The organism is Acidobacteriota bacterium, from assembly GCA_003225175.1.
In the GTDB taxonomy this organism is placed as follows: Bacteria; Acidobacteriota; Terriglobia; order Terriglobales; family Acidobacteriaceae; genus Gp1-AA112.
The window spans coordinates 1-57,671 of record QIBA01000064.1 but is presented as its reverse complement, the minus strand read 5'-3'; the positions used below and the strand labels follow the sequence as shown (position 1 = coordinate 57,671).

56 protein-coding genes (1 of these 56 running past the window's edge) are annotated in these 57,671 nt (G+C 56.1%); 20 read left to right on the top strand and 36 right to left on the bottom strand.

Going from position 1 to position 57,671, the window contains the following annotated elements; genetic code table 11:
- The 9 genes from DMG62_18945 to DMG62_18905 all read right to left on the bottom strand — a co-directional run.
- Positions 1-1,350, bottom strand: the 5' portion of a protein-coding gene (locus tag DMG62_18945; GenBank protein ID PYY21416.1) for a hypothetical protein. The gene continues 969 nt to the left of window position 1, outside the view; 1,350 of the gene's 2,319 nt are visible here — the first part of the coding sequence; it begins with the start codon at positions 1,348-1,350; its stop codon lies off the left edge, out of view.
- Positions 1,351-1,445: 95 nt separating this feature from the next.
- A complete protein-coding gene (locus DMG62_18940) occupies positions 1,446-1,913 on the bottom strand; it encodes a hypothetical protein (protein ID PYY21415.1) in 468 nt (155 codons plus the stop codon).
- 1 nt (position 1,914) lies between these two features.
- On the bottom strand, positions 1,915-2,883 hold the full coding sequence (locus tag DMG62_18935) for an ATPase (GenBank protein ID PYY21414.1): 969 nt from the start codon (positions 2,881-2,883) through the stop codon (positions 1,915-1,917).
- Positions 2,884-3,108: 225 nt separating this feature from the next.
- On the bottom strand, positions 3,109-3,984 hold the full coding sequence (locus DMG62_18930) for a protease HtpX (protein ID PYY21413.1): 876 nt from the start codon (positions 3,982-3,984) through the stop codon (positions 3,109-3,111).
- A gap of 188 nt (positions 3,985-4,172) precedes the next feature.
- Complete coding sequence (locus DMG62_18925) at positions 4,173-4,598, bottom strand: hypothetical protein (GenBank protein PYY21412.1); 426 nt, start codon at positions 4,596-4,598, stop codon at positions 4,173-4,175.
- 61 nt (positions 4,599-4,659) lie between these two features.
- Positions 4,660-5,724: an S-methyl-5-thioribose-1-phosphate isomerase gene (mtnA, locus tag DMG62_18920; GenBank protein ID PYY21411.1), complete on the bottom strand. Its 1,065-nt coding sequence runs from the start codon at positions 5,722-5,724 to the stop codon at positions 4,660-4,662.
- 27 nt (positions 5,725-5,751) lie between these two features.
- The gene (gene pyrE / locus DMG62_18915; protein PYY21410.1) at positions 5,752-6,381 is read right to left on the bottom strand and encodes an orotate phosphoribosyltransferase; all 630 of its coding nucleotides are present in this window, start codon (positions 6,379-6,381) and stop codon (positions 5,752-5,754) included.
- Between the two features lie 141 nt (positions 6,382-6,522).
- A complete protein-coding gene (locus DMG62_18910; protein ID PYY21409.1) occupies positions 6,523-7,341 on the bottom strand; it encodes a hypothetical protein in 819 nt (272 codons plus the stop codon).
- A gap of 135 nt (positions 7,342-7,476) precedes the next feature.
- The gene (locus DMG62_18905) at positions 7,477-10,335 is read right to left on the bottom strand and encodes an excinuclease ABC subunit A (GenBank protein PYY21408.1); all 2,859 of its coding nucleotides are present in this window, start codon (positions 10,333-10,335) and stop codon (positions 7,477-7,479) included.
- A gap of 331 nt (positions 10,336-10,666) precedes the next feature.
- Here DMG62_18905 and DMG62_18900 point away from each other — a divergent pair, with 331 nt between their 5' ends.
- Positions 10,667-10,867, top strand: a complete 201-nt coding sequence (locus DMG62_18900; GenBank protein ID PYY21407.1) for a hypothetical protein — start codon at positions 10,667-10,669, stop codon at positions 10,865-10,867.
- A 96-nt stretch (positions 10,868-10,963) separates the two neighbouring features.
- On the opposite strand, the gene DMG62_18895 is transcribed toward DMG62_18900, so the two are convergent.
- Positions 10,964-11,593, bottom strand: a complete 630-nt coding sequence (locus DMG62_18895; GenBank protein PYY21406.1) for a hypothetical protein — start codon at positions 11,591-11,593, stop codon at positions 10,964-10,966.
- Between DMG62_18895 and DMG62_18890 the strand changes: the two genes are divergently transcribed.
- The 4 genes from DMG62_18890 (at position 11,587) to DMG62_18875 (ending at position 14,425) form a co-directional block, all read left to right on the top strand.
- Positions 11,587-11,778 carry a hypothetical protein gene (locus DMG62_18890; GenBank protein ID PYY21405.1) on the top strand — a complete coding sequence of 64 codons (192 nt, stop codon included), beginning with the start codon at positions 11,587-11,589 and terminating at the stop codon, positions 11,776-11,778. The two genes, DMG62_18895 and DMG62_18890, sit on opposite strands and share 7 nt — an antisense overlap.
- A 307-nt stretch (positions 11,779-12,085) precedes the next feature.
- Positions 12,086-13,090, top strand: a complete 1,005-nt coding sequence (locus DMG62_18885; GenBank protein ID PYY21404.1) for a hypothetical protein — start codon at positions 12,086-12,088, stop codon at positions 13,088-13,090.
- Positions 13,091-13,106: 16 nt separating this feature from the next.
- Positions 13,107-13,295 carry a hypothetical protein gene (locus tag DMG62_18880; protein ID PYY21403.1) on the top strand — a complete coding sequence of 63 codons (189 nt, stop codon included), beginning with the start codon at positions 13,107-13,109 and terminating at the stop codon, positions 13,293-13,295.
- Positions 13,296-13,345: 50 nt separating this feature from the next.
- On the top strand, positions 13,346-14,425 hold the full coding sequence (locus tag DMG62_18875; GenBank protein PYY21402.1) for a bifunctional transcriptional activator/DNA repair enzyme protein Ada: 1,080 nt from the start codon (positions 13,346-13,348) through the stop codon (positions 14,423-14,425).
- A 276-nt stretch (positions 14,426-14,701) separates the two neighbouring features.
- On the opposite strand, the gene DMG62_18870 is transcribed toward DMG62_18875, so the two are convergent.
- A complete protein-coding gene (locus DMG62_18870) occupies positions 14,702-14,971 on the bottom strand; it encodes a 30S ribosomal protein S20 (protein PYY21401.1) in 270 nt (89 codons plus the stop codon).
- A 680-nt stretch (positions 14,972-15,651) separates the two neighbouring features.
- Between DMG62_18870 and DMG62_18865 the strand changes: the two genes are divergently transcribed.
- From DMG62_18865 to DMG62_18850, 4 genes are all read left to right on the top strand, one after another.
- On the top strand, positions 15,652-16,683 hold the full coding sequence (locus tag DMG62_18865) for a hypothetical protein (protein ID PYY21400.1): 1,032 nt from the start codon (positions 15,652-15,654) through the stop codon (positions 16,681-16,683).
- A gap of 185 nt (positions 16,684-16,868) precedes the next feature.
- Entirely contained in the window at positions 16,869-17,393 is a 525-nt protein-coding gene (gene ybeY, locus DMG62_18860) for an rRNA maturation RNase YbeY (GenBank protein PYY21399.1), read from the top strand.
- Complete coding sequence (locus DMG62_18855; GenBank protein ID PYY21398.1) at positions 17,384-18,661, top strand: HlyC/CorC family transporter; 1,278 nt, start codon at positions 17,384-17,386, stop codon at positions 18,659-18,661. The genes ybeY and DMG62_18855 overlap by 10 nt, the downstream gene beginning before the upstream one ends.
- Before the next feature lie 437 nt (positions 18,662-19,098).
- Complete coding sequence (locus DMG62_18850) at positions 19,099-20,757, top strand: hypothetical protein (GenBank protein PYY21397.1); 1,659 nt, start codon at positions 19,099-19,101, stop codon at positions 20,755-20,757.
- Positions 20,758-20,767: 10 nt separating this feature from the next.
- On the opposite strand, the gene DMG62_18845 is transcribed toward DMG62_18850, so the two are convergent.
- Positions 20,768-22,126 carry a hypothetical protein gene (locus tag DMG62_18845; GenBank protein ID PYY21396.1) on the bottom strand — a complete coding sequence of 453 codons (1,359 nt, stop codon included), beginning with the start codon at positions 22,124-22,126 and terminating at the stop codon, positions 20,768-20,770.
- 170 nt (positions 22,127-22,296) lie between these two features.
- On the opposite strand from DMG62_18845, the gene DMG62_18840 reads away from it, so the two are divergent.
- Positions 22,297-23,616, top strand: a complete 1,320-nt coding sequence (locus DMG62_18840; protein PYY21395.1) for a M23 family peptidase — start codon at positions 22,297-22,299, stop codon at positions 23,614-23,616.
- A gap of 32 nt (positions 23,617-23,648) precedes the next feature.
- Here the strand turns inward: DMG62_18840 and DMG62_18835 are convergent, their stop codons facing one another.
- Positions 23,649-24,305 carry a peroxidase gene (locus DMG62_18835; protein PYY21394.1) on the bottom strand — a complete coding sequence of 219 codons (657 nt, stop codon included), beginning with the start codon at positions 24,303-24,305 and terminating at the stop codon, positions 23,649-23,651.
- Between the two features lie 143 nt (positions 24,306-24,448).
- The gene (locus DMG62_18830; GenBank protein PYY21393.1) at positions 24,449-26,251 is read right to left on the bottom strand and encodes an amidase; all 1,803 of its coding nucleotides are present in this window, start codon (positions 26,249-26,251) and stop codon (positions 24,449-24,451) included.
- A 159-nt stretch (positions 26,252-26,410) separates the two neighbouring features.
- Here DMG62_18830 and DMG62_18825 point away from each other — a divergent pair, with 159 nt between their 5' ends.
- Both DMG62_18825 and DMG62_18820 read left to right on the top strand, forming a co-directional pair.
- Entirely contained in the window at positions 26,411-26,947 is a 537-nt protein-coding gene (locus tag DMG62_18825) for an RNA polymerase subunit sigma-24 (protein PYY21392.1), read from the top strand.
- On the top strand, positions 26,940-28,388 hold the full coding sequence (locus DMG62_18820; protein ID PYY21391.1) for a hypothetical protein: 1,449 nt from the start codon (positions 26,940-26,942) through the stop codon (positions 28,386-28,388). Before DMG62_18825 ends, DMG62_18820 begins: the two co-directional genes overlap by 8 nt.
- A 23-nt stretch (positions 28,389-28,411) precedes the next feature.
- Here DMG62_18820 and DMG62_18815 read toward each other — a convergent pair whose 3' ends face one another.
- The 6 genes from DMG62_18815 to DMG62_18790 all read right to left on the bottom strand — a co-directional run bounded on the left by DMG62_18815 (position 28,412) and on the right by DMG62_18790 (position 33,854).
- Positions 28,412-30,124, bottom strand: a complete 1,713-nt coding sequence (locus tag DMG62_18815; protein PYY21390.1) for an electron transfer flavoprotein — start codon at positions 30,122-30,124, stop codon at positions 28,412-28,414.
- Between the two features lie 14 nt (positions 30,125-30,138).
- The gene (locus tag DMG62_18810) at positions 30,139-31,128 is read right to left on the bottom strand and encodes an electron transfer flavoprotein subunit alpha/FixB family protein (protein PYY21389.1); all 990 of its coding nucleotides are present in this window, start codon (positions 31,126-31,128) and stop codon (positions 30,139-30,141) included.
- Between the two features lie 292 nt (positions 31,129-31,420).
- Positions 31,421-31,897 (bottom strand): hypothetical protein, encoded by a 477-nt coding sequence (locus DMG62_18805; GenBank protein ID PYY21388.1) that lies wholly within the window; start codon positions 31,895-31,897, stop codon positions 31,421-31,423.
- A gap of 61 nt (positions 31,898-31,958) precedes the next feature.
- Positions 31,959-32,729, bottom strand: a complete 771-nt coding sequence (locus DMG62_18800) for an electron transfer flavoprotein subunit beta (protein ID PYY21387.1) — start codon at positions 32,727-32,729, stop codon at positions 31,959-31,961.
- Positions 32,730-32,905: 176 nt separating this feature from the next.
- Positions 32,906-33,181 (bottom strand): hypothetical protein, encoded by a 276-nt coding sequence (locus tag DMG62_18795; GenBank protein PYY21386.1) that lies wholly within the window; start codon positions 33,179-33,181, stop codon positions 32,906-32,908.
- 472 nt (positions 33,182-33,653) lie between these two features.
- The gene (locus DMG62_18790) at positions 33,654-33,854 is read right to left on the bottom strand and encodes a hypothetical protein (GenBank protein PYY21385.1); all 201 of its coding nucleotides are present in this window, start codon (positions 33,852-33,854) and stop codon (positions 33,654-33,656) included.
- 224 nt (positions 33,855-34,078) lie between these two features.
- On the opposite strand from DMG62_18790, the gene DMG62_18785 reads away from it, so the two are divergent.
- Positions 34,079-34,486 (top strand): hypothetical protein, encoded by a 408-nt coding sequence (locus tag DMG62_18785; GenBank protein PYY21384.1) that lies wholly within the window; start codon positions 34,079-34,081, stop codon positions 34,484-34,486.
- An 87-nt stretch (positions 34,487-34,573) separates the two neighbouring features.
- Here the strand turns inward: DMG62_18785 and DMG62_18780 are convergent, their stop codons facing one another.
- The gene (locus tag DMG62_18780) at positions 34,574-35,797 is read right to left on the bottom strand and encodes a hypothetical protein (GenBank protein PYY21383.1); all 1,224 of its coding nucleotides are present in this window, start codon (positions 35,795-35,797) and stop codon (positions 34,574-34,576) included.
- A gap of 303 nt (positions 35,798-36,100) precedes the next feature.
- Positions 36,101-36,457 (bottom strand): dehydrogenase, encoded by a 357-nt coding sequence (locus DMG62_18775; GenBank protein PYY21423.1) that lies wholly within the window; start codon positions 36,455-36,457, stop codon positions 36,101-36,103.
- Positions 36,458-36,983: 526 nt separating this feature from the next.
- Here DMG62_18775 and DMG62_18770 point away from each other — a divergent pair.
- The 3 genes from DMG62_18770 to DMG62_18760 are packed head-to-tail and all read left to right on the top strand — an operon-like array spanning position 36,984 to position 38,155.
- Complete coding sequence (locus DMG62_18770) at positions 36,984-37,454, top strand: hypothetical protein (protein ID PYY21382.1); 471 nt, start codon at positions 36,984-36,986, stop codon at positions 37,452-37,454.
- The gene (locus DMG62_18765) at positions 37,411-37,767 is read left to right on the top strand and encodes a hypothetical protein (protein PYY21381.1); all 357 of its coding nucleotides are present in this window, start codon (positions 37,411-37,413) and stop codon (positions 37,765-37,767) included. Before DMG62_18770 ends, DMG62_18765 begins: the two co-directional genes overlap by 44 nt.
- A gap of 25 nt (positions 37,768-37,792) precedes the next feature.
- On the top strand, positions 37,793-38,155 hold the full coding sequence (locus DMG62_18760; GenBank protein ID PYY21380.1) for a hypothetical protein: 363 nt from the start codon (positions 37,793-37,795) through the stop codon (positions 38,153-38,155).
- 65 nt (positions 38,156-38,220) lie between these two features.
- Here the strand turns inward: DMG62_18760 and DMG62_18755 are convergent, their stop codons facing one another.
- On the bottom strand, positions 38,221-39,429 hold the full coding sequence (locus DMG62_18755) for a hypothetical protein (protein ID PYY21379.1): 1,209 nt from the start codon (positions 39,427-39,429) through the stop codon (positions 38,221-38,223).
- A gap of 121 nt (positions 39,430-39,550) precedes the next feature.
- Here DMG62_18755 and DMG62_18750 point away from each other — a divergent pair, with 121 nt between their 5' ends.
- Positions 39,551-40,354: a hypothetical protein gene (locus DMG62_18750; protein PYY21378.1), complete on the top strand. Its 804-nt coding sequence runs from the start codon at positions 39,551-39,553 to the stop codon at positions 40,352-40,354.
- Positions 40,355-40,387: 33 nt separating this feature from the next.
- Here DMG62_18750 and DMG62_18745 read toward each other — a convergent pair whose 3' ends face one another.
- On the bottom strand, positions 40,388-40,657 hold the full coding sequence (locus tag DMG62_18745) for a hypothetical protein (GenBank protein ID PYY21377.1): 270 nt from the start codon (positions 40,655-40,657) through the stop codon (positions 40,388-40,390).
- Positions 40,658-40,934: 277 nt separating this feature from the next.
- Between DMG62_18745 and DMG62_18740 the strand changes: the two genes are divergently transcribed.
- Positions 40,935-41,366 (top strand): ester cyclase, encoded by a 432-nt coding sequence (locus tag DMG62_18740; GenBank protein PYY21376.1) that lies wholly within the window; start codon positions 40,935-40,937, stop codon positions 41,364-41,366.
- A 14-nt stretch (positions 41,367-41,380) separates the two neighbouring features.
- Here DMG62_18740 and DMG62_18735 read toward each other — a convergent pair whose 3' ends face one another.
- The 9 genes from DMG62_18735 to DMG62_18695 form a co-directional block, all read right to left on the bottom strand.
- Positions 41,381-43,852 carry a multidrug ABC transporter substrate-binding protein gene (locus DMG62_18735; protein PYY21375.1) on the bottom strand — a complete coding sequence of 824 codons (2,472 nt, stop codon included), beginning with the start codon at positions 43,850-43,852 and terminating at the stop codon, positions 41,381-41,383.
- Between the two features lie 343 nt (positions 43,853-44,195).
- Positions 44,196-44,516 carry a hypothetical protein gene (locus tag DMG62_18730; GenBank protein ID PYY21374.1) on the bottom strand — a complete coding sequence of 107 codons (321 nt, stop codon included), beginning with the start codon at positions 44,514-44,516 and terminating at the stop codon, positions 44,196-44,198.
- 129 nt (positions 44,517-44,645) lie between these two features.
- Positions 44,646-45,641, bottom strand: a complete 996-nt coding sequence (locus tag DMG62_18725) for a hypothetical protein (GenBank protein PYY21373.1) — start codon at positions 45,639-45,641, stop codon at positions 44,646-44,648.
- 118 nt (positions 45,642-45,759) lie between these two features.
- Entirely contained in the window at positions 45,760-46,236 is a 477-nt protein-coding gene (locus DMG62_18720) for a hypothetical protein (GenBank protein PYY21372.1), read from the bottom strand.
- 116 nt (positions 46,237-46,352) lie between these two features.
- Positions 46,353-46,589, bottom strand: coding sequence for a hypothetical protein (locus DMG62_18715; GenBank protein PYY21371.1), 237 nt, complete (start codon positions 46,587-46,589; stop codon positions 46,353-46,355).
- A gap of 32 nt (positions 46,590-46,621) precedes the next feature.
- A complete protein-coding gene (locus DMG62_18710) occupies positions 46,622-49,204 on the bottom strand; it encodes a prolyl oligopeptidase (protein PYY21370.1) in 2,583 nt (860 codons plus the stop codon).
- Between the two features lie 350 nt (positions 49,205-49,554).
- Positions 49,555-52,158 (bottom strand): ABC transporter permease, encoded by a 2,604-nt coding sequence (locus DMG62_18705; GenBank protein PYY21369.1) that lies wholly within the window; start codon positions 52,156-52,158, stop codon positions 49,555-49,557.
- Position 52,159: 1 nt separating this feature from the next.
- Positions 52,160-52,516 carry a PadR family transcriptional regulator gene (locus tag DMG62_18700; protein PYY21368.1) on the bottom strand — a complete coding sequence of 119 codons (357 nt, stop codon included), beginning with the start codon at positions 52,514-52,516 and terminating at the stop codon, positions 52,160-52,162.
- Between the two features lie 241 nt (positions 52,517-52,757).
- Complete coding sequence (locus DMG62_18695) at positions 52,758-53,681, bottom strand: hypothetical protein (GenBank protein ID PYY21367.1); 924 nt, start codon at positions 53,679-53,681, stop codon at positions 52,758-52,760.
- Between the two features lie 67 nt (positions 53,682-53,748).
- Here DMG62_18695 and DMG62_18690 point away from each other — a divergent pair, with 67 nt between their 5' ends.
- The gene (locus tag DMG62_18690; GenBank protein ID PYY21366.1) at positions 53,749-54,240 is read left to right on the top strand and encodes a hypothetical protein; all 492 of its coding nucleotides are present in this window, start codon (positions 53,749-53,751) and stop codon (positions 54,238-54,240) included.
- A 150-nt stretch (positions 54,241-54,390) separates the two neighbouring features.
- Here the strand turns inward: DMG62_18690 and DMG62_18685 are convergent, their stop codons facing one another.
- The gene (locus DMG62_18685) at positions 54,391-54,711 is read right to left on the bottom strand and encodes a hypothetical protein (GenBank protein PYY21365.1); all 321 of its coding nucleotides are present in this window, start codon (positions 54,709-54,711) and stop codon (positions 54,391-54,393) included.
- A 337-nt stretch (positions 54,712-55,048) separates the two neighbouring features.
- A complete protein-coding gene (locus tag DMG62_18680; GenBank protein ID PYY21364.1) occupies positions 55,049-55,318 on the bottom strand; it encodes a hypothetical protein in 270 nt (89 codons plus the stop codon).
- 94 nt (positions 55,319-55,412) lie between these two features.
- Here DMG62_18680 and DMG62_18675 point away from each other — a divergent pair, with 94 nt between their 5' ends.
- The gene (locus DMG62_18675) at positions 55,413-56,810 is read left to right on the top strand and encodes a hypothetical protein (GenBank protein PYY21363.1); all 1,398 of its coding nucleotides are present in this window, start codon (positions 55,413-55,415) and stop codon (positions 56,808-56,810) included.
- A gap of 114 nt (positions 56,811-56,924) precedes the next feature.
- Here the strand turns inward: DMG62_18675 and DMG62_18670 are convergent.
- A partial coding sequence (locus DMG62_18670) for an ATP-dependent DNA ligase (protein PYY21362.1) occupies positions 56,925-57,671 on the bottom strand: 747 nt, incomplete at its 5' end.

Genomic DNA, 57,671 nt, shown 5'->3' with positions numbered 1-57,671 from the left:
CAGCGTGAAGATTTCGTCGTCACTTTCTCCCGTGATACGCGCAAACTCCACACCGCCCAACAGCGTGTTCCAGCCAAGCGCCCGCGTGTACTGGGCACTCAAACCGAACTGCCGTGAGGGCACTTGCTGCACCCGTGCCAGCGTCTCGCTATTGCGGTCGGCAGCAACGGAGGCGAACGTTTGGTGATACGTTTCGGTTCCGCCGTATCCGCGGATTTGCAACAGCGAATCGGAGGAGCCCTCGAGGTCAAGTCCGGTCACTGCCTGCCACGCCCGCGTGCGATTTACTTCGATGATCGTTCCGTTATGGCGCGAGTCGTCGTAGCCAAGGCCGCTCAGGAAGAAGCGGGATCGCTGTGAAAACTCTCGCTGAACTTCCAGTTGGCCATTGCGATGAAGTGAATTGGCATTGTTATCGACAGCACCTCGTTGCGAGAACTCGACCGGAATGTATCCATCCGTACGAAAGTATTCCGCCGCGCCAGAGGCAAGCCATTTTCCGAAGCTGTGTCCGAGATAACCGGATGCGTTTGGCGTTCGTTCATTGCCGTAAGAGAGATCAAGGCTTGCATCAGTTCCTTCCGGCGTTTTCGTCAGCAGTTGAGCAACGCCACTAAGGGCTTGTCCGCCGTATAGATCAGAAGCGCCGCCTTTTGCGATCTCGGCGCTCTCGAGCGACTCGCGAGGTATCTGACTCCAGTTCACCCAGCCGCCAAACGGATCGGCGATTGGCACGCCATCGAGGAGTACCAGAGCGCGACTCGCACCACTCGATCCCATCCCCCGCATCGACACGCCTTGTGTGGTCGGATTCGAGGTCCGACTGCTGCTGCGGCGGAACTGATCGAATCCAGCAACCTGGCGCAAGACGTCGTCTACTTCAAGAGCGCCGCTAGTGTGGATCTCGGTCGTATTCAGAACCTGCACGCTTTGCGGAGCTTCATCCACTGATAACGTTGTGCGCGAGGCAGTAACCTCAATTTTCGTGCTGACCGTTTCGGGCTGAAGGACTATGACGAGATCCTCGTCTCGAGTACCTTCGGGAATGGTTCTGCGTGTTGTGGTGAACCCATTCGCGGCTATGGATATTTCCAGCTCGCTACCGCTTTTGGTATTGAATGCGAACGAACCGTCGCTTCCCGTGAGTGTGGACGACTCCCACGATCCTTGCTTCAACGTGACCCTGGCATCACTGATCGCCGCATGAGAACTGTCTTGAACTGAGCCTTGAATCTGGCGAGTCGCTGTTTGTGCAGCGCAGAAGCAAGTCCATGCAAAACATAAAATCGCAGCAGTTCCGATTGCGAATCGCAAGCGACGGAGGAGACGAATTGAATTATTTATTCGCAATGAAGTCCCGAATAGGATGACGCATCCAGCAGCTCAGGATGCAACTAGAACACCACCAGAGCACCATGATTGTCGAGTAGTTTGCGAAGCAACCGTTAGTGGCGTGGTTCGCGCGAGAGGAGCGCAACAGCGCCGATTCCAGCCAGAAGCACGACTCCTTCGAGAATGACAGAGATTTGGTGCAGCCGGTCGAACGCCGCCCGTCCCGCGTCTTTGGGAGGAAGCGCCTGAATCGAACCCCCAACAGCAGCACGGACCTGCTCCAGTTCCCGCGTAATTCTGAACTGTGAGAAAGAGGTACAGAGCAGCATAACCACGACAAGTGCACGTAAGACTCGCGCCTGGCTAAATCTCCCCAGGAATGTGGCGCCCAGAAAGACGACTCCGCAAGTGAGACCGATTCGGTGAAGGGCTCCCAACGAGCTGCCTACAATCGCGCCTGCGACTTCTTGCGCGGGCAAAACCCGAAACACTGTTGGAGCTACAACGAACGAAAAGAAGATGATGCCGCCAATCCAGACTACGAGCGAAAAAATGAGAAGGAAGCGCGCGAGGAACTGCATTTCACGAAGGCACCGACACGTTGTCGACAATGTCGCTGACGATACGTTCTGCTTGCTCTGATGCCTTAAGTGTGGAGCTATAGCGCGCGTTTACAACTACGCGGTGTGCAAAGACGGGAACGGCCAATCGCTTGAAATCGTCAGGAGTGGTGAACTTTCGTCCCTCGATGAAGGCCATAGCTTGGGCAGCGCGGTAGAGCATGAGTGACCCGCGAGGAGAAACGCCTAACGAAAGCTGCTCCGATTGGCGCGTCTTATTCACGATCTCCAACGTGTAGTTCACCAGCGATTCATCGACACGAACTTTCTTTACCTGCTCCTGCATTTCAATAACGTCGTCGCCAGTGAGCACGGGGCTGACTTCGTTCAGACGCGCTGCTCCCGCTTGCGCACGCAAGATCTCACGCTCGCTTTCCGCAGCGGGGTACATCATTTGCACCCGCATCAGGAATCGATCCATCTGCGACTCCGGTAAAGGATAAGTTCCGTGATGCTCAACCGGATTCTGCGTGGCAATTACCAGGAAGGGTTGCGGTACCTCACGCGCCTGCCCCTCGACAGTGACCTGGCCTTCATTCATCACTTCGAGCAGCGCAGACTGGGTTTTCGGCGTGGTGCGGTTGATCTCGTCTGCCAGGAGGACGTTGGTGAACACGGGGCCCGGTTTGAAGTCGAAGCGCTCTTCGGCGGCTGAGTAAACAGATGTCCCAAGCAGGTCGCTGGGAAGCATGTCGCTGGTGAACTGGACGCGCTGGAATGTGCAATCGAGAGAACGGGCAAGCGTCTGCCCCAAAGTAGTCTTGCCGACGCCAGGAACGCCTTCAATCAGGAGATGTCCTCGAGCAAAAACCGCGACTAAGCCGAGTCGAACTACCTCATCACTGCCACGGATCACCGACCGAATAGCCGCCTCAAGACGCCGGGCACGCTCGTGAAGGGAAGTTACGTCGTTTTCTAGCAGCCGAGGCATCTCGCGTGATTGTAACCGCTCCGATTGTGATTTCTGAAGGCCCTCGCAGCCGTTAGTAACTCTATGGTGAGTGAACGGTTGCGCGAACCGACTTTGCAGGAGAAAAGCGACAAAAGCGAACCGCGAAGGACGCGAACGAACATGAAGGGCAAAACGCTGCGATCGCCTGAGTCTTTAACTTCCTTCTTATGCTTTTGTGGTCAGTCTGTCTTGGCGGTAGGTCCCTCACAACATGTCAGCTGGACGACCGGTCAGCCGCTCGATTCGCTTGGGAATCGGGGGATGCGTTGAGAACAGGCTCGCCAAAGTGTCTCCGCCGATCATCGGTGCCACAATGAACAAGTGTGCGGTTGAAGGCGATGCCACCATGGGCATTCTCTTGGAATAGGCGTCTAGCTTCTGTAGGGCACGGGCCAAGGCATACGGATTGCCGGTTGTTTGGGCTCCGGTATGGTCGGCTTCGTATTCACGGGAACGTGACACTGCCATTTGAATCAGTAAAGCTGCTATCGGCGCCAGAATGATCATCAACAATGCGGTAAATCCACCACCGCCGCGTTCGCGGTTATCGCGATCTCCGTAACCTCCGAACATGCCGGCCCACATCGCCGAACGAGCCAGGAAAGTGATGCCTCCTGCGAGAGTCGCCGCTACTGAGCTGATGAGAATGTCCCGATTGCGAACGTGTCCCAGTTCATGGGCTAGAACGCCTTCGAGCTCCTCATCGTCGAGCAAAGTGAGAATGCCTTTGGTCACGGCAACTGAAGCATGCGACGGATTGCGACCCGTAGCGAAAGCATTTGGCGACTCATTCGGGATCACGTAAATCTTGGGCATGGGCAGGCCGACTCGCTGAGTCATTCTTTCGACCACGTTGTACACGCGAGGAAGATCTTCACGCGTTACAGGCTGCGCCCCGTACATCGCAAGAGCAATCTTGTCGGAAAAGAAATAGCTGATGAAATTACCAAGAGCAGCAACAGCCAGCCCTATCGCCATTCCATGCTGCGTGCCCAGGTATCTGCCGATCGCGTCTCCGGCAAACATCAGCAGCAGTGTCATGCCCGTTAGCAATGCCAGCGTCTTGAGATTGTTTCCCATAGCCTTTGTAGATCTAGATGCTCCAGTTTGGTGCGGGATTCGAGCCGGCTCACATAATACGCCGCGGTGCACGCGAGAAGACTTTCCCTCGATCATGGATACGTAGAGATGGCGGCAAATGTTCCATGTGTATAAACGACAAACCCGGCCAGAGGCGACCGGGTTTGAAAAAGCATTTTCGCTAAAATCTACGCTGCTCGACGACGTGTTTCCTCGTTGCTGGAGCCCTCGTCGAATCGCGTAAGGCTTCTGACTGCAGCAAGCCCAATTCCGATACTCTGAAAGAGTTTTGATTCGCGCTCTTCGGAGAACCCGAGCAGATTCGGCATGGAAGCTACCAGGGCAGAGACTCCGGGATCAATATTGCCGTGAGTCTCGAAGCTGATCTTCTTCCACACCCCACCTGGACAGTCAGTAAGAAAAATAAGACTTCCGATTAAGTTGCCGCACAGATAAGAAGCCAGGGCTGCACGCTTGTTCTTTTTCCAAAGCAGCGTGCCGGCAATGGCAAAGGCACCAGCAGTACTCCAGTCGATAGCGGCATGCGTTACCGGGCTGATCACCTTCGGTAGGGGTTTGGTCGCAAGTTCCGTGAGCTTCGTAGAGATCGGCATCGTGTTCGCTCCTCCCTAAGTCAAGATGCCTTTGTGCTACAGCAAGTTGGCGCACGAATGCTCAATGACTCAATGTAGCCTGCAGCTCGGCTTCGCGGCCCAACGCCAGAAGGGACTCTCCATAAGGCGCCCTTGCGATGCCTCGTTCCGTGATGATGGCTGTGACATAACGGCGCGGCGTTACATCGAACGCGGGGTTCTCTACGCGAATTCCGTCTGGAGTGAGCTGTTTTCCAGCCAGATGCGTTACCTCGCGTGCAGAGCGCTCCTCGATTGGAATGTGATCTCCATCTGGAGTTGCCAGATCAATAGTGGACCATGGCGCAGCGACATAGAATGGGATTCCGTGTTCCTTCGCCAGCACAGCGACGGTATAAGTTCCGATCTTGTTTGCTACATCTCCGTTTGCGGCGATGCGATCGGCGCCGACGACAACTGCGTCGATCTTCCCTTGCTTCATCATGGCACCTGCCGTGTTGTCGGAAATTACCGTAGTAGGGATTCCGTCTTTGGTAAGTTCCCACGCGGTCAGGCGGGACCCTTGAAGAAAAGGACGCGTCTCGTCCGCGAAGACATGGATCTTTTTACCCGCTTCCACGGCGGCGCGAATCACTCCCAGCGCGGTTCCATATCCGCAAGTAGCGAGTGCGCCCGCATTGCAATGCGTAAGCACACCGCCCGAAGCCGGCATGAGCACCGCGCCATTGCGCCCCATGGCTCGGCACGCCGCAATGTCTTCCGCGTGCATCTCCTGCGCTTCCTGAATGAGTGCGCGCTTGACTTCATCAATTGAAGCGGAGGCAAGCTCCTCGAAGCGGTCCCGCATCCGTTCAATTCCCCAAAAGAGATTCACCGCGGTCGGGCGAGTTGCGGCCAGCGTCTTGCAAATCTGCTCCAACTCAGACCGCAGCGCGTTGTGGCTTTGGGCTTTCGAATTGCGCATGCCGAGCGCAACACCCATCGCTGCGGCTACTCCGATCGCGGGCGCACCACGGACGATCATGTCGCGGATCGCAGTAGCAACCTCGGCGTGAGTGCGACAGGTAACGTAGATCTCTTCAGTAGGCAGGCGCGTTTGGTCGATGAAACGCACGCCGGCGTCGGTCCACTCGAGGGTTTTAACCATGCCTCAGATTCTAAAGGGTTTCGGCTTTCAGGCTGTGGCCTTTTGCGCAATGTGCGCGGTTCGCACGTCTATCGCCTTGAAAATAGAGACAAACTCAACTCCCGCTGCGGCCTTTTCTACTGCCGGACGTCCGCCGGCTTCTTCGCGTTCAACAAGACACGCCACTCCGACGACATTGAATCCGAACTCGCGCGCAGCTTCGATGGCCTGAATCGTTGAAGAGCCGGTTGTACACACGTCGTCCACGATCACCACGCGAGAGCCCTTTTCGTGAAAGCCTTCTATGCGTTGTGCGGTTCCGTGCGCTTTCTCCTGCTTGCGAACGAGGAAGCCATGAATGAGGAACTCCGAGACATCCACCGGTTTCGGCCGGGCTGGCGCCCGGGTTTGTACAATTTGCGCTGTGAGGAGTGCTACGCCGGCAACAATAGGATCGGCGCCGAGAGTCATGCCACCAACAGCGCGCGGCCTCCATTTTTTGGCCTGAATCACGTCATAAAAAACGCGGCCAGTGAGGCGCATTCCCTCCGCATCCAGTGTCGTAGTGCGGCAATCGATGTAATAGTCGCTTGTTCCACCTGAAGAAAGCTTGAATTCTCCAAGCTGAAACGACTTGCGCGCGAGCATGTTCAGCAGAAGTTCGCGTGAGTTGGGCATGCAAGATACATTAGCACTCAGCACTCAGCATTCAGCCGCTCAACTGCCGGGCAGGAGCAGAGTTTTCCGATCATGAGGTCAGAAGCAAGTATTGTCACAGAAAAAGTGTGAAAGGCTGAATGCTGAGTGCCGAATGCTGCTTTACCTTAGCTTATCCATATGCCGGAATCCATCGGTAGCGACGAAGATCAGCACGAAGTCGAATGCATTGTAGGTACTGTGAACCAGAAATGCAGAACCTAGCGATCCAGTGCGGGCGCGCACAATCGTGAGTACAGAGCCGACCACGAAGATCAGCAGCATCGGTGCCCATGACCATGCAAGTTGTGGCCCGTGATAAAGCGCGAACAGCAGCCCATCGATTACGACCGAAGCGACAAGGGGCAAATATCGTCGAAGAGCAGGGAATAAGAAGCCGCGAAACAGCAACTCTTCGTAGAAGGGCCCGACGAAAATCCCAAAGACCGCCAGAACCCACGCTGCATGAGTGGAGCGAAAAAACCTGTCGATCGGAAGCGACTTAGGGATAGGCAAAAGCGCCGAACACAGCTGAGCAACCCCGAGCAAGCCAACTCCGGCGAGAATCAGAAACGCGATTCGGCTTGGCCAATTCCACTTTACAGCGGACCAAAAAGACTCAGGAGTGCCCTTTTGCACCACTAGCACCATAAAGAAAACGGCCAAGACATAACTCACCATCTGCGGTACTAGGGCAAGAGGAGATTGTGTGAATGCTTCCAGCGATAATCCCCTGAATCTCGGGATCGCGTGAATCGCAACAAAGAAAGTCACAGCGATCAGATTGAAGGCTAGGAAATTGAATATTGCGATCAGTAAGACTGCCAGTATTCCCCACGGCGGATTTTCGTCAGTGCGAGGAGGCTCGACCGATTCAGAGAGCGCAACTTCTGTCGGCGGATTCTCTGACGGATCGACTGAAGGATCGGGAGTCAACGGCACAATGAGCTGAGTTGAATCTACACGATAGCAAACCTTTGAACCACGGAGACACAGAGGCAGGAGAAAACCAGAGGAGAGCGGGTTCGGGCATGGAATTGGGTTTCATTTGCCGTTACGGAAACAGAAAGATTCACCTCAAGTGCTGTTCTCCGCGCGTCTGTCTCTCCGTGGTGAAGAACCTCCGTAGGCCGCCCACTTCGCATGGGCCATGTACTCTGCCAACGCGATTCCGGTATATGACTTTTTCACGCGTGTTATCTGCTGCGGAGGACCTTGAGCGACCAGTCTTCCACCGTCTTCTCCGCCCTCCGGACCCAAGTCGATGATCCAATCGGCGTTCCGGATTACATCCAGGTTGTGCTCGATGATGATGATCGTGTTGCCCAGATCAGTGAGCCGATGCAACACATCCAGCAGTTTCTTTACATCTTCGAAGTGCAGGCCTGTCGTAGGCTCGTCGAGCAGATACAGAGTGCGTCCAGTTTGGCGTTTGCTCAACTCCCGCGCCAGCTTTATGCGCTGAGCTTCGCCGCCTGAAAGCGTTACCGCGGACTGTCCGAGTTGAATGTAGCCAAGTCCCACATCAACGAGCGTTTGGAGCTTCTGGCGAACTTGCGGAATGTCTTCAAGAATCGGCAGGGCATCGGCTATCGATGTTTCCAGAAGATCGGCTATTGACTGTCCTTTGTAGCGGACTTGAAGAGTCTCGTGGTTGTAGCGCTTCCCACCACAGACCTCGCATAGGACATACACGTCCGGCAGGAAATTCATTTCAATGCGGCGCTGGCCTTCTCCCTGGCAGGCCTCGCAACGTCCGCCGCTCACGTTGAACGAGAAGCGCCCCGCTTTGTATCCGCGCTCGCGCGATTCCGGTAGCATCGAGTAGAGATCGCGAATTTGAGTAAACACTCCGGTGTACGTAGCGGGATTCGATCGTGGAGTTCGCCCAATTGGTGTCTGGTCGATGCGGATGACCTTATCGATGCTCTCCATTCCCGCAACACCCTTATGGGCTCCGGGCTCTTCGCGTGAGTGGTAAAGGGTCTTCGCCAGCGCGCGATACAGAATGTCATTCACCAACGTGGACTTCCCGGAGCCGCTCACACCAGTGACCACGGTCATTACTCCGAGGGGAAAACTCACGTCGAGGCTCTTGAGGTTGTTCTCGCGCGCTCCCAAAACCGTAATGGCCTTGCCATTTGTCTGACGAGGTTCGAAGCGAGCACCTATGTTCACTTCGCCGGAGATGTATTTGCCGGTTAATGATTCGGGTGCGCGCTCTATCTCCTCGGGAGTGCCTTGTGCGACCAGTTCTCCGCCATGGCGTCCGGCACCGGGACCAAGATCAATTACGTAGTCGGCGCGACGAATCGTTTCTTCATCGTGTTCAACCACGAGTACCGTATTGCCGAGGTCGCGCAGTGATTCCAGCGCAGCAATCAACCGGTTATTATCGCGATGATGTAGTCCAATCGACGGCTCGTCGAGCACATAGAGCACCCCGCGCAGCTTCGAGCCGATCTGAGTGGCGAGACGTATGCGCTGGCCTTCTCCACCTGATAGCGTTGCCGCGGAGCGATCGAGCGAGATGTATCCCAGTCCAACTGCATTCAGGAATTGCAAGCGCTCAGCGATCTCCCGCAACACGCGTCCCGCTACAATCTGTCCGCGTTGGTCGAGTTTGATTTTTTGCGATGCTTGTAGAGCATGCGATACCGGCATTCCCGTGAAATCAGCGATGCCGATGCCATTCACGCGCACTGCAAGGCTCTCCTGACGCAGGCGTTTGCCCTGACACACCGGACAGGTTGTGGCAGACATGTACTCCAGCAGCCACTCGCGATAGCTTTCCGATGATGACTCCTCCAGGTTCTGCTTCAGGAATGCCAGAATCCCATGGAATCCACTGCGCGCAGCTTCACGCTCCGGAGGCCCATACAGAAGCAGATTCTGCTGCTCCGCGGGCAGCTTCTCAAACGGAATGCTTAAATCCAGTTTGTAGACCTGTGCGGCGATTTCAATTAGCCGTTGCAGATAGGTCGAGCCGGAGCCTGGTCCTAGTGCGCCTTCAAGCAGAGGCTTTGACCAATCGACGATTAGCTTCGCAGGATCGAAATCGTATTTGCTGCCAAGCCCGTGGCACTCCGGACACGCACCATAAATGCTGTTGAAAGAGAACGATCGTGGTTCTAGCGCGGGCACGCTGATTCCGCACTCGGGACAAGCCATTTTGGCGGAGTACAAGCGTTCTTCGCCGTCGACAACCGCCAGAATCACAAGTCCATCGGCGAGCTTCATGGCGGTTGCGACTGAATTCTCCAGCCGCTTCTCGATTCCAGCCTTTACTAGTAGCCGATCGACTACAACCTCAATGGTATGGTTCTTGCGCTTATCGAGCTTGATCTCGTCAAGTCCATCTTCGCCGCCATCAAGACTGCGTAGCTCTCCGTCGATTCGCGCGCGCGTGTAGCCTTGCTGCGCCAGCTTCTCCAATTCCTTTTTGAACTCGCCTTTCCGACCACGCACGATCGGAGCGAGTAACATGACGCGCTCTTCCGGTTTGAGCGACATCACCTGCTGCACAATCTGTTCTGCCGATTGCCGGCTGATTTCGCGTCCGCATTTCGGGCAATGCGGTACGCCAACCGAAGAATAAAGCAGGCGCAAATAGTCATAAATCTCAGTGATTGTGCCTACTGTCGAGCGCGGATTACGGGTCGTAGTCTTCTGCTCAATAGCGATGGATGGGCTGAGTCCATCGATGGCGTCAACCTCTGGCCGCTCCATCTGATCGAGGAACTGGCGCGCGTATGCCGATAGCGTTTCGACATATCGCCGTTGGCCCTCAGCGTAGATGGTGTCGAACGCCAGCGACGACTTGCCCGAGCCGCTAAGCCCTGTAATTACAGTCAGGGTATTGCGTGGGATCTCGACGTTAATGTTTTTCAGGTTGTGCTGCCGAGCCCCGCGGACCCGGATCGAGGTAATTGCCATTTAAAAAAGTGCAGACCTACAGAAGACTTCGTTGAGCGATGGGCGCAACTTTACATCCGTATCTTAGTTGTCAACATCTAGCAGCGTCAACGCGGGTTAGAGTTGCCTTCTCGCTGTCGGTCGCTGTTGGTGAGGATCGTGTTATGGCATTACCTGCGTAATCTGGTTGGATTCAATTACTTGGCGCATAACAGTAAAAGTTGTGGGCACGCACTCTGGGTACATGAACTACGGAGACGGATGCATTTTCCTAGTTCAGTAGCAGAATGTGCCGATCAGCCAGAGTTGAACAACTGGTTTCTGCGCATCGACATCCAAAGGCGGTCAGATAGTGAATCCTCAATTGGTGAGTTCGGCCACGGTGAATGACATTATTCTCAGCACCATCGTTTTTGCCACGATTGTTTCTGCAATGTTTCTGGGCGTCTATTCAGGGTATGTGGCCGTTAGTGCGATTCTGCGGGCGATGAACCGCAAGCCTGCCAAAGCTTCAGCCACTGTGATTGAATTTCCGGCCAACGCTGCCAGCTAAAAGTTCCTTACAAACGACGTTACCTCCCCAAAGATCAAGCCTCCCCCGCGGGGCTTTTTCTTTTTACGGCATGAACTTAGCACTTGTAAGAGAGGCCTACCGCGGAACAGTTCCGGGTGCTTGCTGCTGTTGTTGCTGCTGCTGTTGCCGGAGACGCTGGAGTTCCTGCAGCAATTGTTCCGGAGTCTTTACCTGCGGCTGTTGTTGTCCGGAAGGAGACTGGACCTGCTCCGAAGGAGCTGGCGGTGGTGGCGGTGGTTGTTGCTGGATCTCTGACTGGCCGGCGACGTCGTTGTCCTCTTCGTCCTGGCTAGCTGTGGGATTCTGGCGCGCCATAACTTGGTTTGGGCCGCCGCGAACGACGGGAGCAGTCCCATGTGGGCTGAGCATAATGCGCTCCACGCTGCCCGGATCATCAACCGCGCCCACCAGGATGAAATCATAGTGGGAGCCGCTCAGAATCGAACTCAAGACCTGCCGCGGAGCTCCAGGTCCAAACTGCCCAAAAACCCGCTCAGCATCCGGCTGCGTGCCCTCCAAACTCGCGTGAGTCACCGTTTCAATCGCCTTGAGGATGTCAGCTAACGTCGAATTCTCAGCCGCTACTGTAAGCAGTCCTCCCATAAGGCTGACACGCGGAGGATTCGGCGGCTGTTGTTCGGCTCCCGAAGGCTGCTGGGGCTGTGGCGTGGGACTCTGCAGCACCGCTGGTTGCTGCGATGGCACAGATGGTTTCTGTGCCGGAGCAGTTTGAGCCGGCGGCGCTGCCTGGTCTGGCGGCGCAGACGCGTGAGGAAAACTCATTGGCGGACGTTGTCCGGTCGAAGCTGGAGCAGCCTGATCAGGCGGAAACTGCTGTGCCGGACTGGGGAACTGTTGAGCTTGCGTTGTTTGCCGTTGCGCCTGCGTAGGCCCAACGCGGCGCATTCGGCCATAGACGGAAGAGGAAGGCTGGGCTGGCTGCCCCGCCGGCGGTGCAGTACTTTGCGTCTGCTGGCTGCTGAGAATCGTAGTAGAGACTAGCAACAGGCCAAAACCGGTGATGGAAGCACTTCTGGACACGCGGGTTTATGCTACTCCAAAGACAAGGTAGCTCACCAGCAAATCGAGCCACTTGTATGAGAGAACGCCGAATACTATCCGAGTTGCAGGATTTCGCATCTTACCAATCCAAGAAGCTGCTGGCCGTCAGCGGTGTTTTTTGCTCTTGAGAGGAACATGATTCGAATTTATCTACGATTTCTTGGCGCGCTTTTTCTATCGGTTTCAGCTGCATTTGTAACCTCGGCACAAGCAGCAGAAAGCTGCTCTACAGCGTCGGATATGGACGCCAGTGCGCGTGCAGGTATTGAATCGGCAGTGCAACAGCTGTTCAACGCTGCCGCAGCGGGTAACGCCGGCGCAATGCAGCAGAATTCGATCGCTGCAATCGCCAATAATTTTCAAGGAATTGCGAACGTTGTTCAGGCGAACAAAGACAAGATCGCCGGCGGCCACGCAAGTATTCGCAACGAATGGGTCCTGGACGCGCCCGGCACTCAAGCCTACGAGCGCGCGGAATTCTACTGTGGAACCTTCAATTCGCTGCAGCGATCGTCATTTGTGATCCCCGGATTGCCGCCCGGAAAATACTCAGTTGCGATTCAGGACGTAACTGGATCGAAGCAGCCATTCACGATCACCTACATCCTGCAGCAGGAAGGCAGCCAGTGGAAGCTGGCCGGATACTATGCAAAAGCGCGCCAAGTGGGCCCCCATGACGGGCTTTGGTACTGGGTTCAGGCCCGCGACTACAAAAAGCAAGGCAGTCAACATGTGTCTTTCTTCTATTACTTGACGGCTAGCGACCTCCTCGCTCCCGTCAACTTCATGAGTACGCCGCAACTGGAAAAGCTTTATGAGGAGCAGCAGGCATCGATCCCGAAGGATATTCCGCAGAATCCACAGCAACCGGTGCCTTTAACCCTGAACGGCCAGACTTACAACATCGTCCAAGCCTTTGTTGTGCCCGACGAAAAGCAGGGTTTGAACTTGGTTTACAAGTACTCCTTGCCCGACATCTCCGACCAAGTAAAGACTTTCCAGCAAAACATGGCTTTCATTAAGGCCTTGGCGCAGCAGTATCCGGAGTACAAGCAGGCGTTTACGTCGATCGTAGCTCGTGCAGTGGCGCCGAATGGGCAGGACTTTGGGACTCAGTTGCCGGTGAACGAGATTAAGTAGCCTTTATCCATTGTCTGTGATTCCGAAGCGCGCTTTCTTGCGCGAGGAATCCCGACAGGGTTCCATGCGGTATGCGCAAGCCGCAACTGCGGCCTTCTCCACCAAAGCCTCAATCTTCGAGAACCTGCAACGCATAGGCACGACATGGATTGCTCGCCGCAAATTGCGCGGCTTCAGAATGACAAGACGGCAAAAACGGCTTTAGCGTCGAAATCCGGATAGCGACATCCGATAGAGCTAACATAAAGTGCCTTCATGAGCACCGCAGCCGTGACGCAAATCAGCAATCCAGCCGAACTTTGGGACGCCGTAGTCGCCCGCAACCGCAAATTCGATGGCGCCTTGTACTACGGAGTGAGCACAACAAGCATCTATTGCCGTCCGTCGTGCCCATCGCGGCGCCCAAAACCGGAAAACGTGCAGTTCTTCTTTGATCCTGAAAGCGCCGAGCGCGCCGGATTCCGCGCGTGCCTGCGCTGCAAACCGCGTGAATTACGGAGTTCCGGAAAGCTTGAGTTGGTCCGGAACGTCTGCCGCGCGGTGGAGAAAAATGTGGATTCGCCGCTGCCCATGAAGCAGTTAGGCGCAGAGTTGAAGATGAATCCCGGCACCCTGGATCGCGCTTTCAAGCACAGTACGGGGATCACGATCAAGCAATACGCCGAGGCGCGCCGGCTTTCTTTGTTCAAAACCGCGCTCCGATTCCGCCGGGATGTGACCAGCGCGATCTATGAAGCCGGATACAACTCCAGCAGCAGGGTTTACGAGCATTCCAATGAAAGGCTCGGAATGACGCCTGCAGCCTACGTAAAAGGCGGATTCGGCATGCGAATTCGCTATGCAATCGCACCTTATTCGGCCGGAAGAGCGTTGTTAGCAGTCACGGAAAAGGGCATTTGCGGTGTCAAACTGGGAAATGATCCTGCCCGACTGGTTCGGGAGCTCGAAGGCGAATATCCCAAAGCGGAACTTGTGCACTCGGGCGGCGAACTTCGCGAGTGGATGAGCAACCTTTTGCGCCGTCTGGAAGGGGAAGTTGAGCTCCCCGAGCTGCCGATTGACGTTCGCGCAACTGCTTTCCAAAGACGAGTTTATGAAGAACTCAAGCGAATTCCAGCGGGAGAGACTCGCACTTACTCGCAAATTGCAAAGAATTTGGGCGGGGAATCGGGCCGCAGAGCGGTCGCCAGAGCGTGCGCGACTAACAATGTTGCGGTGTTTATCCCCTGCCATCGCGTAGTCCGCAGCGACGGCGGAATGGGTGGATATCGTTGGGGACTAGACCGAAAAGAGAATTTATTGGCCCGAGAGCGCGCAAAATCCGAAAAAAACTGAGGTTTTCAGGTTCTGCTTAGGTTGGTTCCGGCCGCCCTCGGCCGGTACAAGACGTCAAAGAACCGCGTGGCGTACCTGGAATACTTCTTTTGTTATCAAAATTGCGCGATCAGACTCCTTTTGGTCCCGCTAGAAGGCGTCGAATCGTTGTCCGTGTACCGGCCGAGGGCGGCCGGAACCACCTAATCAAAGACGATTAAAGCAAGAATGGCAGCCTTAACGAGGCTGCCATTGCACTTTCTGAGGCGCAAAAACAACGTCTATTTGCCAGCTAATCTACTTTGCCGCGACGGTTTTCAGCCTTGCGCTGAGCCGAGATTTGTACCTGGACGCGGTATTTTTGTGAATTGTGCCCTTCTGGACGGCCTTATCGATCACCGAAACCGTCGCTCCGAAGCTCGATTGCGCAGCTTTGGCGTCGCCTTTAGCGATTGCCTCGCGCAATCCGCGCAGCGCTGTGCGCAGTCGGGACTTGTTTGCGCGGTTTACGAGCGTACGTTTTTCGGTCTGACGAGCGCGTTTCAGCGCGGAAAAATGGTTTGCCATGCCTTACTTTGTTCCTTTAAGGGAGCTTAAATTGCCTAAATCGGGTGGGATTTGGCGCGTAAACACCTGATTTTAACACGCGTTAGGATCGTTCCGTCAAACCGAATGAGGCTTAAGAACAGCGATTTTGAGGCAGCGAATGCGCAGTTTTGGGGCATTAGAACGCGGATTCGAGGCACTTGGGAGCACAGTTTAAGGCACCAGAGCACCGCTTAAGCGCCGTTAGGCGCCTGGTAGGCGCGCAGCGTGCTGCGTCTTTATCAGGCTGTTGCCGTCTCTGGCATGCCTTATGAAAACCAAATAGTGCGGATAAGTGCAAACGTAGTGCCTTCAGGACTGCCCTTCAGCGTCTCTGCGGACGCGCTCAGGCGTTCACCGGCGCCATTCCCCGTGCCGTTTCAAGGCACCAAAGCATCTAATAAATATTTGAAATCGACCATTCACAAAGCGGAAATTTGCGGTCGACGGAGCGTCCAGAAGGACAATGAACAATTGAGACTCCGTTTATTGACTTCGAGGCAAACCGGGGATACTCTACGCCCGATGGATGTGCTCCACGTACGTGGACGACATTCCGCAGTTCCTCTGCTCGACTCAGCCAACAACTGTGATCGCGATAACGCGGAACGCGTGCCGTTCTGCGCATTTCCCCTTCTGGGAGGACGAACCCTAAGTTATCGATGAATAAGCAGCTTGAGATCACTCCGAACCTGGAGGCCCTGTTTGGTACCAGGGATGAAAACCTTCATCTGCTCGAAGGTGGATTGAACGTCTCCATCGACCTTCGCTCCGACCACATTTTCCTCGAAGGCGCCGCCCGCGACTTAGCCCGCGTGGAGCAGGTTTTCGCCGACTACGAGCACTTGCGCAAGTCCGGATACACCTTTTACAACGGCGATCTTGGATCGATGCTGAAGATCGTGATCTCCGATCCTACGGCGACACTGCGCGGGCTCGCCGAAGCCGGACGGCAGCGCTCCTTCGGCAAACGAGTCGTGCAGCCCAAGAGCCTGAATCAGCGCCGTTATATCGAGGCCATCGAAAAGAACGACATGGTCTTCGGCATCGGGCCAGCCGGTACGGGAAAAACATACCTTGCCGTCGCCATGGCCATTGCCGCACTCGTGAACAAGCAGGTGAGCCGCATTATCCTCGCGCGTCCGGCAGTGGAAGCCGGCGAACGCCTCGGATTCCTGCCCGGCACTTTGCAGGAAAAAGTCGATCCCTATTTGCGACCACTATATGACGCACTCTACGATCTGCTCGACCAGGAGAAGATCGATCGCTATCTCGAGCGCAACATCATCGAAATCGCTCCCATCGCCTTCATGCGTGGACGCACGCTCAACGACAGCTTCATCATTCTCGACGAGGCACAGAACACGACCTCGGAGCAGATGAAGATGTTCGTCACCCGTCTCGGCTTCAATGCCAAGGCGGTAATTACCGGTGACATCACGCAGATCGATTTGCCCAACGCACGCCGCAGCGGACTGATTGAAGCCGCCGAAGTCCTCAAAGGCGTCAACGGCATATCGTTCAACTTCTTCGACGAAGGCGACGTAGTGCGCCACGTTCTGGTGCAACGCATCATCCGCGCCTACGACGACCATAAACAACGCATGGAGCAACAGCTATCATTGTTGTCATCGACAACCGCGACGGAGCCGCTTGTGGAGCAGCGGACGACCCCGCCAGTGCTGGAGCAATAGAGCCATCGGGTGATCGGGCCATCGGGTGAAGTGAACCAATGGCATTTCGGCAAAATTTTGTGATCTCGCGATTCTTGTGGCCCAAAAGGCGCAAGCGATGCAGCTACCAATTCGATTCTTAGTTCATCCGATGATCCGATGGCCCGATCACCCGATTCTGCCCCGTTCTCTGTAACGATCCCCGCATGCGCGACCCAGACCATCCCGGCAGTAGCTCCCAAATCAAAGGCACAGGTCTGCAGCGTTTCCTGCTCGCCGCCCAGCGAGCGGTGGGAATTTCCGGAGAGGTGAACGTCCTCATCACATCCGACGCCGAGATGCGCCGCCTGAATCAGGAGTTCCGCGGCAAAGATAAGCCGACCGATGTGTTGTCATTTCCAGCGGCCCAGAATAGGAAATTTAAGCTGGCCGGCGATATTGCGATTTCCAGGGAAATCGCCCGAAGCAACGCGAAGGCGCTGGGGCACTCGCTGGAAACTGAATGTAAGATCCTTTTGCTCCATGGTCTGCTCCATCTGGCAGGCTACGATCATGAGTCGGATAAGGGTAAAATGGCCGCGCTGGAACAAAAACTGCGCGCCAAATTGAAATTGCCGACAGGACTGATCGAGAGAATCAATCATTCACCAGCCTCTGTGTCCTCCGTGCCCTCGGTGTTCAAATCCCCCGGACAAGTGCGCCCGACCTTGAGGAGAGTGCGATGCTCGTAGCCATCATCATCGCCCTCGTGATCCTCTCCGCCCTGCTGGCGCTGGCTTCCTACGTGGAGCGCCTCTATGCCGAAAAGGGAAAGATTCTCTCGCGCGAATTTGAAGAAAACATCGAGGCATACGAGCTGCGGGTTGAGACGAAACTGGGAGTAAGCTCGGCGCGGGCGGCGTTGTCGATGCAACTGCTCTCCCAGCTCTTCACCGCTGCGATTGCATTGATCCTCGGCTACGCCACTTTCATGGCAGGCCGCTGGACGTGGGGGGAGATCGCTCAGGCGGCGATTTCCATTGTCCTGATCATCGTTATCTTTAATCGCCTGATCCCATATTTGCTGTTCATCCGCACTCGTGGAGACTGGCTGGCAAAGTTTATTCCTGTTCTGAAACTGCTGATCTGGCTGGCGCTGCCGCTCACGATCCTTCTAGGCTTCAGCATGTCGGTAGCATCGCTGGCAGAGCCGCAGGAAACCGGGGAGCAGGAGCATCCCTCCGAGGCTGTGGATGCCTTGCTGGAAGCGGGCACAGAAGAGGGCATTCTCGAAGAGAGCGACCGCGAGCTGATTCAATCGGTAGTCGAGTTCGGCGACAAGATCGTGCGCGAGATCATGACTGCCCGCCCTGACATGCTCGCCGTCCCTGCCAGCACGACCATCGAGCAGCTCACCGAATTGCTGCAGAAGAAGCCGCATTCGCGCATCCCTATCTACGACCCTGATCTCGACCACATCCAGGGCATAGTCTTCGCCCAGGACCTGCTGCAGATTCGCGACGAAGACGCCCGCACCCAGATAGTCGCGAAACTCATGCGTCCCCTGCCCTTCGTTCCCGAAATGAAAAAGGTGAGCGAGCTGCTGCGCGAAATGCAGCGCGAGAAGATCCAGATGGCAATCGTGATCGATGAATACGGCGGCGTAGCCGGCCTGGTCACGCTGGAAGATATGCTCGAGGAGATCGTTGGGGACATCGGCAGCGAGCACGAGCGCCGTCCGCAGATCGTGCGCGAGAGCGAGAGCTCCTATGTCCTACCGGGCGCAACCGATCTCGACATGCTCGAGGAGCTGTTCGATTACCGCCCGAGCGATGTTGAGGCTACAACCGTGGCCGGGCTGATAAGCGAAATCGCCGGCCGAATCCCGCAACCGGGCGAATACGTCGAACACAACCGCCTGCGCTTCGACGTGCTCGAATCCACCGACCGTCGTATAGAACGCGTCCGCGTAAGCAAACTCGTAGCAGAGCCCGAGCCTCAGAAATCGGGAGCCGCGTAGGAATCGCGTGATCGGGGCCATCGGGTGATCGGGTGAAGTAGAACCTGAAAGAATCGATACGAAAGGGACCGCTGCCCGCCCTCGCGCGGGTGTTTGGTGGGAGAACACGAAAACCTTATAAGCCCAGGGTCTTTGTTTCGGACTGATGGTTTCAGGGGTTATTTCGCTTTCTGCGTTTTCCAAGCCTTCTTCGTACAACCCCCGGGTGGGTGGCGGCCCTTCTCTGATTCGTTTAAATGCATCCCTTCTCTCAAGCCCCATGAGTGCAAAAAAATCGGAACTGGCGGGGTGCGGTTCGCGTACATCTACATCGATCCCCTTTCGCAGATGACTACCTGCTAATTTCAGGGACGCCGGAACGTCTTTGAAGTGCAAGCTCCGAGTGTCGGATAACCGGGAAGATCTGCCAGGAAACGATTGGCCAACAGGAGGCTGACATGTTGAGGTTTTTCAAGCACGGCGCGGTTTTTACTTTCCTGGGATTGCTGCTACTGGCACAGGCGATTCCAGCACTCGCGGAAGAAGGTGTGAGAGGCAATCTTGTCGACGTTGGCTGGCTTGCAAAAAATCTCAACAACTCCGATGTGGTAATACTCGATGCCTCGCCTGAAACCTACGCGAAGCAACATATTCCCGGCGCCGTCGGCGTCAACATCTACGACCTGTTCGCCTATGGATTTGGAGGAATATCGGATGCAAAGGTGGAACAGTACTTTCAGTCCTGGGGAATCGGCCGAGAAAAGAAAGTAGTGATATACGACAAAGGCGGCGATCAACTGGCTACCAGGCTCTTCTTCGATCTCGATTATCACGGCATTCCCGAAAAGAACCTTTTCATATTGGATGGCGGGCTGTTCAAGTGGCAGCAACAAAGCTTGCCGGTAACCAAAGACATTTCTCCCGGACCGAAGAATGGTTCCTTTAAAGTCACGAAATTGAAAGACGACCTGCGAGGCGGGCTACCTGAGGTTCTTACCGCATCCGGCGACACGACGCATAATGCTCTGGTGGAGGGACTAGATCCCAACTGGCATTTCGGCGCAGTCGCTCCTTTCGACCGGGCTGGGCATATTCCCAACGGGATCATGGCGCCGAGCGAAGATTTTTACAATCCTGACAAGACCTTCAAGTCGCCTGAAGAGATAAAAAAGATGCTGGCTTACCTGGGCGTTAGGCCTGATCAGCAGATCTATACCTACTGCGGAGGCGGAGTCGCCGCCACCGTGCCGTTTTTTGCGGCCAAGTTCCTGGCGGACTATCCCAAAGTGAAACTCTATCCGGAATCGGAGCTGGGATGGCTCTCCGATCAAAGACAACTGCCATACTGGACGTTCGACGCGCCGTACCTGATGCGGGAAACAGGCTGGCTGCAATTTTGGAGCGGCCAGATGATCCGGAGGTTCCTGGGCGCGCCAGTCAGCATAGTGGATGTCCGGCCTGCAGAGGCATTCAATGAGGGACACATACCTTTTGCGCTCAACATTGCTGGAGATGTCTTCAAGAGTAATGTTGCCAATCCTGCCAAGCTGGCCCAAATTCTGGGTCCGGCTGGTGTAAATGCCTCGGATGAGGCGGTTGTAGTCTCAGGGTCGGGACTAACGAAAGAGTCGGCCTTGGCGTTCGTCATGCTCGAAAAACTCGGACAGGCGAAAGTAACGCTATTCATGGACTCCATGGACACATGGACGAAGCAAGGGCAAAAGCTCAAGAAGGATGCGACCGTCGTGGCTCCCAAGAAGGGACCGCATGATTTATCGATTCCTCCGACCTCCTATCCCGAGAACTTCCGCAAAGAGATCGTCATTACCGACCCGAAGAGCACACATGGAGCGTATCCCAAGGTCTATATCGCTTCAGGTAAGGAGATCCCTGCGAAGAACCAGGATGGGAAGGTTGTCCATGTAGCCTACACCGACCTGCTCAATGCCGACGGGACGCCAAAGGCGGCGAAGGACATCTGGAACGTGCTGGCCAAGGCCGGGGTTCCGAGATATGCAGAGCTGGTCTGTTTCTCCGACGATCCGGGGGAAGCCGCAGTCAACTATTTCATCCTTAAGCTAATGGGCTTCCCCGACATCAAGGTGCTGGTGACATAACAACTCCGCTCTAGAACGACGCCACTACCACCGCCTTCGGCGCAGCGCCTGTCGCGATCGGAGAGCCGGGGAGTTGTGTCATCATTCCGGCCGGCGTCACCATGTACTCGGACATATTGCTCGATCCCTCGTGGTCGTTGTTCTTGCTGATGTTCGATGACCCGTTGGTCACATACAGGAAGTGATTGCTAACGTCTACGGCCGCGCTATTCGGCCTTGTGCCCGCGGAGATCGTCGAAGCCAACGCAGGCATGCCGGTGTTGCGATCGATGCTGAACGCAAGAACCTGGTTTCGCTCTTCCTGAGTACCAAACAATACTGAGCCATCGTGCGAAAGCGCCAGCGAACTAAGCTCGCTTTGTGGCCCCGAATTGGGAACGGTTCCAACTAACGAAAGTTGTCCAGAATTCGCGACAGAGAATACGTCGACCTCGGCATTCGCATCACAGCTGGTGTACACGAACCTGCCTGCATTGTCGGCAACGATTACGGGATCCTGATCATCCAGGAAACAGGCGTTTGCATCGTCGGGCGACGAGAAGGTGTATGGAGTCCCTGCAGTGAAGGGTGAGCCTGACACCTCCATTCCAAGCGAGCCGTCCGCATTCCGCGGGAACACATGAATCTTGTTAAAGAAGAAGTCAAATAGGAAGCGCCCCTGGGTGTCGACTGCCAATGAACCTGCTACTGGAGTTGTGCCGGGCGGCGTAGCTGTGACCGGCTGGACCTGGCCGCCGGTTAGCGTCAGTGTTCCGTCGCTATTGACCTTGAATGCCGAAATTCCCGCAATGAGATTCGAGGAGCCTTTGGCCTGTGGACCGGCGCCCGACGCGTAGATGATTCCACGCTGCCTGTCCGCAGACAAGAATTGATACGCGCCTGCGTCTCCCTGGCTGGCATTGAACCTGGTCAGGCTGCCATCAGCCGAATTGATCTTGAATCCGGTAATACCGTTGCTGCTGCTGGAATCGGAGCCTGAGGCGTAGAGAAAATTGCCGACCACCGCCAAATAAGTCGGATCGAAAATGTGGGGAGCGCTGCCCGGCACAGAATACGGCGATCCGGGTACTGGCGTAAGCGTACCGTCGGCATTGACCTTATAGCCAGAGACATTGAACGTTTCCTGATTCGCGACATACACGTACTGAGTGGTTCCCGAATTAGCACTACCACTTCCGCCGCCGGATCCTGTTCCTGAACCTCCGGTTCCGCCACTCCCGCCAGAGTTGCCGCTGCCTCCGGGTTGAGAGGCGGAAGGCGAGGGACTATTGCTTGACGTAGATGAATTCGAGGAGGAGCTTCCTCCACAGGCTGCGAGTGCAAGGGCAACGGTTATGGCCCAAAGGCCAGAGCAAGTCTTTCGAAGCATGGTGCAACCCCGGAATGAAATGGATTCTGGCAGCTTGGACGAGAGGTTCACCTGCCGGGTGGCCAGTTTGGTGACAACGAAAATTACTTAATCCGCAAAAAGTCGGGGTTTCCGCTTAGGGAACCCCTTCCTATTTCGCAGGGTGACACCTGCTATTCTGGATTTTCCCAATGCGAGCCGCTCTCGGAATTCTTCTTACACTCATTGTTCTTGCGTTCATCCTTCTTTTCACTTTCTCAACGGCGCCCGTCGTCACGCTTCCGGCTTCGCTTAAGACGATTGGCCACGCAACCCCTGTGACAGTGACCCTGGCCGATCCTCATGGGATCCGTCGCGCTGCCGCATACATTGAGCAGAATGGCGAGCGTTACAAGCTGGCGGAGGTGGAACATCCCGTTCGCCATTTTCGCTGGCTGCGTGGCGCGCCGGAGCACACACTCAAGTTCACCGCAGGAGTAAAGGGCACTCCACAGCTCAAAGATGGCACTGCTCGTTTGATCGTGGAGGCCACCTCGAATGACTTTCGGGGCCAGACGGTGGAAGCTGCACGAGATGTTGTCGTGGTTACGCAGCCGGTGAAGGTAAGCGTCGATTCCGACCAGCATTACCTCTACCTCGGCATGGCGGATTTGGTGACGTACAACGTCTCAGGCTCACCGACAGCTTCAGGCGTCCGCGTCGGTGACGAGAGCTTTCGCGGCTGGCCAATGCCGGGCGGCAAGCCAGGCCAGTTCTCTCTGTTCGCATTTGCATGGAACATGCCTCTGAATACCGTGCCGGCGGTGTATGCCATTGGCCCGGGCGGTGACGAAGCGCATGGACAGATGGTGATCAACTTCCCAAAGAGGGAACAACCAAAGTACCGCGTCCGCGACCTGCAGATCGACGACAAATTCATGGAGAAAGTGGTAAGCGAACTCGATCCGAACGGCTTCGGAGACATGGTGGAGCGCTTCGTGCGCATCAACAGCGAGATGCGCAAGGCAAACAACGAAACGCTGGCGAATCTAAAGACAAAAACAGAGCCTGCGTTTCTCTGGTCGCAACCCTTTCTGCAACAGCCAAACACAAAGGTCGAAGCCAACTTCGCCGACGTCCGCAATTACATTCACAAGGGTAAGAAGATTGATCAGCAGACGCATCTTGGCTACGACTTGTCGAGCACGCAGCACGTCGGGGTGGAGGCATCGAATGACGGACGCGTGGTTTGGGCCGCACCGCTCGGAATCTACGGCAACTGCATCGTCGTCGACCACGGCTACAGCCTGCAGACGATCTATGGCCATCTGAGCGAGATCGACGTTCACGAAGGCGACACGGTGAAGCGCGGGCAGGTGATGGGCAAGAGCGGTATGACGGGTATGGCCGGAGGCGACCACATCCACTTCAGCATGCAGCTCGAAGGTGTGCAGATCGATCCCAGGGAATGGTGGGATGCGCACTGGATCAAGGACCACATTGCCCGTCGCGTCGAGCTGCCGACTACTTAGGCCGCCAGGTAGAGACGCAGCATGCTGCGTCTCTACTTGGGCTGCGGAACGATCCGAAGATAAGGTCTTGGAGCCCGCCAGCCGCCGGGATACCTCTTTCGAGCGTCGTCATCCGAAACACTGCCGCTGATAATCACGTCGTCCCCGGGCTTCCAGTTCACGGGAGTTGAGACCTGGTGTTTGGTGGTGAGTTGGATGGAATCGAGCACCCGCAGAACTTCGTCGAAATTGCGGCCAGTGCTCATCGGGTAGCTGAGCATCAGTTTGATCTTCTTGTCTGGACCGATCACGAACACGGTTCGCACGGTAGCGTTTATGGCAGGGGTGCGGCCTTCTGAAGTATTGCCGGCATCGGCGGGCAGCATGTCGTAGAGTTTGGCTACTTTCAGCTCCGGATCGCCGATCATCGGATATGTCACCTTGTGGCCCTGGGTCTCTTCGATGTCCAGCTTCCACTTGTTGTGGCTGCTTACCGGATCCACACTCAGTCCGATGATCTTGCAATTACGCTTCTCGAAGTCAGGCTGAAGGCCTGCCATATAGCCGAGCTCGGTCGTGCACACCGGAGTGAAGTCCTTAGGGTGCGAGAACAAAATGGCCCAGCCGTTGTCGATCCACTCGTGGAAATTGATCGTGCCCTGCGAAGTTTCGGCGGTGAAATTGGGGGCTTCGTCATTGATGCGCAACATCGTCTTCTCCTGGTGAACCGCCGGCCAGAGTAGCCTGGCGTGCCAATTCAAAAACAGTTTACAGAGGAACTACGGATTGTACTTCACGCTTTGGTGCAGCGCGTTTCATCCCGGAATTCTGCATCTCGCACCGACAGCCTGGATCAGGCCCCGAAGCCCGGCGGTCTTTCATCGCTCACAGCGAGGCTACGTTCCAGTGCGAGTCCAGCACGGGCTATCGTGCCTTCATTAAATAACTTCCCAATCAGGGTCACACCATGAGGCACACGGCGCGGCGGTGAAAATTTTGGCAGCGGATGCGCCGGATCGGGAGCCCAATCGCTGCGAGCTTGCGAAACTTCAAAGAATCCGGCGCGAAGCGTGAGCGACGGATGGCCGGTGAAGTTGGTGATGGTGAGCATCTCGTCTCGCAAGGATGGAACCAGGAGCAGATCAACCTTGGAGAACAGGCGCGCCATCTCGACCGCGACTTTTCGGCGGAAACGGTCGCATTGCACAAAGTCCACAGCGGAGAGGAATCGCGATTGGCGAAATGTATTTGGCCAGGCGTCCGGTACTTGCACTTTGAGTTCGTCAAGCTTGCGGCTGAGGCTCAGGTCTTCGAAGGCCGCAGCAGCTTCGGCGAAAAGGATTATGTCTAGAGAATCGTATGGCCAATCTGGCAGCGACACTTCGACGGGAACCATTCCAACTTTGCTCACCGCAGAGAGAGCAGATCGGTCAACATCCGTAGCTGGACTTTCCTTCATCCAGGCGGGAAAGTAGCCCACTCGCAGGCCGCTCGCCGAAGCATTCGCATCGAAATCGAGTTTGCTGGGCACGCTGGAGAGGTCGCCGGGATCAGGTCCCGAAATGGCATGTAGAACCAGCATCGCATCTTCCACTCGGCGGGTCATAGGCCCAAGCTTGTCGAGCGACCAGCACAGCGTCATTGCTCCGGTGCGGGGCACGCGGCCATACGTCGGGCGCAATCCGGTAATTCCGCAGCGTGTGCTCGGGGAGACGATACTTCCTCCTGTTTCGCTTCCAATCGCGAAGCCGACGAGTCCGGCAGCGACCGCAGCGCCGGGACCGGCACTCGAGCCTGACGATCCTTCTTCCAGGAGCCACGGATTCATGGTTTGTCCACCGAACCAGATGTCGTTGAGCGCCAGCGCCCCAAGACTGAGCTTAGCAACCAGCACTGCACCCGCTTCATGCAATCTCTTTACAACCACTGCATCTTCATTAGGTACACGGTTGCGGAATGGTTCCGCGCCGTAAGTTGTAGGAATTCCTGCGGTGTCGAGCAGGTCTTTGCCGCCCCAGGGAATTCCGTGCAACGGACCTCGATACTGACCTGCGGCAATCTCCTGGTCAGCCTGTCTGGCTTGCTTAAGTGCCAATTCGGGAGTCAGTGTGATCACGCATCTCACTTTTGCATCGAACTTCCTTAACCGCGAAAGATAGATTTGTGTCAGCCGCTCGGAACTCAATTGCCGACGCTCGATCCACCGCGCGAGATGAGTGAGAGGAGCAAAGGCGATGTCTTCGTCTCGTGATGGTAATGAACCCGGGTCCGCGTTGCTCCTGACAAATTGGTCGCGGGCAGGCGCGGGTGCTTCGCCCGGCAATACCGGATTCCAGCGGGAGTATGGTGCCAGAGTTGACTCCAGTTCGATCTTGCGTGGACCGGTGCGACGCTCATAGAGTGGTGCCATGGCGCTGCGCCAGTTGCCAGCCGCTTGTGCCCGTTCCGCCGCTGTGAACTGCACCTGCATCAACTTCTCTGCTTCGGCGAAGGTTGTGGGTGACACCTCTGGTCCGACGGGCGGCGCCGTGCCAAAGGCTGGCGGCATTCCAGGAGGCGGCGCCGTGGTTTGCTGAGCATGACTCGAAGATGAAAGCGATGTTCCGAAATAGGCGAGAGCCAGATTGACAAGGAACTGCCTGCGAGATTTAGACATTGCCGCAAAATTATAGGCGAAGCACTACCGGCATCTTCGTGGACTGGTAACTTCGTATCCGTAGACTCTTACCCTGTCCCCTGTACCCTAATTTTTACCCCGTAACCTTTTTGCTTCCCCGTCCGTTTATCTTTGTGAGCGCGACATGCGGAGTGCCGGTTGAAGGCCCTGACGAACGACGCAGACGAGCGGCTTCTGATCGAGGCGGCCAAGCGCGATCCTGCGCGCTTTGGGGAGCTCTATCAGCGCTACGTGTATCAGGTGTATGCGTATGTTTCGCGGCGCGTCGGCACGCGGGAAGAGGCGGAAGACATTACTTCGGATGTTTTTCACCACGCGCTGGAGAACTTAAGAAAGTTCGAGTGGCGTGGAGCTCCGTTTGCTGCATGGCTGATTCGCATCGCGGCACATCGCATGATCGATCGCTGGCGGAAAACATCGCGTGAGACTGGGAACCCCATTAGCGACGATCCGAAAGACATTCGCATGGAAGAGATTGAGCAGCGCGCCGCTCTTTTCCAACTGGTGAAGCGTCTTCCCGAGGACCAGCGCCGGGTTGTGGTGTTGCGCTTTGTTGAGGAGAAGAGCATTCGGGAAATTGCGCAGGAACTCCGGCGGAGTGAAGGAGCCGTGAAGCAACTTCAGTTCCGCGCTCTGGAAAAGCTTCGTGCCAGCGTGGAGGGCGCCAATGGCTAAGCTCTCGCGCTACGAGCTGCTCGATCAGGCAATCGGCAAATTGTTGTCTCGCGCGGATGCTTTGCCGGGACGAGCGGATGCTCAAATCGCGCAGCTAGTACGTCTCGCGGGTGAGTTGCGCGATATGCCACGCGAGGAATTTGTTGAACGACTCAGATCCAATTTGGAAAGGAGCACTTCTATGGCAGCTAAAGCAGAACCACTAGCCGCAATTCGCACACATGCCGCACCGGCATTGAGGTTTAAGAAGGCCGGTCTCGCAATCGAGTTCTACAAGAGAGCCTTCGGTGCGAAGGAGATCATGCGTTTTGAGAACGAAGGCGGCATCGGGCACGCGGAGCTCGCGATCGGTGATTCGACCATCATGCTGGGCGAAGAATGGCCGGAAGGCGGCCGTTTCAGCGCGGAGACGCTTGGCAATACGCCGATCAGCATCGAGTTGAGCGTTCCCGATGTGGACGCTTTTGTGGAGCACGCGGTCGCTGAAGGCGCAATTGTTGTTCGTCCCGTGCAAGATCAGTTCTACGGATACCGGCAAGGCACTCTGCGCGACCCGTTCGGATATCTGTGGGGCGTCTCGACGATAAAAGAGCACATGTCGGTCGAGGAGATGCATCGCCGTTTCCGGGCCATGCAAAGCGAGCAACCGAAGAAGCCGAAGGTCGACCCTGTCCCAAAAGGGTATCGAACGGTTACGCCCTATCCGGTCGCGCAGAATGCGGACGCGCTGATCGAATTCGTTAAGCGCGCCTTTGGAGCTGAAGAGCGATTCCGCGCCATCGGCCCTGCCGGTGGAATCCATGCAGAGATCCGCATTGGCGATTCCATGCTGATGATGGGTGGCGGTGGTCCCGGACTATCCTGGCGCGGCGAGTCGAGCCCGATGGCCTTCCACATGTATGTTCCCGACTGCGATGCGACCTACAAACGAGCGCTCGAAGCCGGGGGCACGTCGATCGCGGAGCCGGTAGATCAGCCGTATGGTGAACGTTCCGGAGGTGTGAAAGATCCGGCAGGGAATTTCTGGTACATCGCCACGTATAAAGGTGAGAACTACAAGTGGGAAGGAGCGCCCGACGTTCAACCTTATCTACACCCGGTACGCGCGCTGCCCGTGATTGATTTCTTGAAGCGCGCCTTCAGCGCTGAGGAACTCGGCCGCTATGGCACGCCAGATGGGGTGATTCATCACGTGAAGATGAAGGTTGGCAGCTCGCATCTGGAGATGGGGGAAGCGCACGGAATCTATCAACCGATGCCGGGCATGTTCTATCTGTACGTTCCAGATTGCGACGCACTATATCACCGCGCCCTCGCTGCAGGAGCAACATCAATCGCCGAGCCGACCGACCATCCTTATGGCGATCGTAGCGGAGGAGTGAAGGACGCTTTTGGGAATCAGTGGTACGTCGCCACACACATCAAAGATGTAGAGACTTAGGATCCATTGGCGGTAAGGCCGGATTACATGCCATCGTAGTTCGGCCCACCACCGCCTTCCGGCGGGACCCAGGTAATGATCTGGTAGGGATCCATGATGTCGCAGGTCTTGCAATGGACGCAGTTAGCAAAGTTCACGTGAATTTCTTTGCCATTGGGAATGTCTGACGCTTCCACCATCTCGTAAACCTTGGCGGGACAGAAGTGCTGGCAAGGATTGCCATACTCGACCGTGCAGCGCGTGTTGCAAATGTCGGTATCGTGAATGACGAGATGGATGGGCTGATCGTCGTCGTGCTTTGTGCCGGAATGGTAGACGTCGGTCAGTTTGTCGAAGGTCAGCTTACCATCGCCTTTTGCGGCGCCAAGCATGTGCTCGCGGCCGTAGCCGCCAGTCGGCAGGCGATCGATTTTCTCCAGACGCCTGTGACCAGCATGAGCGGTATAGCGTTCGTGCAAACCTCTGCCGAGCGTGACCTGCTGCAGCGCAGCATGGATCATTCCTTCAAACATTCCATGCTCGAAGCCCTGGTGGAAGTTGCGGACCTTCCATAACTCTTCGCGAATCCAGCTCTTGTCGACACGGCTTTGGTAGCTGGAAAGTTGATTCGCGCTGAAGTCGCCGTCTACGAGCGCTTCGTACGCGGACTCTGCGGCGAGCATGCCGCTCTTGATCGCAAGATGAATTCCTTTTAAGCGTTGAGAATTAACAAACCCAGCAGAGTCGCCGGTCAGCATCCAACCATCGCCTGCGAGCGGCGGGATCGCAAACCATCCTCCATACGGCATGGTCTTCGCACCGTAACGAATCATCTTTCCGCCTTCCAGGAGTTGGCGCACGAAGGGGTGCATCTTGAAGGTCTGCATCACGTGATGCGAATCGAGGCGTGGATCCTTGTAGTCGAGTCCCATAACGAAACCGATGGAGACGATGTTGTCTTTGCTGCCGTAAATCCACGAGCCGCCATACTCCTGATTCGTCAGCGGCCATCCTGCGGTGTAGATCACTTCTCCGGGAGCAATGCGGCCCGCGGGCACTTCCCATAATTCCTTCACGCCGACGCCATAGGTCTGGGGATTGCGCTCTTTGTCGAGAGCGAAGCGTCCAATCAGCTGCTTGGTCAGCGATCCGCGTGTGCCCTCGGAGAGAATCGTGATCTTCGCCTTCAAGTCATAACCCGGCTCGAAGTTCGACTTCTGCTGGTTCTGCTTATCGAGTCCTTTATCGTCAGTGCGAACGCCGATGACGCGATCATGCTCAACCAGCAGTTCCGATGCGGCGAATCCAGTGAAGATGGTGATGCCTGCCTGCTCGACCTTTTCTCCAAGCCACTTTACGAATTTGTTAATCGAGATCACGTAATTACCGTGATCGCGCATGGGAGGTGGCGTAATCGGAGATTTAAACTTGGATTTTTCCGTGAGGAAGTAGACCGCTTCTTTGCTGACCTCTGCGTCAATCGGCGCTTCCTTTTCAAAGCCAGGCAACAATTCCCGCATGGAGCGCGGATCAAGCAACGCGCCGGAGAGACAATGCTGTCCTACTTCGCGCGATTTTTCGAGCACATAAATGTTTTCCTTGCTCAGCGGCCAATCCGGGTTCTTCTTATTGTGCTCATCGACGAGCTGTGATAACCGCAGGGCACAAGCCATGCCAGCCGGGCCGCCCCCGACAATCACAACGTCGGCTTCCATTTTGGGACGATCAATAATGGGAAGAGAGGTTCGGAAAATCATTTTGGGAAGCGGTTTTACGCCTTTGCTTTCTTCACTTCCTCGGTGAGTGCGGGCACGATGTCGAAGAGATTGCCGACCACTCCGAAGTCTGCAATTTCGAAGATTGGGGCCTCAGCATCTTTATTTATCGCAATGATACTGCGGGCGCCTTTCATGCCAACGATATGTTGTATTGCGCCGCTGATTCCCAACGCGAGGTAAAGTTTCGGAGCGACGGTCTGCCCTGAGGAACCGATCTGACGGTCCATCGGCAGCCATCCGGAATCACAGATTGGACGCGAAGCTGCGATTTCTCCTCCGAGCGCATCGGCAAGAACCTTCGCGAGTTCAATGTTCTTTTGTTCTTTAATGCCTCGGCCAACCGACACGATGATTTCGGCCTGAGTCAGATCAACCGCCTGCTTTGCTTCTTTGAAGATGTCGAGTGGCTTCACTCGAATTGCTGCGCCATCAACTTGGGTTGCGACTTTCTCGACTGGAGCCGGGTTTGCGCCGATCTCGACCTTGTCACCGCGGTATGAGCCGGCCTGGAAGGTAGCGAAATGTGGCGGATCGCAACTGAACGAGACATCGGCCGCGAATTTGCCCTGAAACATCTGGCGCGTGAAGACAAGCTTTGTCCCGTCTTTGCGATAACCGATTGCGTCGCTGATGAGCGTGCGGCCCAGAGCTGCGGCGAGCTTAGGCGCGAAGTCGCGCACCTGGTATGTGTGCGGCATGAGTACTAACTTCGGCTGCTTCGAAGTGATGAACTGCTTGAGTGCTGCGACATAAGCGTCGGCCGTATAGCGTTCTAGTTGTGGAGACTCGATCGCATACACCTTCGCTACTTTTATTTTTGCGATTTCCTGAGCAATGGGATCAATGCTGCCGCCGACAACTGCCGCTTCCAGCTTCGAGCCGGTTTCAGCTGCGATTGCTTGCGCCGCGGTCAAGGTCTCCAGCGAGACGCGATTCAGTTTGCCTTCACGCTGTTCGACTACGACGAGAAGTGTGTCTGCCATGAACTCCTTTTGCGAAACAGCGGAAGAGCGAACATGAAGGTCACGAAGGATAACCCGCGGTCACGGAGAAGCTTCTTCGTGACCTCATCGTTCTCCTCTGTGGCCTTCGTGTTCGCTCCTGGTTTTACTCTTACTCAAATGCTGCAAACCGAGAGCCAGCAATGCATATGCCCCGAGACTGTCCGGCAGGAGCAGCCATTTGTAGTTTGCTGGCCAGCGGTGCGGCCAGAGGACGAGCAGGAGGGCAGCATGCACAAGGAAGACCGCACCCGCAATGACAAGAATTCGCGCCTTATGCGGTTGGATGGCTTCCCTGGAATCTGCGAATCCTCTCATTCCGTTCTTCTGCTCCGATTCTGAGTCGCAAGCGCAGCACGCGCCTGCGTTCGACGTAGCCCCACAGAACTAGTCCCAAGCCGATCGTTCCCGAAACAGCGCACATCACGCTGAAGAACACGCTTCCGCTGCGCACATCCCAACCAACCCACACCAGAAGCACCCAGGCGTAAATCAACAGAAAGCCGCCTAGCACCATTAGAGTCCGGCTCAGATTCCGCGCGTCGTCGACGCGAGACTCTAGATCCGGTCCAACATAGCCAAGACGGTCATGCGCATGGCGCAGCTGATCGTCGTCGAGAATGCCCTCTTCCAGGCGACTCAACGACTCGCGGGGATAACGTTCAGGATGGACGTCCATCCCAAAGCTATGCCCCATGTGATGGTGCTGCTCTGCCCGATTTGGTTCACTTCCCTTTTCCGGAATCGCCATACATCCTCCTGAAGTATCACCTCGATCCTATTCAGTTCGATGCAGATGGCGCGGGCCGCGATTAAAGTACGCGCACCTCATTCTTGAGTTTATCGACTAATTTCCTGGCCACTTCCGCGGCCGATCCCTCCAGCATCTCGGTTTTCTTCTGCTTCTGCGGAATGTACAGCTTTTCGATTTTTTGCAGATTCGGGCCGAGCGCTTGCTGAATTTCTCCGTGACTCACTTTACGGAGCGGCTTGTTTTTGGCCTGCTTGATGCCGATCAGCGTCGCATACCGCAGTTTATTGATGCCCGATTGAATCGTGAGCACCGCAGGTAATGGCATCTCGAGATGTTGAAAGAATCCAGCTTCGAGCTCGCGTTTGAGACGAATGCCGCCGTCGCTTTTCTCAATGCTCATAATAATCGTTGCATGCGGCCAGCCCAGAATCTCGGCAAGCAGGACTCCCGTCTGTGCGTAACCATAGTCATCCGACTGCAAACCAGTAAAGATCAGGTCGAACTTTTCGTCTTTGATCGAAGCTGCAATAGCCTTCGCGGTATTAAACGAGTCCAGCCCGACAAACTCATTGCCCTCGAGATGAATCGCGCGATCAGCGCCTTTGGCGAGAGCTTCGCGTAGAACCTGCTGCGCGCGCGCCGGGCCGGTGGTGATCACAACCACTTCACCGCCGTGCTTCTCTTTCTGACGCAACGCCTCCTCTAAGGCGTAAGCATCAGGCTCATTGACCTCATAAGAGACGTCTTCCCGGATCCAGGTGCCGCTCTCATTCAGCTTGAGAGGCGCGTCCTTCTGCGGTACCTGCTTCATGCAGACCAGAATCTTCATAACCTTTTGAGCAAACTGGTGAGTATAAATGAGAAGACGCTGGCCTGTTTGTGATTCCGACCGAAGGGAGGAATCCCTACGGACTCCAAAACTGCGTACCGAACGCTACTCGAAATTGGAAACAGTAATGTAGACATTCCTCGGCGGAGGTTCGGAATGGCAAACGCTTACATTTCCTATTCCAAGAACGCCACAGATTGAACGCCGGCGACTTCGAAGCGCTTGCGGCAGCGCATGTTCTTGCATGCGACCATGTCGTCTTTGCGGACCATGTACGACCGCGCTTTCGCAAACTTGGCGCGATCGCGCTCATCCGCACGCGGTGGAAGCTGGCGCTTTTTAGTGCGTACTAGCCACGAGAGCTCGTAATCCCCAGGCTGGCGGCAATGGGGGCAGGTGAGATTGTGGGAGCGCTTCTGGTCCTTCTCATCGAACATCTCGCGTTCTTCCACAAGCCCTCCGGTGCGTCCGGCAACAGGCGATTATTGCATAATGCCAGAGTTCCGTAGGCAGGCGGCGCAGCGATGGCAACGCGGAAAAAGAAGAAGAAATTCAGCGCGACGAAAGCGGTGAAGTCCATGGCAAGAGAAATGATCGGCTCGCCGCCGCCCGTGCAGAGAATCCCGACGCTTAAGGAGTCGCGCAAAGAATCCAAGCACAAGCAGACTCTGAGCAAGCTGCTCTCGGAAGAATGATTGCTGAGGGCGCTTAGGAATTTTCAGCGTAGGCCACGAGCGCGAACAGGTTCGTTCAGGTTCTCGCGAGGACTCAAAATTTAACCGAACACCAGGGAATTTTCCGATTCCATGTTTACCTGCAGGCGGATGCGCGAGCCGTTGCGGCGCAGCTCTCCCGCCCGTAGATCCACTTCGAAAGTCCCAAAGCGGAACGTGGGCAACTCGTTCGCGCTGGTTACCGCCATTGTCACCCCACAAAGAAGCAGACTCTAACACCGTCCCATTGGATTCGGCCAAGTGACCGAAGCTTCCAAGTTTTTGACGTTGAGCAAGTTATCTCGTTACCCAAATTTAGGTTGACGGTGATTGCCCCGCCATTGAGGTACCCACCGCCGGGATCGATCTTGAGCACGCCGACGAGGTGCTTGTTGTGGCAAATCGATTCCATCTTTTATTTCTCGTTCCACTGACGGCGCTCTCTGTCGGGCTCATTCCGGCAGAGAGCAGTCCCTAAACATCTACGTTTACAACCAGGCGCGAGTTCCAGGTGCAGTTCTGGTTCAGGCAGAACAGAAAGCGTCGCGGCTCTTTCATCTTTCAGGCTTGCACGCAAACTGGGTGAACTGCTCAATCGCCGGCAGCCCTGGGACGAATTGCACCGGTCTGCCCGAAATGGGGGATGCGATCGTTCAAATTGTGCCCGGAACACAGAGGCTTAAGGACGATGTCTTTGGCGCTGCGTTTCTCGGAAGAGACGGCATCGGACAGTACACAGACGTTTACTACGACAGACTTGAGGAGCTCCGCCATGACTGGGGGGTACCGCCTGATCTTGTGTTAGCCCATGTAATGGCCCACGAGATCGGCCACGTGCTGCTGGGCCTGAATTCCCATTCCAGTATGGGAATCATGCGCGGCTATTGGCAGGCGGAGGAAGTAAGCGCCCTGGAACGTGGCCGGCTTCTCTTCTCCTCCCAGCAATCAAGAGCAATGAGGGAACGGCTGCAGGCGATCTCCGCAAGAACGATGGCCTCGGCTGCCGAAAGCTCCGGCATAGCAGGCCGTCCCGACACACGGTAGGTTCTCTTTAACTGTCATTCTGAGCCCGATGTTGGCCGCAGAATCCTCCGCCATGCGCAGGGCTTGATTGCTGCCGGTAAGGCTCTTTCACCAGGAACCCGCTTGACGCTCCTGCGCGACTCCGTGTCTCCGTGGTGAAAACATTTTTCTGGACATACCCTCTCGTACCTGTTGAACCCACCCAAGCAGCTCGTCCACGCCCATGAAGTTCAAAATGCGATCCCGCGGGATTCCCGCCTGTAGCGCAGCTGCGGCCGAGTATTCCATAAATGCCAGCTGGCCTGGTCCATGAGAGTCGGTGCCCAGCGAAATGCGGCAGCCTGCTTTCCGCGCGATGTGCAGCAGGTCAACGTTGAGGTCCTGTCGGTCAGGATAGCCGTCGATCTCGACCGCTTTGTCCAGCCGCGCAGCTTCGTCAAAGACATCCTCCCACTCGGCCGTGAGTCCAAGGCGAAAGTTGTAAACCCGGCCACGCGGATGACCAAGGATCTGGATCGCCGGATTGCGCAGCGCAGCGATGTACCGCGCCGTCCGATCTTCCTTCGTGCGCAGCGAGGAGTGAAAACATCCCAGGACTATATCCAAATGGGGAAAGCACGATTGTTCCATATCGCCTTCGCCCCGCGGATTCAGGTTCAATTCAATCGACCGCAGCACGACGAACTTGCGCCCGCTCCTCCGGAACCCTTCGTTGACCTCGGCGATTTCCTCCTCCTGACGCCGAAGTTGCACCTCATCGATGCCCCCGGCGATCTTCAGTCCCTTGGAATGATCGGTGATCGCGATGTATTCGTATCCGCGCTCCAGAGCCGCAGCCGCCATCTCGGCGATGGTCCCCTCGCCGTCGCTCCAAGTGGTATGCATCTGCAGGTCGCCTTTGATTAGGCCATCGGTAGTATCTCCACGGGGGTTTCCGAGCGATTTCCCAACACGGCTCGGGGTTTTGCGCCTTGGTGAATTGCCGGTCGAAGCCGAAAGATTTTGCGGAAGCCAACCCGGATTAGAGATCAAGATAGCCCGAGCTTCCGTCAATGTGAGAAATCCGCGACGAATATCCGGCGCCTCTGGAACCTCCGGCGACTCCTCGATCCATCCCGAAATGAGACGTGCAATATAAGGACCCACAGCGGTTAATTCGGTGAGAGATCGTCCCTGCTGATGAATATCAGCAGCCTCCTCGCCCCAGAACAATGCCCGCCGCGAAGCCCGCCGCAACGCCTTCTGCGCCGGCATCTTCGCCGTCAGAGCCTCTTGCGCCAGCAGCTCTGCGATGTCGGCATTCGTAATCGTCTTTGCTCCAGGTCTCGACATTCGGAAGCGTCCCGAATCGTGAGATGCCAAATGGCACTACGGAGGAAAGAGCTCAGCAGAACCGCATTGCGCAACCGCGAAGAGTAAGCTCAGCAGAATCGCATGGCGCAACCGCGAAGAGTAGAAGAGTAAAGGAGAACCGGCCGCCCCCGGCCGTGTGTTTCCTTCGGTCTTCCATGCTGCCGGGGCTTCAGGACAACGTTTCCGATACTGGCATGACTACGATTTTCGAGAATAGAAATGCTGCATAGCAGTTCCAAACAAACCCACGGCCGGGGCGGCCGGTTCTCCTTGACTGCTCCGCTACAACTGCCTTCGTTCCCCAGTGGTGCTCGTCAGCTCTCTGATCGGCCTTATTTCGATGCTGCCGACATGCGCTGGCGGAATTTCTGAGGCGATCTGAATCGCTTCGTCGATGTCTTTGGCGTCGATTAAGTAGAAACCCGCCAGACACTCCTTCGTTTCCGTGAAGGGACCATCGATAACCGAGACCCTTCCCTGGCGAACACGCACTGTCTTGGCAGTGCGGACGGGCTGAAGCGCCTCCGAGGCGAGACATCGACCGGCGTTTCGCAGCGCTTGATCGTAAGCCATACACTCGTCATCCGTCATGGCCCCGACATGTTTCTCCTCACCGTAGACAAGGCAAACGAATTTCAAGCTCCATTCCTCCGGGTGTGTAGCTGCAACGTCTAAGCGTCGAAGCTCGGACTCAATCATTGAATACCACAAAAGTCTTAAAACGGCGCGCCCGGGCGCCCCGCCCAGCCTTACGAAACTGCCTGAGCCTCCCATAGCCTCGGCAAGAACGCCCAGCACTCGGTTACCTACAACTTTTTTCCAGCAAGCTTGTCAGTCAAGCTTCTGAAACCGCGAGCGTTATGCGTTTAGGAGCAATCAAGCTTCAGTTAAGTCTGAATCTATTGGACCGGATCACAATCCAAGTTAGGTTCGATATGTTCGATATAACGTGGGTCGAGAAAAAAGCTGCTTTCGTCATTCAACGCCACGTCGATTTTGCCCTGTGCCGAACGTTGTACTGATAACGGACTGCAGTTTGGGAGAGGAAGATCTGAAAATGGGATGGGTGGGAGAAGTGCATAACTTAGATAGGACCAGAGGTTGGACCGAAGCTGTCGCCGCCTATACAACCGAGACCGATTTTTGTCGGCTATTTAAAGATGATATGCGCGGATTGTACGCGCTATCGCTGCTTCTGACCGCGGAGGCCGGGCTGGCAGAGCGATGCTTCGTCGCAGGGCTGGACGATTGCATCAAGGGAAATCCAGTATTCAAGGATTGGGCGTACGCCTGGAGCCGCCGGGCGATCATCACGAACGCGATCCGCACCGTCTTTTCTCCAGGTGGAGCGGAACTGCAAGCTTCCACTCCGCCCACAAACGGTGACTGGAATTTCATTGCGGACAGTCCGCTTGCGGCAGTCATTCGACTCGATGCGCTGGAGCGCTTTGTATTCGTCATGTCACTGCTGGAGGGCTATTCAGACCATGAATGTGCCGTTCTGCTGAACCGGTCGCGGTCGGGAATCATGGCAGCGCGAACTCAGGCGCTGAAGCATCTCGGGGATCTTGATGGCTCAATTCAAATGCTTTATGGGAGGAAACCAGTCCGTGCAATATCTGCTGCTGATTTATGAAAACGAAAAGCGCTTCAGTCATGGCTATGACAAGGCTGAAATCAACGAGTATCAGGCATTCGGCAAGGAGTTCGGCAAGAACATAAAAGGTGGCAATGCTCTGCAGCCGACGAACACGGCCAAGACGGTTCGCGTGCGAAACGGCAAAACTGCGAACACTGATGGACCATTCGCCGAAACTAAAGAGCAGTTAGGCGGCTTCTATCTGATTGAGGCAAAGGACATCAACCAGGCTACGCAGATAGCAGCCAAGATTCCGGGGGCGCGTTTCGGCTCGATTGAAGTCAGGCCGATCATGACATTTTCAGAATAGTGCTCGTTCCTCGCCCAGCTTCGCAGTGCTGAGCATCCGTGAAGACCGGGATGATGATCCCATTAAGGACTGGTCCTTTATGAAGCCGACACTGTTTCTGCGAATCGCTTCTCTTCTGACCCTGATTCACTGCATCCTGCATACCATAGGCGGAGTTCTTGCCGGGCCCAAGCACGGAGCTGAGGAAGCTTCCGTAATTGAAACCATGAAACCTCGCCGCTTTGACGTAATGGGCTCCATGCGAAGCTACTGGGATTTCTTTTTCGGCTATGGCCTCTTTATCACCCTCGCGCTGTTGGTTCAGGCTGTCCTGTTTTGGCAGCTGGCACGAGTGATGAAGACGAACTCTGCTTTAGCCAAGCCGGGTTGTGGTTCTGTTTCTGTGTAACTACATCGTCATGGCAGTGATCTCATGGAAATTGTTTTTCATAGCTCCCGCCGTTACGGAATTGCTCATCGCACTCCAAGCTGCTTGAGTTTCTGCTCCGCGCTGTCCTTGATTGCGGTCTTTCGTTGCTGATCGTCAACAGTGTCTGAAGCTAACAATTGCAGAGCTTTTTTTGCATTCTCTTGTGCCGGTTGCTTCTGTCCGTCAGCAACATATGCATCACTGAGGCTGTCGTAAACGTTCGGAGATTTTGGAAATGCCTTCACGTTCAAGTTAAAAATCTCGATTGCACTCTTTACATCACCTGATTGCATGTGCTCATAGCCAATGAAATTGACTGTGGCCTCGTCGAACAGCATGGCATTGGGATCCTGCTTACGCGCCTCCGACAACCGCTGCTCGACTTTCGCGGCGCCGCTAGGCTGATCAATATCATCAAGAACGCGGATGTTCTCTGGCATTGTCACTGCTTCTTTCCGCGCCGGCGGCTTTCTTGCAGTCGAGGTCAATGTGGTTACGTACCAATCCACTATTTGCTTCGGCAGATCGGGATGTACTGGAAAGATGTCAGCACCATGTCCCCCAGTTGGATAACTCACCAGTTTCTTATTGGGATTAGCGGTGAGGCTGTAGATCCACTGGATGGCTGTGATGCTCGGCTTGAACTCGTCATCATCGGCATAGGCTAAAAACACCGGCACTGTTTGGTCATTGCGGAGAAAGTTGCGGCCGTTGAGATCGGTGTTTCCGGAGAGCAGCACGAGCGACTTCACCTCTGCGTGCCGTCGCGCTGTTTGAACCGAATTGTTGACGCCGCAGCTGGCGCCACCCACGCCGATCGTGTCTCGCTTCACCCCCGGCTGCGACTGCAGATATTGCAATGCAAGATCGATGTCGTTGGGCCATTTGGCTTGAAGCTCTTGTACTTGCTGCGGTGTGGCTTTGTCGAAACGCACACCGCCGCTTTCTCCAAAGCCGCGGTAATCCAACGTAAGGACATTGATTCCGGAAGTCGCCAGCTGCTGCGCCAGTCCGTCCCAAACCTTTCGTTGGCGGTTGCACTGATGCAAGAGCAAAACTCCGGGTCCGGGCTTGTCAGCGCCGAAGTATGTTGCTTTGAGCTTCGTACCGTCCTGCGCGGTGAGGTCAACAACGCGCTGCGCTGCGAATACTCGCGGGGCAACTACGGTTGCAAAGAATAAGGTCAGGAACAGAGTAAATAAAATCCGTTTGCGTCCCATGCGCGCACCTCCTGCGAAGCCAACATGATACATAGTTCAACCTTGCGGTATGGCAGCCTTGCTATTCGGCATTGCGGTCGTGAGCGACAAAGTCTTTGCGCTTCCTCAAAGTGTGATCCCCTAAATTCGCTTGTTCTCGTGCGAGGATAGAGAAATGCAAAATCCGCTTGCCACATTTGTGAGCTCATCGATATTACCGATTGTGCTGCTCGGTAACGTGTTTCCACAGCAAACGGCTGCGAAGAATTCTCCACCAGCTCCTGCGACCACGACGAAGAGGGCTACTGCGAAACGTACTCCGGCTCCGCCAGCCAAGCCTAAGCCGGTTGCTCTCAGCACGCAGCAGGACAAAATCAGCTATGCGATCGGTATGAGTATGGCGAAGAGTGTTCAGAGACAATCGCTGCAAGTGGAACCAGACATTGTCGCTAAAGGATTGAAAGATGTCCTCAGTGGGAACAAGCCGCTGCTCTCCGACGACGAAGCCATGGCTACCCTGACGACACTGCAAAATGGCATGCGCGCCAAACAGCAGGAGAAGGCGCAGCAGCTTGGGCTAGCCAATAAGAAAGAAGGAGAGGAATTCCTCGCTGCAAACAAGAGCAAAGAAGGCGTGGTCACGCTGCCGAGCGGCCTGCAATACAAGGTTCTAAAAGAGGGCACTGGACCCAAGCCATCCGCCACTGACTCCGTGGCCTGCAATTACCGCGGCACGCTGATCAATGGCACTGAATTTGACAGCTCCTATAAGCGCGGACAACCAGCAACCTTTGCCGTGAATGGAGTTATAAAAGGATGGACGGAGGCGCTTCAATTGATGCCAGTCGGATCAAAGTGGCAACTCTTTATTCCCGCGGATCTGGCATACGGCGAACGAGGCGCCGGCGCTGACATCGGACCCAACTCCACGCTCATCTTTGAAGTCGAGCTATTGTCGATCCAAGCTAAAGGAAAGTGATAGCGGCCTTTCGTCGTTTCTAGTGAAGCCGTCTTATGCCGCTTCCGACTCCTCATCCGGAATCGCGTAAAGGCGGATCTGAAAATCTTTGTCTTCGAGACGTGGAATTGCCTTTACCAGCTCAAAAGAGACGGAATGACCGCACTTCATGCAAGGAGGAAAGGTTTCCTTACTCAGAAGTGTGACTTCGTGGGGCTTCCGGTGAGCAGAATGGTAGACACGATAAATTCCGCTTTTAGGAATCGTGTCCCCAACCCTGAAAACCGGCTGCTCTGGACTGTCATATTGGTCGGCAGTCGTCATTACGTAAAGCTTACTGCTGGTACTGCACATAAGGACACATTCGGCCAGATACAACAATAGATGCCAATCCATTCAGACCGGTTGGCGTAAGAGTCTGCATTGCTTGCAATTTGTTGATTTTGCGCTAAGTGCGATTCGGCGCGAGCGACGAGATCCATTGTCATTGACCGTCCTTCGTGGGAAGCACATAATGTGAGCCCTCTCCGAGACCTCAGGCATCCCGGCGCCTTCCCAATAGCGCGGGACCAGTGCGATCGATGCAGCAAAAGGAGGAAATATGTCGGAGCAGAACAAAGCTCTTGTGCGGCGGATCATTGTAGAAATCGTTAACCAAGGCGATTTGGAGCTCGTCAACCAACTGATCTCTCTCGAATACGCTTACTTCGAGCCTACGGTGGGAGCCATGCGGGGCCGCGAGGGCTACAGAGGAATTGTCAGCACTTACCGAAACGCCTTTCCCGATTTAAAACTGACGATTGACGAGCAGATCGCGGAAACTGATACGGTGGTCACCCGTTGGAGAGGCGAAGGCACGCATCGTGGGGAACTGATGGGAGTAGCTCCGACCGGGAAGCGCGTCTCGGTACAGGGCGTCGTGATCAGCCGGATTAAAAACGGACAACTCGTTGATGACTTCGGATGCTACGACGTGCTCGGAATGCTGCGGCAACTCGGTGTCGCGCCGGCGCTGGCTAAAGCCGCAGCATAGGGCAATTCCGAGACTCACTCAGTACGCAACGCCTGGATCACGTCGACGCGAGCTGCGCGCATCGCGGGAATCATCGACGCCGTTACAGCGGCAACCAGCAGCACCAGCGCGGACCCGACTAGCGGCAGCGCTCCTGGCAACTTGACGCCGCCTATAAAGGAGCCGGCGAGCTTGGCTAGCCAGAACCCTCCCGCCAGACCGAGCGCAAGGCCGCCTGCGGCCATTACGGCGCCTTCAGTAATCACGCGCACAAGGAGATCCTGCGGCGCCGCGCCCACTGCCAGACGGATTCCAAATTCCCTTGTGCGGCCGCTGACTGAGAATGCGAGCACGCCAGCCACACCAACAATGGCGATCAGCAGTGCTACGCCGGCGAAGACGGTGGAGATGAGGACGTTGAGCCGCTCCGGAGAGAGCACCTCTGTACGGATGTCTTCCAGAGTCTGCGCGCGTTCGACGGGTTGATCGGCGGACAGATTGTGGATGATACGCGTAACCGGCTGAACCAGAGCGTACGGATCAGAGCGCACCTCGATCAGAAGACGTCCCGCCATAAATGCCTGCTCCTGACCCGCCGGATGATAGACCGACATGATCGGGCGGGGAACAAAATCTTCATTATCGAGATCCGGAACAATGCCGACGATGCGACGCGAAGCCAGCGTAAATCCGGGAGCGAACTTCAGGCCGGGATCGGTCCACGTTACATAGTGGTTTAGCGCGTTCCCATCTTGGAACATCTGGTCCGCCACGCTCTGGCTCACAATAGCGACGGGCTCGCTGTCGATGCGGTCCACATCGGTGAAGTCGCGTCCTGCAATCAGCGGTAGGCCGAGTGTCGCAAAGAATCCGGGTGAGACAGTCCGCAGGTTCGCGCGCGGATATTTCTGGTCTGCACCGGCAGGGTGGTTGTCGGTCAGGAATTCCAGGGAGAATTCGCCGAGATCGCGCCATGGAACAGTCGTGGTGAGAGCAACGTTCAAAACGCTCGGCAAGTCGCGGATCTGCCGCATCGCTTCGCGGTAATAGTCCATTACCTGAGCGGTCGTTTTTTCGTCGCGGATCACCGGCACGTTTACGGCGAGAATGTGGCGCGTCTCAAAAGCGGCGCGGACAGACTCGAGCGAGAGCAGAGTATTGACCGTCGCCGCGGATGCTGCCATGAGTACGAAGCACGCTGCCACTTGTACCAAAACGAAAACTTTCAGCCTGCTGTTGGTGGTGCCCGTAATTCGCAAGCTCCCGGCGGCCAGCCCGAGTCCCTGGGGAACCCGCGACGACGGCAGCCGCGGGACGAATGCCAGCAGGGTTGCGGCGAGAACAGCCAGTCCAGCACCCACCCAGAGCATGCTCGAATCAATGGTGAGATCGAGCGCGCGAACCGAGAACCGGGATGCGTATTGCGCAAGGACAGCCACGAGCGGCCTGGCTATGAAAATGCCCAGGGTCGCGCCTGCGACGCACAGCAGCAGGCTCTCGGCCAACAGAAGACGGCGCAAGTCGAGTGTGCTGGCTCCGAGCGCTGCGCGCATGGCGAGTTCATTTTCCCGGCGCACAGTGCGCGCCAGAATCAGATTCGCGACATTCGAACAGGCGATGATGAAGACCAGCACCGATGCGGCCATGAGCACAAGCAATATGGTCCGTGCTCCGGAAGTAAGCTGGTCGCGCAATCGCGTCGCGCTGATCTGAAAGTCCCGCCTGGATGGATAAGCTTCCGGATGCTCCCGCTTCATGCTCTTGTACACGGAATCCAGCTCTGCGCGAGCTTCGTCCAAAGTGGCACCCGGTTTCAGGCGCCCAAACAGTTCAGTCATGCGATGGATTCGCCCGGTGACCATCGTCGCCGAAAGATGATGAGCGCTGGTGACGATGTTGCCAATGATCTCGGTGTCCTGCGGATAAGGAACACACGGCTCCAAAACGCCGACGACCGTAGCGTTGCGCGAATCAATGAATGAGCTCAGCCGGACGGTTTTCCCGATTACGGAAGAATCACGATTCAGGGTTGTGGACCAGAAACGATGCGTCAGTACGACAGCGCCGGCGGCGTTCGGTCCATCGTCGCTCGTGTCCAGCAGCCGGCCCAGAATCGGACGTAATCCCATCGCCTGAAAATACGAGCCTCCAACTACGCCGGCCCGAACTGTGCGTGGCTCTCCAAGTCCGACCAGAGTAAATCCGATGGTGGAGAAGTCGCCGAAGGAGTGCAGCGTCTTCACACGCGAAGTCAAGTCATCGATTTCCGGAACCGAGAACCAGGCGTTTTTTCCGTCCACGCTTTGCCGGATGTAAATGAGGCGGCTTTCGTCGCGGTTAACCAGGGGTCTTAGCAGTACGCCGCGCAGCAGAGTAAACATTGCGGCGTTAGCCCCGATTCCAAGTGCCAGGGTCAGAATCACCGAGAGCGTCAGACCCTTGGCACGGCTCAGCGACCGCGCAGCCAACTTCAGATCTCGGAAGAAGCTCGCGACGCTCTGAACCATGGCAATTCTCCTTGGAACATTTCAGGCAAATCGCCGACCGCTGCTATGGAGTTGGAAATAAAGATGATTAGGTAGCATTTGATGGTAGCGCGTGTTCGCTTCCGGAACTCTCGCGTTCAGAACCGGACGTATCCCACGCCGGGGATTCGCGTGAAGCTCGCCTTCGCCCCTCCCATTTGCGCGTCGCGCTTAGTGTGTTCGCCAAGATCATCTTCGACCGACGTCAGGTCGCAACACGAGCGCCCGCCGACAGAGTTGTGAACGCTGGACAGGGACGGTAACGCGCGTTCTTCTTCTACTCACGAGTACCTGAAGAAGGTTATCCGAACGGCTGGAAAATCCTCTAGTGCCGGCCGTGTTCGTGCTCACGATGCTCGGCTTGCTCGTGCCGCCAGTGCCAATACTGTTTCTGTTGGTCGCGGTTTAGTTTTTGCAAGTCGCGATACTGGCGGTGATTGTCGACGTAGTACCGGTTGTAGTAAGCCTGTTCGCCGGGATTCCAGTAGTGATAGTCGTTGTAATAAGGATCATAGTAGCGGTTGTTGGCCGAATCGTAATACCGGTATCCATATCCCCGATTCTCCGCACATCCGGCAGTTACTACGGGAAGCGCAAATACGGCGAGCAGAAGGAATGATCTGAGATTCTGGCTCAGGCGTTTCATAGGGTTTATTCCATGGGAACTAATATGTTAGATGCTCTGATTGCCGCACATGTTCTCCCTCATCGGGAGCTCGGAAAGAGACGCTGCTCTCATCAATTGGAGAGCAGCTCTGCTGGCTATGAGGTTCGGTTAGGCCCGCGCCCTTTGTGGCTTTTTCTTGGCGACAGCAGCGATGTTCTGAGCTTGCTTCTTCGCAGTCTTAGCTTTTGACTCCTTAGATTCAATCTGAGCAAGACTCAGTCGAATCCTCTCCATCAGGTCTGGAATGTTCCTCACAGGTTCTCGGAGCGGGGCGGGTGTCTCAGGCTCGACTTGGCTCAACTGTGCTTCGATGATCTTTTGTATGCGTTCCTGATAGAGATCTTTGAACTGATCAGGCTCGAATGCTCCCGAATAACCTTGCATCAGGGCAACAGCCATCGACAATTCTTTTTCGCTGAACTTGTTTTCCAGCGCCAGATGCGGTGCGGGTCGCACTTCATTGGCATAGAACATGGTGTGCGCAACCAAACAGTCCTTCGCAGGCCGCAGGATCAGCATGTGTTCGCGGCGATGCATCCCAATTCGGGCAATTCCGAAGCACTCCTCTCGGCGCATCGCTTCGAGCAGCAGGCCGTACACCTTTTCGGCGCCGGGATCAGCAGCAACGTAATACGAACGCTCGAAGTAGATCGGGTCTACGTCTCTTCCCTTCACGAAGTGGAAGAGTTCAATCGTGTCGGAGGTCTCAACCTCTGCTGCCTTAATCTCCTGCGGATCAATGGCGGCGAATTCGTTCGGCGCGAACTCATATCCCTTGAACAGTTCGTCTGGCCGGATCTCCTCGCCAGTCGCTTCGGATTGCAGGACCTGTCGAACAGGGGCGTATTCATGCGAAGTGGTCTCGCCAGAAGCGAGCCGATAGTCACTTCCGTCGCTTGCGCGTTCATCTCTGTCATCCATGTAGGAACTTTCGTCGTCCGCTTCGCTCGCGAATGAAGGAAACGATGCAGTTGGTAAGAACGGCTTTGCCGGCTTGCGATGAAGACGCCGAAACCTTGTCGTTTTAGTCCGAGCCGCTACCAAAAGACGAACGGGCATTACCACAAGTCCGAAATGAAGATGTCCACTCCAAACTGCAGACACGTCAATCTCCTTCTGTTTGGGATGCAGGGATGGGGAATTGCAGGGCTGCTGGATGGCGTCGTTCCACTGAAGCTCTACATTTCTTCAGACAGCAGCTTGCCCTGCGGCTTCTTCATTTTCATGGCAGAGGGGCTGAAACATGCTCGTGAATAATCAGCCAGTTCTCTCCGCTTCGCGACCACACAACTGTCCAACGCCACGTGCCTTTTTGCTCCGATCCATTCTTTGGAACCAGGTCAGTGTCGATGGTCGAGGTTGCCCAAGTATAGTTGCCCAGGCGATGAACACGGGCATCAGCATTGACTCTGAACTTGGCAGATTGGAAATTAGCCAGCACTTTCTTTACGCCTTCGTTGTATTGCGCCCAGCCGTCATACTTCACCGGCGTCACATCGAAGAAGACGCAATCGGCTCCTTTGGCATAAAAGGGAGCCGCATTTGCCGGATCGCCTGAACCCCATGCGTCCCAGATACGCTGCATGAGCGCCTTGAAGTTCGCTTCCGAAGATGCCGACTTTGCAGCTTGAGAGTGGCCGACTTGAGCGGCTGACAAGATGACAGCAAGAACGACGAGAATTGGGCGGCTTCGTCTCATCTCTTCACTCCTGTTCGTTTGATGTTCCAGTGTTCAGCATGCGCCGGAGCGCAGTGTAATTGCGGAGCGGTACGATATCAGCTTCCTGAGTCACAGTACGCCGACTTTGGTCAGGCTCAGGCCGATCTGGTTTGCCGAAAAGAGACAAGCTCCCATTCCCCATTCGGAACCGATGTCTGATGACGAAGAATGTATAGGTTGCCATCATCGGCTCGCAGTTTGAAGAACTGGTGCTCAGGGCCGTACCACTGATCGACGACTTCCTCGACCAGATATTCGCGATCGCGTAGTTGGAAGCGGACCGGCTTCTCGTCCGCTTTGCGACCTGAGTAACACTGGACCTGCATCTTCATTTGCCTGCAACTTCTACTTGGACAGAATCTACTTAGTTTATGCTCGTCGAGCCAGTCTCCGCAGCCGCGTTCTTGACGTACTTGTCAAACCAGTTCAGCATCTCCCACTGGACATGCTCGACCGACTCGAGGCCAACATAGCCGTGAGCTTCATACGGCAGCGTCACGTAGCGCACGGTTGCGCCGTTGCCTTTTAGCGCCTGGTACATGCGCTCGCTCTGAATTGGGAATGTGCCGGGATTATCGTCGGCTTGACCATGAATCAGCAGAATCGGATTCCTGATCTTGTCAGCGAAGGCGAATGGCGAAACCTTCATGTACATCTCGGGCGCCTCCCAGAAAGTGCGCCGCTCACTCTGGAACCCAAAGGGCGTGAGCGTGCGATTGTAGGCGCCACTGCGAGCCACGCCGGCGCGGAAGAGGTCTGAATGCGCGAGCAGATTCGCGGTCATAAAGGCGCCGTAGCTATGACCGCCAAGTCCCACGCGTTTGGGATCGGTAACTCCCATTTCGGTCGCCTTCTGGATCGCCGCCTTTGCGCTGGCAACGATTTGCTGGACGTAAGTATCGTTCATCGTCTCCGGATCACCGACTACAGGCATCGTAGCGTTATCAAGAACGGCGTATCCCTGCGTGACCAGGAACAGCTCTGAGATTCCGCCAATCGTTACGAACCGATATTGCGAACCGGAGACCTGGCTGGCGGTGGCAGCGTCGGAATATTCCAGCGGGTACGCCCAAACAATGGTCGGCAGCCGCTCGCCTTCCTTATAGCTGGCGGGCAGGTAGAGCTCGAAGGAAAGCTGGACGCCGTCGTCGCGCTTGTAGGTGACCAGTTGTTTCCTGATTCCCCGAAGCCCAGGCGCTGGATCGGGAAAATGCGTCATCGCGATCTTCTGATCGGAATTCTGTTGGCTGCGGATGTAAAGGTTCGGAGGATCGTCGGGAGTTTCAAAACGGGTAATGAAGCGCGAACCATCGTCGCTGAGTATTGCAACGAAGTTTTCGTAGGTCTTGTCGGCAGCACGGAACAGCCGCGCTGACTGCTGGCTGGTCAGATCAAAGCGATCGAGGAAGGGGAAGTCGCCCTTCGGCGATGCTCCATCGCCTTCGAGGAATATGTAATTGTCGTGCTGCAAAATCACGCGCTGTCCGTTGGGCAGCATGCGCAGCACAGGGTTACCGGGATCGCCATAGCGGTCGCGAATCGAGCGTTCCCACACCAGCTTCGCTTGCTGTCCCGGCTGATCGAGATGGATTTCGAAGGTGCGGATCCAGCGCCGGTCGCGATCGTAGTCATGCACGAAAGCCCAGTCACCCGTCTCGCCGAAGACGATCGGACGGGAACGAAATCCGCCGCCCTGGTAACGGTATTGCAACTTGACCAGCTCAACCGGCTCACCATGGAAAGGCGCAGCCAGAATAAACACACGATCGCGGAACGCTGCCTTCTTCTTTGGATTGCCATCATCGAGCGCCTCGGCCCATAACAGCGTAGCCGGCTTGGTTGCGACCCAAGTCCAATCGCGCGGGCCAGTGAGTACGCCTTCGATGGGAACCTGCTCTTCCGTCGGCAGGCTGGCGATCTTGTGTTCAAGAGTTCCCGTTTTGCTCCATACCTCAACCTCCTTGGCAAATCCAAACACCGGCAGCAGGTAGCTATAGGGACGCACGACGCGAGCGACCAAAATGTGCTCTGCGTCAGGGGAAGGCTCAACGGTGTCGAAGATAGCCGGCGTCCCGATATTCGTAACCTTGCCGGTCTGGGTATCTACAGTCGCGAGCTGCGAGGTGACGTAGTAGTCGAACAACCCCTCATCGTGCGGGCTCTGCAGCAGGTCTTCGAAGGTGCGCACAGGTCCAGGTTTACCGGAGCTCTCCTGCAAGTTAGGGCCAGTGGGAACGGCAATGGCTTTGGGCGCATTGCCGCGCAGCGCCGGGACGAGCTGGACGAGTAGGGAACGGCTGCCGGTGCTCCACTGTACTGGCGTGCCATACGTCGAGTTGATTTTCAAATTGGGAAAGCGGTGAGCCGCTCCGGTAGCGGCATCAGCGATCCACAGTTCTGTCGCGTTCTGCGTCGTGTTGGTGAAGACGACGTGCTTGCCATCAGGCGCCCACTCCGGAACGCTCAGCCAAGCATTCGACGGCGTCTCGATTTTGGTTTGCTTGCCGCTGGCAATGTCGACCAGGCGCAGACCAACATGATGCGCCGGATGGTGACGTCCATTGGTGGCAGGGTTGATCCGCAGTCCACCAATGCGGAGCATGGGCTGGGCAAGATCGGAGACTGGCGGGTGCCGAAGACTGTCGATAACCAGTACGCGGTCATGGGTTGGGCTAACGATGGTCGTAGGCGGCGCGGGCGACTCGAGTACATCGGCAATAACCTTCGGCGGCTTCTGGTAATGGAAGCTCGTGGGTTGAGTACGCTGGGGAACGTCGGCAGCGAAGGCAGCAACGCAAAGACAGCTAAGCAGGACAGAGAGGTCGCGCAAAAAGGATGAGTGTCGAGTCATGGCAGCTCCGGCTGGATGAAATCTGAACGGAAGAGGATAGCACCGAGTAACAGATGATTCGCTGTGGCGCTGGACGAAGTAGCGGCTGCTGAACATGGGTGGGGATTGTGTGCCTGGCGCATTGGGCAAAGCAAAACAAAAGATCCTTCGACTCCGGCGTCCCCCGCGCCCGCCCCATCGAGCGCAACCGCAGCGCTCGGCGGGGTCCCCGGAAACGCGCGGGTCCCTCCTGCGCTCAGGATGCTCGGATTTGTTGGTGCTTTGGAAGTGTTGGAACGCGCTGCTTTGGAAAATTGTGGGCGGTTAGTCGGCTATTCAGAAATGGGAATTTTATGATGCAAGTTCCGAGTTGCCCCTCACTCACCAACGACTTACGAAATTCTCAGGACTGGCGAGCGCTAGCGCAACGTCATGCCGTCCCGTTTGCTTGTCGACGTCCCGCGACATCACTCGCTGCGTAGAACCGTCGCTGGTTGTACGCGCGAGGCGCGCCACGCCGGTAGCAGGCACGCCGTAGTTGCAACCGTGAACAGGAGTCCGATGACACCGGCGAACACGGCAGGGTCGAGCGGCTTCGTGGCATACAAGCTGGAGCGGATCAGTTGCGCGGCGGCGATGGCGAGGAGCGAGCCTGCTACAGCCCCGCCAATGGCGGGAGGAAGCCCGTCCAGGAGCATCAGATGCAGGACGTGTTCTCGTTGCGCCCCGAGTGCCAGCCGGATACCGATCTCCGTGCGTCGCTGCGTCGCCAAGTATGCGAGCACGCCGAACAGACCCACCGCAGCCAGCAACAGCGATATGCCCGCCAAGGCAGCCAGCAACGTCGCTTCGAAATTTGCGTCGAGCGATGATTTGTTGATGATCTGATTCATCGTGAGCACGTCGGAGACGGCGAGTTCGCGATCCATCTGCTCGATGACCTTCTGAATGGGAAGGGCGAGGCTCTCGGGATCGCGTGCGGCGCGGAGGACGAGGGCGGCGCCCGTCTCTGTGCCTGCGTCGATCGGGAAATACATCGTCGGCTCCGGCGGCTCCGCCAGTTCGTATCGGGTATCGCCCACGACGCCGACTACCTCGTAGCTATGATGACTCAGGGTGATGAGGTGCTTGCCGATCGGGTCCTCATTTGGAAAATACTTCCGCACGAACCCAGCGCTGACGATGACTTCGTTCGCGCCGTCGAGACGCTGATCGGAACCGAAGGTGCGCCCGCGGAGGAGCGGGATGCCTATCGACGCGAAATAGCCGGGATCAGCCGAGCGGACGATCGCTTCTTGCGTCTGCCCCTGCGGCAACGGCGGATGCTCGGCGATGCTCACGCCGCCGTCACCGAAGTATCCTTTGCCTGGAACCGCGAGGACGAGGGAGGCCGCCTCCACTCCCGGCAGTGCACTCACACGCACGAGCAGATCGTCGAAGAATGCTACCCGCTGCGCCGGCTTGCTGTACTGCACTTTCGGAAGAGTGAAACGCATGGTGAGGATATTGTCGGTCGCGCAGCCCAGGTCATTTGAGCGCAGCCGCATGTAGCTCTTGAGCAGCAAGCCGGCGCTGACGAGCAGAACAACGGTGAACGCAACTTCGGCGCCCACGAGTACTTTGCGCACACCGGTACGCGAAGAGCCCGAGGTGGAACCCCGCGACGACTCTTGCAGCGCCGCGACCAGGTTCCCGGAACGGCTTGCCAGCATTGGGATGAGTCCGGCGAACAGAGCGCAAATCAACACGAGTCCCGCGACGGTTGCGACCACGACGCCATCAATGCGGATCGACTCCACGCGCACCATGTCGGTCCGCGTAATAATGAACCAGCGGAGGGCCGCGTAGGCAAGAGCGAGGCCGGCTGCTCCTCCGACGGAAAAGAGTACGAACGTTTCGATGAGCTGCTCACGAATTAGCCGGAAGCGACCGCCACCGAGCGCTCTCCGGATGGCAATTTCGCGTCGTCGTGCCGCCGAGCGGGCGGTCAGCAGGTTGGCCACGTTGAGGCACGCGATCAGCAGCATGCATCCGGTGGCAGCCAGCAACATGTACAACGCGGGCCTAATGTCGCCGACCAGATAGTCGATGAGCGGACGGATGGCTGCTCCGCTACTGACAAATGGGTTGTCGAGATCGGCGTCGTGGATCTGGCGCACGATCGCCGAAACTTCTTGTGCCGCCTGCTCACGTGTGACGCCGGGCTTCAGCCTCCCGATCACCCTGAAGCCGTGGTTGTCGATCGCGGCCATCTCCTCGGGTTTTTTCTCGTGGTAGACGGGAAGAAAGATCTGCACTTTCTGTTCGGCAAAGGCGAACCAACGCGGCATCACGCCGATGACGGTGTAGGGTTTGGCATCTAGATTGATTTTGCGGCCGACCACGGATGGGTCACCGCCGAAGCGGCGTTTCCAAAGCGACCAACTGAGGATGACTGTGCTGTTGGCGGAAGGCTGGTCGTCCTCCGCCGTGAAGGAGCGTCCGATGCTGGGCTGGACACCGAGCGTGTTGAAAAGATCCCAGGAACAGATGGTTGCACGAACCTGTTCGGGCAGCGTGCCGCCGTCGGAGAGATTGTACGGCGGCCAATCCTTAAACAGCGCGAGGCTGGAGAATGACTTGCTTTGGCGTTTCCATTCGCGGTAAATGCCCGGCGCGGGCCCGTTCCAGGGGAAGCGCTTGCTACTTTCGTACAGCCGAACAAGTTGCTCCGGGCGATCGAACGGCAGAGGTTTCAGGAGAACCGACCAGACGACGGTGAACAGCGAGATAGTCGCCCCCATGCCAACGGCGATCACCAGCATCGCCACCGCTGAAAATCCCGGCTGCCGCGCGAGCGTGCGGATGCTGATTTTTAGATCGCGAAGAACAGTTTCGAGCCTGTCCCAACTCCAGACCTCGCGAGTTTGCTCGCTAATCACACTGGGATTGCCGAAGGCGCGCAGGGCGGCATAGCGGGCCTCTTCTGGCGCAATGCCGTGTTCCCGCTGCTCTTCTTCTTCCAGTTGAAGGTCCGATTGCAGTTCCCGTTCCAAATCGGCATCGCGTTTCCCGATCTGCCACCATTTCATCTCAGCTCTCCTCAGCTGTGGGCCACATCACCCGCGCCACAGCTTCTGCCATCTGCTTCCATTGAGATTCTTCGACGACAAGCTGTTTTCTTCCCTTATCCGTAAGGCGGTAGTACTTGAATTCCCGATTCCGATCTGGAGCCATCTCCCATTTCGAAGCGACCCATCCCCTTCGCTCCAGCCGGTGCAGCGCGGGGTAAAGCGAGCCGTGCTGCATCTGGAGAAAATCATTCGTAGTGCGCTGAATATGCTTGCCGATCTGGTGGCCGTGAGCAGGACCATAAAGAAGAGTTCGCAAGATCAACATGTCAAGGGTGCCTTGAAGGAGGTTCGCGCGTTCCGGTGTCTCTTTGGCCATAGAAGACATTCGACCATCAATTGGACAGAATGGTAGACACTCGACCACCAGCAGTCAACACGTGAATTGAAAATTTAAGGATGGAAGGGAAATTCAGAACGGTCCACTCACGGACCGCACCAGCTACTTAGGTACTCATAAGGTCGCCCTTGTGACGGCACACTCTGGCAGTTCGTGGATGGTCGGCAACCCGGTAGTTATGCGCCGCAGCCTGCCATATACGTACTGAAAAGTCGGCTTGTCACTGAGCCGTCACAGCCCTACTACTTCCGGGCAAGGATTTTCCTCCGTTCAGCGGCGATAGTGAGCCGGTGGTGGGATCGAATTGAAAGGCACTCATGCCTGCGTCACTGCTGACGAAGAGGTAGATTCCATTTTGGGAGAATGCCAAACGATTGGGCGGACCTGCAGTGTTCACTGGAGTTTCCGTCAGCGTCATTTGTCCCGCTGAGTTCACCGCAAATATCGATACTGTGTTCGAATCGTGGTTTGCTACGGCAACCCATGGGCCGCTAATCGCGATGCCCATAGTGTTCTGCCCACCAGACGACACTCTCTTTGGGGCTGTAGCATCGTTGCTCGCAATCGGATTGATTTCCACCTGACTCCCATCGCTGGCCACGACATATGTATTGTCGGAGGTGATGCCCAAGAAGGGAAACCCGATCCCACTCTGGCTGGACATCGGAATGGTTTTACCCGATGAGTCCAGCGATCCATCGGCATGACGCACGAAGCAATGGATGGCCTCAACCGCCCTGGGCCCATTGAAGCGAGCGCACAAATGTGATCCATTGGGCGAGACTACTGGAAACGCCATTCCTCCGGGCGCTGGATTTGAAAACGGAGAGCCCGGCAAAGGGGTCAAAGCTCCAGAGCTGCGATCCACTTTATATTCGGCGATTCCGGGACCTTCGCCAACATAGAGACTAGCTCCTGAAGGATCGAAGCCAATCGTCGGACCGTCCACTTTCATCGAGCTGAGACTGATCAGGGCACCATTGCCGTCGGCCTTGAACGCCGATAACTGATATCCACCGGTGTTCGGCACGGACCAGTCCACATACAGCAGACCACCGCTGATCGCCATGTCTTGCACAGGGCCGCCGAGCGCATAAGGGGATCCCGAAGTGGAACTCGCGTTGCCACTGCCGTCCACGCGCACACCATCGAAGTCGTTATTTGAGCCGGCGACATAAGCAATAGCTGCGGTAGCGCTGCTGCCTCCCCCCGTGGTGCCGCCGGACGATCCGGATCCCGAGCCAGAGCTGCTGCCTCCCCCGCCCGAACCGGATCCTGAGCTGCCTCCGTTGCCGCCTGGTGCTGGGCTATTGCTGTTGCTGGACGACGTATTGTTGTTGGAAGTACTTCCGCATGCGCCTAAGAATACGCACGCACAGAGGACGAGCAGCGTAAACACACGCTTCATGTTCACACTTCCTAAAGAGCAGATTGGCTGCTGGCTGAGATGTGCCGGAAAATGCAGGGGTGGCTATATTGGATTAAAAATGCAGAGTCTCTGGGAGACGCTGACTAAGTTCAGCAGGATGGTATTGTTCCGCTTCCAGGCGCACTCGATGGGTGCCTTCTTCTATGGCTTCCGCCGACCATGCCCAGCTGTCACTTTGGTATCTCTTATCCTTTTTGGCAGTGGCAACTCTTGCCTGCTTTGTTCCCGCGCATCGAGCATCGCGCGTCGATCCAGCGCTTGCTCTCCGGAATGATTAAGGGCCGGTGCCCGCCTCTTCCTGTTTCGGGTTTTAGTATCAGACTCCCAGACAGTGGGACTAGACAAACACCGCGCGAGAGTAGGGCACCCTCACTGTCTGAATCCGAGTCCAGAACCAAAAAGGGAAGGCTGGGTCACCTGTCGATTACCTGGATACCCGACCTGGGTTGTCACGGCTCTGCCCGACTCGCTTTCGAATCATCCGAGCTAAGCGCATGGACTCATCAACGCTTTTGTCGGTGTCCCAATCGTTCTCAACGATCCTCTGTTTCAGACTTCTAACCGCGCCTGGCAAAAATCGTTCTAAAGCCCGCGACGGCAGATCGCATAAAAGAATGTTCCTCCGCGGATCATTGGAGCCGGACCCTTGTGGGAGCGGGGCCTCCATCCTGAGTTCACCAGTCAGGTGATCAACCGTAGCATTCTTGAGAAGCGCTCTGCCGAGCGATATGAATTCGCCATCCACCTCGCAGCCGAAGAACGGCCTGTTCTCAATGACGCGAAATGTACCGTCGTAGCGTATTCAGCCTTCACCTTCGCCCATCGTGGAGTTGTCTGTAGCTACGTATTATGCTTTTCTTGCTGATCCGCGGATAGATGTGACGATAGAAGAAGCTTCTGCTGGGAAGAAGGATCGAAAGCGCCATTATCAAGACGCCGTATGCGCAAAAATGGGAAGGAAAGAAAGTGTCCCCACGGCCATCCCTCCAGGAGACGTTTCGCCTGACCGCTTCCAGTCCGCCTAAGAAAACGACGAGACCTAGGAGGAATGCACCCAAACGCTCCTTCCAGTTCACGAGACCTCACTTCTTCTTTGCCTTCACCTTTGCCCATCGCTTCCGCTGAGCCGCCGCAATCCGTGCCCGCGCCTCGGGACTCATTCGCCGCCGCCCTTGTCGAGCGCCACTTACCGCCGCAGGTCGCCCGACAGCGCCTCTTGAACCGCCCTCAAGAACTCCAATCGCGCGACTCAACCGCTCGCGCTCCTCTTTCAATGCATTCAGAATCTCATTCGTATCCATAAATTCCGCACATTGTACACGTCCCACGATCGCGCGATGTCGGCCAGACATCCTCGCCTTACCTGAATGCATCTTCTCGCGGGGCTTTCTATCTCTAGCAGTTCTTCTCCAGCCCGATCTCACTCATCAGAAAGGATCGTCCCCTATGAATCTTGTGAAAGTGCGCGGCGCGGCGCCACTTGTGATGGCATTGCTTCTTCTCTGCGTTTTCTCAACAGCCTTCGCCGGAACAGCATTCGGACCGCCAATCCAGGTCACGCCATATCCTGGCAAAGGATATGAGCCTGCCGTGTACGTCGACCAATTCGGAAACATTTTCGCTACCGCCCATAAGGAAAACTGGCAACTGGTCCTCGGACCTGATCCCAACGCTCCAACCTACACGCGTAGCATGTCTTGGGATTGGGTCTCTACCGACGGTGGTCTGACCTTCCATGATCTGCCCGGACTCACTCCGCTATCGCTTGAACAGCATGAATTCGGCGATGAAGGGGATATGGCCCTTGACGATGATTACCATCTCTATTTTGTTGATACGAACGTTACGGATAACACCATCACCCGATGGACCGCAACCGGTCCGGGAAACATTCGATTCGATTTAACCCGACCGCTCGTTCCCTCGTTCCAGCCGGTCGATGATCGTCCATGGGTTACAGCTCACGGCATCGGACACGTGTTTTATTTCGGGAATGAAGGCGACAAGGTCACCTATCCCCTGGGGCAGGGAACGGGTAGCGGCTTCGGACCTGGCCGTTATACGGTATACAAGTCTTACGATGGAGCCGAGACATTCGACAGTTTCGGATACACGTTGAATGATTCCGGCTGGTGCCGCCCCGCTGCCGATCACATTCCTAATTCCCTCTACGTGTATGCAGTCTGCAACAACGATGGCGGAGCCAACGATCTGACCACGGGGCCCGATGCGACCGGCAATATCTATGCGTACGTTTCAGCCGATGATGGCAAGAGCTTTAGCCGTTACCAGATCGATCACTACAAGGCACTCGATAGCAGCAATAGTTGGCCAACAGTGAACGTCGCGCCTGACGGCTCGATTTGGGCGCTGTATGTCGATGCAGGTACGCTGCAATGTTCCACCGATCCGGTCAACGGCACCGTTTGCAATCCTGTGAACAACATACTGAAGCTCTACCATTCGACAAACCACGGAGTCACCTGGACAGTGAGCGACATCACGCCCATGTACGGTCGCTATCGCTATGGTTCGCTCTCCATTTCGCCAAACGGTAAACGGCTCGGAGTGGGCATCTACTATCGCCCGAACAATACCTCGCCTTGGTTTGTCTACGGTGCCATCTGGACTCCGGGCGCGAAGCCTGCGTTAACCTCGATCGATCCCACGAATCCCGTGGCATCAGCGACGAGTGAAGCGCCAGGGGATCTCATGGGAAGCTGGTTCAATCCTGACGGAACCCTCAATGTGATCTGGACGCGAAGCGATCCGGCTACCGCAGGGCTAGTGCGGATTAGCCGCGACATCTATTTCGCTCGTTCAGCCGCATCTTCACAGAAGTAACTAAGCGAAACAAAAAGGCGCGTAACCACGCGCCTTTTCCAATCAAAATCCCGCAAAACTTGAGTCCCAAACCTCACGCAAAACTCGTGACCGCAGGCCCCGACTTTTGCGGTCCTAGTCTACCAATCTCCTGAACTCCGGATGGCGCAATCTGCCGCCCTTTGTCCGCTCCACGAATTCCACTTCGCATCTCCGTTCGGGTTTCACCCAAACGCATTCCCGCATCTTCTCGGCGGCCAGCGCATGCGGGCTCTTGCGGTTCTCGGGCAGATTCGAAAAAGGACACTTCTTCGTTCGTAATCCTTTGATCGCCTCAAAAACCTCTGCGCGCGTGTGCGGCACGAACCCCGCAATAAGCCGCTTGATGAAGACAAGATCCTCCCCTCGCTCTTCGCCGATGAGTAGCTCCGAGAAATTCTGTCCGCCGGGGATGTAGCCGCCTATGACGAACTCATCTTCCTGATTGAAGCGGTGCTTCCGCCAGGCATCCGATTCCTTTCCGGGAATGTAGATCGAATCCGCACGCTTCGCCACAATTCCTTCCAGGCGCAGCTTGCGCACCTGCTCGGTGAAAGCAGCAAGAGAAACGTGAAACTCAAGATTCAGCCGCAGCGGATCAGAAAAGAGTGAGGCCAGTTTGTCGAGTTCCTCTCGCCGCGCAGACAGAGGCCGGTCCAGGAGATCCCGGCCATTCAGATGCAGCACGTCAAAAATGAAATAGACGATCGGGCGCTTGGTGAGACGGGCGTTCTGCAATTCTTGGAAGCTGGGCCTGCCCGATTCATCCAGCGCAACCACCTCGCCGTCGAACACGGCTGAACTTAGCTTCAGCCATTTGAGAGCTTCCGCAATGTGCGGGTA

Excerpts from the sequence above, each read along its gene's own strand:
- DMG62_18750 (PYY21378.1), top strand. The coding sequence starts at position 39,551 with ATGCAAAATCCGCTTGCCACATTTGTGAGCTCATCGATATTACCGATT.
- DMG62_18740 (PYY21376.1), top strand. The coding sequence starts at position 40,935 with ATGTCGGAGCAGAACAAAGCTCTTGTGCGGCGGATCATTGTAGAAATC.
- DMG62_18755 (PYY21379.1), bottom strand. The coding sequence starts at position 39,429 with ATGTATCATGTTGGCTTCGCAGGAGGTGCGCGCATGGGACGCAAACGG.
- DMG62_18765 (PYY21381.1), top strand. The coding sequence starts at position 37,411 with ATGGGAGGAAACCAGTCCGTGCAATATCTGCTGCTGATTTATGAAAAC.
- DMG62_18785 (PYY21384.1), top strand. The coding sequence starts at position 34,079 with ATGGGGGATGCGATCGTTCAAATTGTGCCCGGAACACAGAGGCTTAAG.
- DMG62_18845 (PYY21396.1), bottom strand. The coding sequence starts at position 22,126 with ATGCTTCGAAAGACTTGCTCTGGCCTTTGGGCCATAACCGTTGCCCTT.
- DMG62_18715 (PYY21371.1), bottom strand. The coding sequence starts at position 46,589 with ATGAAGATGCAGGTCCAGTGTTACTCAGGTCGCAAAGCGGACGAGAAG.
- DMG62_18730 (PYY21374.1), bottom strand. The coding sequence starts at position 44,516 with ATGAAACGCCTGAGCCAGAATCTCAGATCATTCCTTCTGCTCGCCGTA.
- DMG62_18700 (PYY21368.1), bottom strand. The coding sequence starts at position 52,516 with ATGGCCAAAGAGACACCGGAACGCGCGAACCTCCTTCAAGGCACCCTT.
- DMG62_18735 (PYY21375.1), bottom strand. The coding sequence starts at position 43,852 with ATGGTTCAGAGCGTCGCGAGCTTCTTCCGAGATCTGAAGTTGGCTGCG.
- DMG62_18935 (PYY21414.1), bottom strand. The coding sequence starts at position 2,883 with ATGCCTCGGCTGCTAGAAAACGACGTAACTTCCCTTCACGAGCGTGCC.
- DMG62_18875 (PYY21402.1), top strand. The coding sequence starts at position 13,346 with ATGAGCACCGCAGCCGTGACGCAAATCAGCAATCCAGCCGAACTTTGG.
- DMG62_18820 (PYY21391.1), top strand. The coding sequence starts at position 26,940 with ATGGCTAAGCTCTCGCGCTACGAGCTGCTCGATCAGGCAATCGGCAAA.
- DMG62_18710 (PYY21370.1), bottom strand. The coding sequence starts at position 49,204 with ATGTTCAGCAGCCGCTACTTCGTCCAGCGCCACAGCGAATCATCTGTT.
- DMG62_18745 (PYY21377.1), bottom strand. The coding sequence starts at position 40,657 with ATGACGACTGCCGACCAATATGACAGTCCAGAGCAGCCGGTTTTCAGG.
- DMG62_18815 (PYY21390.1), bottom strand. The coding sequence starts at position 30,124 with ATGATTTTCCGAACCTCTCTTCCCATTATTGATCGTCCCAAAATGGAA.
- DMG62_18850 (PYY21397.1), top strand. The coding sequence starts at position 19,099 with ATGTTGAGGTTTTTCAAGCACGGCGCGGTTTTTACTTTCCTGGGATTG.
- DMG62_18940 (PYY21415.1), bottom strand. The coding sequence starts at position 1,913 with ATGCAGTTCCTCGCGCGCTTCCTTCTCATTTTTTCGCTCGTAGTCTGG.
- DMG62_18905 (PYY21408.1), bottom strand. The coding sequence starts at position 10,335 with ATGGCAATTACCTCGATCCGGGTCCGCGGGGCTCGGCAGCACAACCTG.
- DMG62_18800 (PYY21387.1), bottom strand. The coding sequence starts at position 32,729 with ATGAAGATTCTGGTCTGCATGAAGCAGGTACCGCAGAAGGACGCGCCT.
- DMG62_18805 (PYY21388.1), bottom strand. The coding sequence starts at position 31,897 with ATGGCGATTCCGGAAAAGGGAAGTGAACCAAATCGGGCAGAGCAGCAC.
- mtnA (PYY21411.1), bottom strand. The coding sequence starts at position 5,724 with ATGGTTAAAACCCTCGAGTGGACCGACGCCGGCGTGCGTTTCATCGAC.
- DMG62_18890 (PYY21405.1), top strand. The coding sequence starts at position 11,587 with ATGGCACAGATGGTTTCTGTGCCGGAGCAGTTTGAGCCGGCGGCGCTG.
- DMG62_18680 (PYY21364.1), bottom strand. The coding sequence starts at position 55,318 with ATGTCTGGCCGACATCGCGCGATCGTGGGACGTGTACAATGTGCGGAA.
- DMG62_18770 (PYY21382.1), top strand. The coding sequence starts at position 36,984 with ATGCGCGGATTGTACGCGCTATCGCTGCTTCTGACCGCGGAGGCCGGG.
- DMG62_18830 (PYY21393.1), bottom strand. The coding sequence starts at position 26,251 with ATGTCTAAATCTCGCAGGCAGTTCCTTGTCAATCTGGCTCTCGCCTAT.
- DMG62_18720 (PYY21372.1), bottom strand. The coding sequence starts at position 46,236 with ATGAGACGAAGCCGCCCAATTCTCGTCGTTCTTGCTGTCATCTTGTCA.
- DMG62_18780 (PYY21383.1), bottom strand. The coding sequence starts at position 35,797 with ATGTCGAGACCTGGAGCAAAGACGATTACGAATGCCGACATCGCAGAG.
- DMG62_18790 (PYY21385.1), bottom strand. The coding sequence starts at position 33,854 with ATGGAATCGATTTGCCACAACAAGCACCTCGTCGGCGTGCTCAAGATC.
- DMG62_18840 (PYY21395.1), top strand. The coding sequence starts at position 22,297 with ATGCGAGCCGCTCTCGGAATTCTTCTTACACTCATTGTTCTTGCGTTC.
- DMG62_18885 (PYY21404.1), top strand. The coding sequence starts at position 12,086 with ATGATTCGAATTTATCTACGATTTCTTGGCGCGCTTTTTCTATCGGTT.
- DMG62_18705 (PYY21369.1), bottom strand. The coding sequence starts at position 52,158 with ATGAAATGGTGGCAGATCGGGAAACGCGATGCCGATTTGGAACGGGAA.
- ybeY (PYY21399.1), top strand. The coding sequence starts at position 16,869 with ATGCGCGACCCAGACCATCCCGGCAGTAGCTCCCAAATCAAAGGCACA.
- pyrE (PYY21410.1), bottom strand. The coding sequence starts at position 6,381 with ATGCCCAACTCACGCGAACTTCTGCTGAACATGCTCGCGCGCAAGTCG.
- DMG62_18675 (PYY21363.1), top strand. The coding sequence starts at position 55,413 with ATGAATCTTGTGAAAGTGCGCGGCGCGGCGCCACTTGTGATGGCATTG.
- DMG62_18930 (PYY21413.1), bottom strand. The coding sequence starts at position 3,984 with ATGGGAAACAATCTCAAGACGCTGGCATTGCTAACGGGCATGACACTG.
- DMG62_18855 (PYY21398.1), top strand. The coding sequence starts at position 17,384 with ATGCTCGTAGCCATCATCATCGCCCTCGTGATCCTCTCCGCCCTGCTG.
- DMG62_18870 (PYY21401.1), bottom strand. The coding sequence starts at position 14,971 with ATGGCAAACCATTTTTCCGCGCTGAAACGCGCTCGTCAGACCGAAAAA.
- DMG62_18925 (PYY21412.1), bottom strand. The coding sequence starts at position 4,598 with ATGCCGATCTCTACGAAGCTCACGGAACTTGCGACCAAACCCCTACCG.
- DMG62_18865 (PYY21400.1), top strand. The coding sequence starts at position 15,652 with ATGAATAAGCAGCTTGAGATCACTCCGAACCTGGAGGCCCTGTTTGGT.
- DMG62_18835 (PYY21394.1), bottom strand. The coding sequence starts at position 24,305 with ATGTTGCGCATCAATGACGAAGCCCCCAATTTCACCGCCGAAACTTCG.
- DMG62_18810 (PYY21389.1), bottom strand. The coding sequence starts at position 31,128 with ATGGCAGACACACTTCTCGTCGTAGTCGAACAGCGTGAAGGCAAACTG.